General features: G+C 41.8%; 51 protein-coding genes and 1 pseudogene (2 of these 52 running past the window's edge). 34 read left to right on the top strand and 18 right to left on the bottom strand.

What is annotated here, in order from left to right; genetic code table 11:
• The 11 genes from ACFQ3S_RS17230 to porV form a co-directional block, all read left to right on the top strand.
• Positions 1-815, top strand: the 3' portion of a protein-coding gene (locus ACFQ3S_RS17230) for an O-antigen ligase family protein (RefSeq protein WP_377166752.1). The gene continues 1,102 nt to the left of window position 1, outside the view; 815 of the gene's 1,917 nt are visible here — the last part of the coding sequence; its start codon lies off the left edge, out of view; its stop codon occupies positions 813-815.
• 9 nt (positions 816-824) lie between these two features.
• On the top strand, positions 825-2,354 hold the full coding sequence (locus tag ACFQ3S_RS17225) for a transglutaminase domain-containing protein (protein ID WP_377166750.1): 1,530 nt from the start codon (positions 825-827) through the stop codon (positions 2,352-2,354).
• A 49-nt stretch (positions 2,355-2,403) separates the two neighbouring features.
• Complete coding sequence (locus ACFQ3S_RS17220; protein ID WP_377166748.1) at positions 2,404-3,267, top strand: hypothetical protein; 864 nt, start codon at positions 2,404-2,406, stop codon at positions 3,265-3,267.
• Positions 3,268-3,283: 16 nt separating this feature from the next.
• Positions 3,284-4,726: a tetratricopeptide repeat protein gene (locus ACFQ3S_RS17215; protein WP_377166746.1), complete on the top strand. Its 1,443-nt coding sequence runs from the start codon at positions 3,284-3,286 to the stop codon at positions 4,724-4,726.
• 11 nt (positions 4,727-4,737) lie between these two features.
• Positions 4,738-5,799, top strand: a complete 1,062-nt coding sequence (locus tag ACFQ3S_RS17210) for a hypothetical protein (protein ID WP_377166744.1) — start codon at positions 4,738-4,740, stop codon at positions 5,797-5,799.
• A gap of 20 nt (positions 5,800-5,819) precedes the next feature.
• Positions 5,820-6,359 (top strand): hypothetical protein, encoded by a 540-nt coding sequence (locus ACFQ3S_RS17205; protein ID WP_377166742.1) that lies wholly within the window; start codon positions 5,820-5,822, stop codon positions 6,357-6,359.
• 61 nt (positions 6,360-6,420) lie between these two features.
• Positions 6,421-6,690 (top strand): hypothetical protein, encoded by a 270-nt coding sequence (locus ACFQ3S_RS17200; RefSeq protein WP_377166740.1) that lies wholly within the window; start codon positions 6,421-6,423, stop codon positions 6,688-6,690.
• A 164-nt stretch (positions 6,691-6,854) separates the two neighbouring features.
• A complete protein-coding gene (locus ACFQ3S_RS17195) occupies positions 6,855-7,382 on the top strand; it encodes a hypothetical protein (RefSeq protein ID WP_377166738.1) in 528 nt (175 codons plus the stop codon).
• A gap of 340 nt (positions 7,383-7,722) precedes the next feature.
• Positions 7,723-8,847 (top strand): hypothetical protein, encoded by a 1,125-nt coding sequence (locus ACFQ3S_RS17190; protein ID WP_377166736.1) that lies wholly within the window; start codon positions 7,723-7,725, stop codon positions 8,845-8,847.
• Positions 8,848-8,870: 23 nt separating this feature from the next.
• Positions 8,871-9,341, top strand: a complete 471-nt coding sequence (locus ACFQ3S_RS17185; RefSeq protein ID WP_377166734.1) for a hypothetical protein — start codon at positions 8,871-8,873, stop codon at positions 9,339-9,341.
• A gap of 290 nt (positions 9,342-9,631) precedes the next feature.
• Complete coding sequence (gene porV, locus ACFQ3S_RS17180) at positions 9,632-10,780, top strand: type IX secretion system outer membrane channel protein PorV (RefSeq protein WP_377166732.1); 1,149 nt, start codon at positions 9,632-9,634, stop codon at positions 10,778-10,780.
• A 95-nt stretch (positions 10,781-10,875) separates the two neighbouring features.
• On the opposite strand, the pseudogene ACFQ3S_RS17175 reads toward porV, so the two are convergent.
• Positions 10,876-11,052, bottom strand: a pseudogene (locus ACFQ3S_RS17175) (site-specific integrase); the annotation flags it as partial.
• A gap of 254 nt (positions 11,053-11,306) precedes the next feature.
• Here ACFQ3S_RS17175 and ACFQ3S_RS17170 point away from each other — a divergent pair.
• Positions 11,307-11,654 (top strand): hypothetical protein, encoded by a 348-nt coding sequence (locus ACFQ3S_RS17170; protein WP_377166730.1) that lies wholly within the window; start codon positions 11,307-11,309, stop codon positions 11,652-11,654.
• Positions 11,655-11,656: 2 nt separating this feature from the next.
• Here ACFQ3S_RS17170 and ACFQ3S_RS17165 read toward each other — a convergent pair whose 3' ends face one another.
• Positions 11,657-12,280 (bottom strand): hypothetical protein, encoded by a 624-nt coding sequence (locus ACFQ3S_RS17165; RefSeq protein ID WP_377166728.1) that lies wholly within the window; start codon positions 12,278-12,280, stop codon positions 11,657-11,659.
• Between the two features lie 353 nt (positions 12,281-12,633).
• Here ACFQ3S_RS17165 and ACFQ3S_RS17160 point away from each other — a divergent pair, with 353 nt between their 5' ends.
• Positions 12,634-13,413, top strand: coding sequence for a hypothetical protein (locus ACFQ3S_RS17160; protein WP_377166726.1), 780 nt, complete (start codon positions 12,634-12,636; stop codon positions 13,411-13,413).
• 204 nt (positions 13,414-13,617) lie between these two features.
• Here ACFQ3S_RS17160 and ACFQ3S_RS17155 read toward each other — a convergent pair whose 3' ends face one another.
• Entirely contained in the window at positions 13,618-13,866 is a 249-nt protein-coding gene (locus ACFQ3S_RS17155) for a hypothetical protein (RefSeq protein WP_377166724.1), read from the bottom strand.
• Positions 13,867-13,920: 54 nt separating this feature from the next.
• Positions 13,921-15,198, bottom strand: a complete 1,278-nt coding sequence (locus ACFQ3S_RS17150; RefSeq protein WP_377166722.1) for a phage integrase SAM-like domain-containing protein — start codon at positions 15,196-15,198, stop codon at positions 13,921-13,923.
• Between the two features lie 387 nt (positions 15,199-15,585).
• Between ACFQ3S_RS17150 and ACFQ3S_RS17145 the strand changes: the two genes are divergently transcribed.
• From ACFQ3S_RS17145 to ACFQ3S_RS17135, 3 genes are all read left to right on the top strand, one after another.
• On the top strand, positions 15,586-15,966 hold the full coding sequence (locus tag ACFQ3S_RS17145; RefSeq protein ID WP_377166720.1) for an START-like domain-containing protein: 381 nt from the start codon (positions 15,586-15,588) through the stop codon (positions 15,964-15,966).
• Positions 15,967-16,098: 132 nt separating this feature from the next.
• Positions 16,099-17,532, top strand: coding sequence for an LptF/LptG family permease (locus ACFQ3S_RS17140; protein WP_377166718.1), 1,434 nt, complete (start codon positions 16,099-16,101; stop codon positions 17,530-17,532).
• 104 nt (positions 17,533-17,636) lie between these two features.
• Complete coding sequence (locus ACFQ3S_RS17135; RefSeq protein ID WP_377166716.1) at positions 17,637-18,842, top strand: bifunctional 3,4-dihydroxy-2-butanone-4-phosphate synthase/GTP cyclohydrolase II; 1,206 nt, start codon at positions 17,637-17,639, stop codon at positions 18,840-18,842.
• A gap of 176 nt (positions 18,843-19,018) precedes the next feature.
• Here the strand turns inward: ACFQ3S_RS17135 and ACFQ3S_RS17130 are convergent, their stop codons facing one another.
• Positions 19,019-23,461 (bottom strand): translocation/assembly module TamB domain-containing protein, encoded by a 4,443-nt coding sequence (locus ACFQ3S_RS17130; RefSeq protein ID WP_449288937.1) that lies wholly within the window; start codon positions 23,459-23,461, stop codon positions 19,019-19,021.
• Positions 23,462-23,508: 47 nt separating this feature from the next.
• Here ACFQ3S_RS17130 and tsaD point away from each other — a divergent pair, with 47 nt between their 5' ends.
• From tsaD to ACFQ3S_RS17100, 6 genes are all read left to right on the top strand, one after another.
• Positions 23,509-24,510, top strand: a complete 1,002-nt coding sequence (gene tsaD / locus ACFQ3S_RS17125; protein WP_377166712.1) for a tRNA (adenosine(37)-N6)-threonylcarbamoyltransferase complex transferase subunit TsaD — start codon at positions 23,509-23,511, stop codon at positions 24,508-24,510.
• A gap of 12 nt (positions 24,511-24,522) precedes the next feature.
• Positions 24,523-24,693 (top strand): hypothetical protein, encoded by a 171-nt coding sequence (locus ACFQ3S_RS17120; protein ID WP_377166710.1) that lies wholly within the window; start codon positions 24,523-24,525, stop codon positions 24,691-24,693.
• A 25-nt stretch (positions 24,694-24,718) separates the two neighbouring features.
• Positions 24,719-25,300 (top strand): hypothetical protein, encoded by a 582-nt coding sequence (locus tag ACFQ3S_RS17115; RefSeq protein WP_377166708.1) that lies wholly within the window; start codon positions 24,719-24,721, stop codon positions 25,298-25,300.
• A gap of 37 nt (positions 25,301-25,337) precedes the next feature.
• A complete protein-coding gene (locus tag ACFQ3S_RS17110; RefSeq protein ID WP_377166706.1) occupies positions 25,338-26,270 on the top strand; it encodes an alpha/beta hydrolase in 933 nt (310 codons plus the stop codon).
• Between the two features lie 106 nt (positions 26,271-26,376).
• Entirely contained in the window at positions 26,377-26,958 is a 582-nt protein-coding gene (locus ACFQ3S_RS17105; RefSeq protein WP_377166704.1) for a Crp/Fnr family transcriptional regulator, read from the top strand.
• A gap of 70 nt (positions 26,959-27,028) precedes the next feature.
• Positions 27,029-27,919 (top strand): SDR family oxidoreductase, encoded by an 891-nt coding sequence (locus tag ACFQ3S_RS17100; protein ID WP_377166702.1) that lies wholly within the window; start codon positions 27,029-27,031, stop codon positions 27,917-27,919.
• 75 nt (positions 27,920-27,994) lie between these two features.
• Here the strand turns inward: ACFQ3S_RS17100 and ACFQ3S_RS17095 are convergent, their stop codons facing one another.
• The 3 genes from ACFQ3S_RS17095 to recA all read right to left on the bottom strand — a co-directional run bounded on the left by ACFQ3S_RS17095 (position 27,995) and on the right by recA (position 31,173).
• Positions 27,995-29,026 carry an aldo/keto reductase gene (locus ACFQ3S_RS17095; RefSeq protein WP_377166700.1) on the bottom strand — a complete coding sequence of 344 codons (1,032 nt, stop codon included), beginning with the start codon at positions 29,024-29,026 and terminating at the stop codon, positions 27,995-27,997.
• 102 nt (positions 29,027-29,128) lie between these two features.
• A complete protein-coding gene (locus tag ACFQ3S_RS17090) occupies positions 29,129-29,971 on the bottom strand; it encodes an oxidoreductase (RefSeq protein ID WP_377166698.1) in 843 nt (280 codons plus the stop codon).
• A gap of 182 nt (positions 29,972-30,153) precedes the next feature.
• Positions 30,154-31,173 carry a recombinase RecA gene (gene recA, locus ACFQ3S_RS17085; RefSeq protein WP_377166696.1) on the bottom strand — a complete coding sequence of 340 codons (1,020 nt, stop codon included), beginning with the start codon at positions 31,171-31,173 and terminating at the stop codon, positions 30,154-30,156.
• A gap of 182 nt (positions 31,174-31,355) precedes the next feature.
• Between recA and ACFQ3S_RS17080 the strand changes: the two genes are divergently transcribed.
• Positions 31,356-32,165, top strand: coding sequence for a methyltransferase, TIGR04325 family (locus ACFQ3S_RS17080; RefSeq protein WP_377166694.1), 810 nt, complete (start codon positions 31,356-31,358; stop codon positions 32,163-32,165).
• 8 nt (positions 32,166-32,173) lie between these two features.
• Here the strand turns inward: ACFQ3S_RS17080 and ACFQ3S_RS17075 are convergent, their stop codons facing one another.
• Positions 32,174-32,644 (bottom strand): OsmC family protein, encoded by a 471-nt coding sequence (locus ACFQ3S_RS17075; protein ID WP_377166692.1) that lies wholly within the window; start codon positions 32,642-32,644, stop codon positions 32,174-32,176.
• Positions 32,645-32,812: 168 nt separating this feature from the next.
• Positions 32,813-34,549 carry a phospho-sugar mutase gene (locus ACFQ3S_RS17070; protein ID WP_377166690.1) on the bottom strand — a complete coding sequence of 579 codons (1,737 nt, stop codon included), beginning with the start codon at positions 34,547-34,549 and terminating at the stop codon, positions 32,813-32,815.
• A 219-nt stretch (positions 34,550-34,768) separates the two neighbouring features.
• On the opposite strand from ACFQ3S_RS17070, the gene ACFQ3S_RS17065 reads away from it, so the two are divergent.
• Positions 34,769-35,224 (top strand): hypothetical protein, encoded by a 456-nt coding sequence (locus ACFQ3S_RS17065; protein ID WP_377166688.1) that lies wholly within the window; start codon positions 34,769-34,771, stop codon positions 35,222-35,224.
• A gap of 292 nt (positions 35,225-35,516) precedes the next feature.
• On the opposite strand, the gene ACFQ3S_RS17060 is transcribed toward ACFQ3S_RS17065, so the two are convergent.
• The 3 genes from ACFQ3S_RS17060 to ACFQ3S_RS17050 form a co-directional block, all read right to left on the bottom strand.
• Positions 35,517-37,214, bottom strand: a complete 1,698-nt coding sequence (locus ACFQ3S_RS17060; protein WP_377166686.1) for a hypothetical protein — start codon at positions 37,212-37,214, stop codon at positions 35,517-35,519.
• Between the two features lie 14 nt (positions 37,215-37,228).
• Complete coding sequence (locus ACFQ3S_RS17055) at positions 37,229-38,002, bottom strand: ABC transporter ATP-binding protein (protein WP_377166684.1); 774 nt, start codon at positions 38,000-38,002, stop codon at positions 37,229-37,231.
• A 291-nt stretch (positions 38,003-38,293) separates the two neighbouring features.
• Positions 38,294-39,163, bottom strand: a complete 870-nt coding sequence (locus ACFQ3S_RS17050; protein WP_377166682.1) for a hypothetical protein — start codon at positions 39,161-39,163, stop codon at positions 38,294-38,296.
• Positions 39,164-39,445: 282 nt separating this feature from the next.
• Here ACFQ3S_RS17050 and ACFQ3S_RS17045 point away from each other — a divergent pair, with 282 nt between their 5' ends.
• Positions 39,446-40,114 carry a hypothetical protein gene (locus ACFQ3S_RS17045; protein WP_377166680.1) on the top strand — a complete coding sequence of 223 codons (669 nt, stop codon included), beginning with the start codon at positions 39,446-39,448 and terminating at the stop codon, positions 40,112-40,114.
• Here the strand turns inward: ACFQ3S_RS17045 and cysS are convergent, their stop codons facing one another.
• The 5 genes from cysS to mutL form a co-directional block, all read right to left on the bottom strand.
• Positions 40,115-41,575, bottom strand: a complete 1,461-nt coding sequence (cysS, locus tag ACFQ3S_RS17040) for a cysteine--tRNA ligase (protein ID WP_377166678.1) — start codon at positions 41,573-41,575, stop codon at positions 40,115-40,117.
• Between the two features lie 89 nt (positions 41,576-41,664).
• Positions 41,665-42,786, bottom strand: coding sequence for an endonuclease/exonuclease/phosphatase family protein (locus tag ACFQ3S_RS17035; protein WP_377166676.1), 1,122 nt, complete (start codon positions 42,784-42,786; stop codon positions 41,665-41,667).
• The gene (locus tag ACFQ3S_RS17030; RefSeq protein WP_377166674.1) at positions 42,776-43,642 is read right to left on the bottom strand and encodes a rhomboid family intramembrane serine protease; all 867 of its coding nucleotides are present in this window, start codon (positions 43,640-43,642) and stop codon (positions 42,776-42,778) included. The genes ACFQ3S_RS17035 and ACFQ3S_RS17030 overlap by 11 nt, the downstream gene beginning before the upstream one ends.
• Before the next feature lie 37 nt (positions 43,643-43,679).
• Positions 43,680-44,381 carry a rhomboid family intramembrane serine protease gene (locus tag ACFQ3S_RS17025; protein WP_377166672.1) on the bottom strand — a complete coding sequence of 234 codons (702 nt, stop codon included), beginning with the start codon at positions 44,379-44,381 and terminating at the stop codon, positions 43,680-43,682.
• A 53-nt stretch (positions 44,382-44,434) separates the two neighbouring features.
• Positions 44,435-46,291 carry a DNA mismatch repair endonuclease MutL gene (gene mutL / locus ACFQ3S_RS17020; RefSeq protein WP_377166670.1) on the bottom strand — a complete coding sequence of 619 codons (1,857 nt, stop codon included), beginning with the start codon at positions 46,289-46,291 and terminating at the stop codon, positions 44,435-44,437.
• Positions 46,292-46,468: 177 nt separating this feature from the next.
• Between mutL and ACFQ3S_RS17015 the strand changes: the two genes are divergently transcribed.
• The 9 genes from ACFQ3S_RS17015 to sov form a co-directional block, all read left to right on the top strand.
• Positions 46,469-48,103 (top strand): amidohydrolase, encoded by a 1,635-nt coding sequence (locus ACFQ3S_RS17015; protein ID WP_377166668.1) that lies wholly within the window; start codon positions 46,469-46,471, stop codon positions 48,101-48,103.
• The gene (locus ACFQ3S_RS17010; RefSeq protein WP_377166666.1) at positions 48,090-49,907 is read left to right on the top strand and encodes a serine hydrolase domain-containing protein; all 1,818 of its coding nucleotides are present in this window, start codon (positions 48,090-48,092) and stop codon (positions 49,905-49,907) included. The genes ACFQ3S_RS17015 and ACFQ3S_RS17010 overlap by 14 nt, the downstream gene beginning before the upstream one ends.
• A 618-nt stretch (positions 49,908-50,525) precedes the next feature.
• Positions 50,526-51,332 carry a DUF6597 domain-containing transcriptional factor gene (locus ACFQ3S_RS17005; RefSeq protein ID WP_377166664.1) on the top strand — a complete coding sequence of 269 codons (807 nt, stop codon included), beginning with the start codon at positions 50,526-50,528 and terminating at the stop codon, positions 51,330-51,332.
• 72 nt (positions 51,333-51,404) lie between these two features.
• Entirely contained in the window at positions 51,405-51,782 is a 378-nt protein-coding gene (locus ACFQ3S_RS17000; RefSeq protein WP_377166662.1) for a VOC family protein, read from the top strand.
• 283 nt (positions 51,783-52,065) lie between these two features.
• The gene (bshA, locus tag ACFQ3S_RS16995) at positions 52,066-53,202 is read left to right on the top strand and encodes an N-acetyl-alpha-D-glucosaminyl L-malate synthase BshA (protein WP_377166660.1); all 1,137 of its coding nucleotides are present in this window, start codon (positions 52,066-52,068) and stop codon (positions 53,200-53,202) included.
• A 75-nt stretch (positions 53,203-53,277) separates the two neighbouring features.
• Positions 53,278-53,760: a hypothetical protein gene (locus tag ACFQ3S_RS16990; RefSeq protein WP_377166658.1), complete on the top strand. Its 483-nt coding sequence runs from the start codon at positions 53,278-53,280 to the stop codon at positions 53,758-53,760.
• A gap of 400 nt (positions 53,761-54,160) precedes the next feature.
• Positions 54,161-56,458, top strand: a complete 2,298-nt coding sequence (locus tag ACFQ3S_RS16985; protein ID WP_377166656.1) for an NADP-dependent malic enzyme — start codon at positions 54,161-54,163, stop codon at positions 56,456-56,458.
• A gap of 161 nt (positions 56,459-56,619) precedes the next feature.
• The gene (gene ruvA / locus ACFQ3S_RS16980) at positions 56,620-57,204 is read left to right on the top strand and encodes a Holliday junction branch migration protein RuvA (protein WP_377166654.1); all 585 of its coding nucleotides are present in this window, start codon (positions 56,620-56,622) and stop codon (positions 57,202-57,204) included.
• Positions 57,205-57,230: 26 nt separating this feature from the next.
• On the top strand, positions 57,231-57,671 hold the 5' portion of the coding sequence (gene sov / locus ACFQ3S_RS16975) for a T9SS outer membrane translocon Sov/SprA (RefSeq protein ID WP_377166652.1). 6,600 nt of this gene lie beyond the right edge of the window; the window shows 441 of its 7,041 coding nt (coding positions 1-441); it begins with the start codon at positions 57,231-57,233; the stop codon falls past the right edge of the window.

Here is a 57,671-nt window from a genome sequence, read left to right as displayed (position 1 = left end):
CGACTGATAAAGTAGTTAAGCAAAGGCTTGCTACTGGAATAAGTTCAAGCCAGTTAGCTTATGCGGGTATTGCCGCTTTCATCCTGATGGGGGTTACCAATTTTGCGATCCAGGCGATTCCGGTATATATAATTTTCCTTTTTTACGCTGGCATGCTTGCTGCAAATGCGCAGGTGCTTACGGCCGATACCGTTGCACTTGGTAAGACTGTAACTAAAAATAGTGTCATGCCTGTATTTACCGGAATGATAATACTGCTGGCAGGGTTAATTATCTTATACCATCAAATACCTGTAGCACAGGCTCAATTAAAGAATAAATATGCATCTGAGCTTTCGAAAGCAGGTAAATTTAAACAGGCTGAAACTATACTAGTTGGATTAAAAACAAAGCTGTATAATTCGGAAGCCTACTGGAGAATACTGGCGAACGCGCAAGTAAAACAAAAAAAATACCAGGCGGCTCTTATCTCTTATAAAAATGCACAGCGGCTTACCTCAAATCCCGACACCTATCATGAATCTGCCCGTTGTTACAAAGCATTAGGCATGTTGAAAGATGCTGAAAAATCTTATTTGATAGCGAAAAATATGGAACCAACCCGTTTCCTGCACCGCTACGCCCTCATGGAGCTTTATACGACGACAGGTCAGCGAGATGCCTCCCTTCATATGGCAGATGAAATCTTGGGCTTGAAAGCAAAAGTGCCTTCGGAACAGGTTTATTTCTATAAGGCGGAGGCCAGAAAGTTGATCGGTCTCAGGACGGCGGAAAAGCATATAGAATTGCCATTCATGAATAAATACCAGCGATAACCTCTCCGTATGAAAAAAACCTTACTTATCTATTTACTTCTTTGCCCTGTAATACTCTTGGCACAATCCGTTAAAAAATATCCTGCGGAAGTAGAAAGAGTGCTAAATAAAGCAGGGAAAAACAGGACAGAGTTAGAAAAAGCACTTAAACACTACGGCACTTTAGGCGACCCGTTAAAACTCCAAGCTGTTAAATTTTTGATTGCTAATATGGACATCCATTATTCATCAAGTTATTATTGGGCTGACAGCGCAGGTAAGCGTGTTAATTATAATGAACTTGATTACAAGACATTCAATAGTGCTTTGGCTGCGTTTGACTCCGTTAAAAAGATAACCCCAGGCATCCATCCGCAAGCCTATAGATATGCTGATGTTGACTCTGTCAAAGCTTCATTTTTAATTGAAAACATTGAACGAGCTTTCGCTGTGCGTAATTACCCTGCGGCAAAAAATCTTTCATTCAAGGATTTTTGTGAATATGTACTACCATACAGGGTAAGTGTCGAACCCTTACAAAATTGGCGAAGTGTCTACTCCAAAAGATTTGCCTGGTTACAAGACAGCACACGTAAGAAGGATACAGAAACCGCTCTTTATTATTTGGCCAAAGATTTAAAATTATGGTTTACCAATACCTGGGGAGTCGAACAGAAAACGGAGCCCCTTCCACGGCTTGGCGCTATCCAACTGCTTAACCGGCAAAAAGGTAGTTGTGACGATATTTCTGTCTTGGAAGTATTCACTTTGCGATCACAAGGGTATCCCGCAGCGGTAAATGTTGTGCCGTATTGGGCGACATCAACAGGTACACATTTTTTCAACAATACTTTCAACAAACAAATGGTTCCGATACCTTTTGATGCTTCTTCCGCCGAAGTTAAAATCAATAAGTTCCCGAGGGAACCATCTAAAATTATTCGTGAAACATATTCAAGACAGCCCGGCACGTTAGCTTCGTTTAAATCAAATAATGAGATACCTAGCGGCTTTATGCGTAGTGTAAATTACATTGATGTTACCAGCCTGCATTTCGAAACTCAGGACGTGATTTGTAAAATTGAAACTCCGCCGGTTAATCAAAGCGTTGCTTATGCCTATGTATTTAATGGTGGTACTTGGCGCCCTACTTGGTGGGGATCTGTAAAAGATGGAAAGGTTATATTTAAAGATATGTGTAAGGGCGCTGTGTTTTTACCGGCTTATTATATAGGGGGCAAGCATCAACCAGCCGGTTATCCGGTAGCTGCGGGAATCAATGGCCAGCTAACCTTACAGCCTGATACACTTCAAAAGCGCACAATCACCATTATGTGGCAGGAACAATACTTGGTATTCAGACCTGGTAAAAAATACAAGTTGTTCTATTGGGATAATCAATGGAAAATGGTTGGAGAAAACACCGCTGGTGAAAAAACTACTGAAATGGACTTTGAAGGTGTCCCTTTGAATGCACTTTTACTATTACGTCCTGAATATTCTGAGGGCAAAGAGCGGCCATTTACCATTGATAAGGACGGAAAGCGGCAATGGTGGTAATTTCAAGTCATCTATAATTAATCTTTACACAATCAATCCTTAAACACTTATGAGAAAACAAATTTTTACTTTCTTTTTGATCGTTGGATTTTCACCTCTTTGCCTATTTGCACAACAAAGCAGCACAAAGCAGGAAGAATTAGACGCATTTTTTTTAAGCAAAGTCAAAGAAAGTGCGCAAGCGGAAGCTTGGGCAATGGCCGGTGTGTCCATGGCATCAAACAAAGAGAACACAACCCCTGGGCTCAAAAAGAAACTCTACGATATTTTTTATGAGCAACGCCTGCAAACGGCAGAAGCGATGCTTAAATTTAAGTTAGGACCTCAACTTCAAGGCAGGCTTGATAGCATTATGATGCGCACAGATTCCCTCAGCCGTATTCTTTTGCAACAAACCGCTCCATTAAAAGGCAATTCACAGTTTGCTGCCGCTTCAAGAATGAGGAAAGAACTTAAACTAAGCCAGGTTCAGATAGACGCGTTGACTGCTGCTGCCGGTAAAATGAAGCAAGCAGAAGCAAGTTTCAAAACCACTACAGTAGGTGTTAAGTTTAGTCCAAAAGCTTATGAAGCCGAACACATGCCTAAAATACTCACAGAAGCACAATACGTGAAATTCCTACTGGTAAAAAACAATGACTTGGCATTAAAATATGCGGTATCAGATTGGAAGGAATTAAAGCAACGCGGATTAGCAAGTGGTTTAGATAGCGCCACAAGTGTAAAAGATATGATGGTGCATAACTCCAATCGCCAATTAATAAAAGACCGATTTGCAAATGACCCTGTGCAATATAGTATCGCCATTGCTGCCTTAAAGAATATGCCTGAACCAATGGAAAGGCTCAAAGCGGCAAAAAGATTAAAAAATCCGACTGGTGAAAATGTAATGAAAAACTCATTCACCTGGTAATTCAAAACTATGTAGAATGAGAGTTTCTATTTATATAATCGTGTTTTTGAGCATGTCAGGCAGCCTGGCAGCACAGAACAAAATTTTTAGGCCGGTATCAGGAATGATTGAGGCAGAAACAAGGTTAAATCCCAAGAGCCCGGCTTATGATCCTAAAAAATCAGTAGATCTGTACATCGCAGAAGCCCAGGCCGGTAATAAAAGAGCCATGAATATCTTGGGTGTACTGTATAGCTTGGGCAACGGTACGCCGATTAATGGCAAAGAGGCTGTTAAATGGTTTAGCCAAGCCGCTAAAAACGGATATAGCCGTTCCTGGTTTAATCTTGGGTTGATATATAAACAAGGCCTTGTAGTAGACCAGGATTTTGAGAAAGCCTGCAAATACTTTGAACAAGGTAGTTTAAAAAATCAACCTTCGGCGTATTATGGCTTAGGCTTTATGCACTATAAAGGTTTGGGCTGTGCCCAAAGCTACCCTATTGCCGTAAGCTTATTTAAGCGCGGGGCATCATTAGGCAGTATGGGCGCTATGTATATGCTTGGTTTATGCTATCGCAATGGATATGGCTTGCCTGCTAATTTGGATAGTGCACGTTACTGGCTAAGTAAGGCAGCTAAAGGCGGATATGATAGGGCTAACGACGAATTGCAGGTTTTAACGCCGGAAAATCTAAGCCCTAAAACAGCGATTAGGAGCGAAATGAACGCTATAAAGAAAGGGGTTGCTATGCAAGCATCTTCCCAGGTTTCAGGCGTTAATTACCTGCCCAGATCAAAAGATTTGACAGGCAAATTTACAGGAACGGTGTTCACTTACGACTGGAGCGGCCAGCATATAGTTAGCCAGGAAAAATTGGTTTGGGAGATAACCGGCCGCGACAGTTTATACCGGGTGAAGTGGAAGGAAAATGAAAAAACAATGCTTACCTTCTCCCTTTATCAGCAAGATACGGTCTTAAATCTTGAAGACAATACCGGCCTTATAGAGCGTACCGACCATTACAGCCCTATAAAACCTGTTGGCTTCGAATTACGCCGGGGCAGTTTAACACTCCAGAAAAAGGGTGATTCCATTTTACTGGCTGGACCGTTGCAGTTTTGGTCTGTTCAGCGTAACGAACCCGAGAAGCCTGTATTCGTATCGTTAGTTAGACCATCAGAAGAAAAAGCTGCTGATAAAGCAGTGGTTGTAAACACCAACATTAGTCGGTTTAAAGCATGGCCTAACCCTTTTGCCACCAGTTTTGAAGTCTCCTTTGAAGCAAAGCGTTCAGGGGTAGCCGATATGTTGCTTGTAGATAGGATGGGTAATATTGTTTACCGGGACCGCAGCATAAGGGTACTTGCAGGTATCAATAATGTAAGGGTAAATACCGCTCCTGCAATGTTAGGGACGTATATACTCTCCATCACAAGCAATGGAGAGCATTTAAGCACAACCATGATTAAACAATAATTTTTGGAGCAATGAAAAAACTAATACTGATTATAATTTTGCTTACCGGGATATATCCTTATCTTAACCAAAACGGATTACATGTTAGTGCTTTTTATAAAGCTAATGCGCAGCAAGTAGGTGAAGAACTACCCGGAGAAGCCTGTACGCAGGGCAACTCATCTCGTACTATGGTTTTAGAGGGCTTTGGAATACGAACCTGGGAAGTTTGCCGTTGGACTGAGGATTGCGAGACAGGCGACGAGGTAGAAGATAGCCGTGATTGTCATCAAGAAATTGAAAATATTGAAACAGAGCCCGGCGATGATCCGCCACCAGAAGATCCTCCTTACGATCCACCAACTGGCGGAGGTGGCGGCGGTGGTGGTGGAGGTGGCGGCCCGACACCCAATCCGGATTGCCCTCCTTCGGCACAAGCGGCGGGTACGGCAGCAACAAATGTTATTAATAAAACAGATGTCCAAAACCGTATAGCTGAATTAAGTCCTATCACAAGTAATGAAAAGGGGTTCCCTATCCAAAATAATGGCGGCACGTATACTGCCTCCCCAATTACACAAATGACTGGTAGCGGTGGTACATTTTCTGTATTCGGAAATTCGGTCGCAGATGTGCATACACATGAAAATAATAATGCTCCCTCGGCACAAGATATATTTAGGCTTGGAAGTATAAACAATCAACTACCAACGTTTAAGACTTCTTATACAAGGGGATTAGATGGCTCAATGTATGCGATAACCGTTACAGACGCCACAAAACTACATAATTGGGTAGCAGCACACCCTGGTTCAGTAAATTCTTCTGATCATAACTTCTCGGCCACTTCATCTTTAGGGGCAGATTTCTTTAACGTCCAACAACATATGATGAGCAACGGTTCTACACCGTTTCAAGCATTTGAAAGGTCAACCGCATATATTTTGAATAACGCAGGTATAACGCTCCTTAAAGCTCCAGCTGGTTCTAATACATTTACAAAAATAGGCTATGTGACAGTAAAGGACCCGTATGGAAATGATCAACTTAACATGGATGGTACTCCTGTTTTACGGATTTCAGATTGTCCATGATAAAACATTAAATAACTTATATGAAAACATATCATCTAATAATCCTCGTGATACTCTTTGCATCTTGTAAAACATCACGAAAAGCACAGGTCATTGTACCTCATATTGATTACAGCAAAAAAGTAATCAGAACAGTAGACCCTAATCAACCGATTCCCAATTATCAATCACTTTCAACATTTAATGGTGACACAGCCAAATATTTGAAAGTGAATTTTATTGATAGGCAGGAAGCCTATATAAATAAGAAGTTAGATGTTTTATTAAAAGACATGGAAGTTCCTATTACTAAATTTGTGGCGGTATTAGATCAATCTACTTTTAAGACGAGCACACTTGTGTATTTAAATATTGACAACTATAGAGAACAGACAAAAAAAATAGAAACTAAAAATGAACCATCGGTGATAATTATAAATTGGAAAAAGCCAATAGCCGCAGATTCAACGATAGCTATAATGCGTAGTACACAAGGTCTTTGGAACGCTGCGGCAAAACAATATTTCGGCAATCAAACAATTGGCTCAATTGAAAAAATTATTGTAAAACCAATCCAGTGAGATAGGAAGGGTTCAAGCTTGTTTGCGATTTAAATAATTCATTAATGAAATAATTAAAGATTTGGAAATACCTATTTCAAATTATCTTAGTCCGAGTCCTGCCGTATTAGACATTAATCCTGGAACTTACTTTTTTTTCGATAAATATTTAATCAGGATAAATAAAGTAAATGCCGGGGTAAAGATGGTTACACTTTACATCACTTGGAAGGTTCCCTTACAAAATGGAACAACGACTGAAGTTTTAAGAGTAAGCCCCAGATGGGCTAAAAAGGCAATTGACTACTACGGACAACAAATCGTAGGTGATGTAAAAATTATAAATCGATAATGCTGTTACCCGTGTCTGATTAAGATTTTAAATCCCTTAGTTTCATAATTTGAGATTGATTCATGACTTAAAACGAGCAGATAGCTTTCAATTAAGCATCTGCTCGTTTCATGATTTACATACTTTAAAAAACACAGCTATTTTACTGAATAAGTTATATAACCGTGAAATATAAACTCATCCTGCTATTTGCACTCTTCATATCCTGTAAAACAATTAAAAAAGACGGGCCAATTGATGTAATTGTCAAAACCGTACCCCGCATTAAGCCTGTTCCGAAAGGACCTGTGCCTGCATACAAGCCGCTGTCAACTTACAACGGCGATACATTAAACTATGTAAAGCAAAACTTTATAGACCGAAGGGCGGCTTATATTGATAAACCGCTGAGCATACTCCTGAAAGACCTTGAGTTAACGGTCAAAGATTTTTCCTCCGGAAGTGCTGGTGTTAATCCTAATGAAGATATAGTACTCTCTCTGGAGTTTTATAGTTACCTTCAAAAGAAGTCCAAAATTGCGGCTAAAACAACCCCATCAACGATCATCATCAATTGGAAAACGCCATTGCCTGTTACAGAAACAATCCCCTTTATTAAAAAAGGAAAATGGTCTGATGAAGCGCAGGCTTATTTTGGCAAGCAGTTAGTGGCGGATATAGATATGGAAGACTATGGGTTTGATAAAAAATAGTTATTGAATCAGGATAATATATAGGAGAAAAAGGAAGCGTTAAAAATCCCATTCAACGGGCAGATAGCTTTCTAAAAAAGCCTCTGCAAAAATCCATGCTAATAATTAAGATAATATAACCGTGAAATATATACCTTTCCTGATATTTGCACTCTTCATGTCCTGCAAGACAGTTAAAACTGACGGGCCAATTAATGTGGTTGTTAAAACGGCACCTCCGTACAGGGCCTGTGCCTATTTATAGGCCGCTGTGGTCCTCCAACGGCAATACATTAAACTATGTAGAACAAAACTTTATAGACTGAAGCACAACCATGATTAAACAATGATTTTTGGAGCAATGAAAAAACTAATACTGATTATAATTTTGCTTACCGGGATATATCCTTATCTTAACCAAGACGGATTACATGTTAGTGCTTTTTATAAAGCTAATGCGCAGGAAGTAGGTGAAGAACTACCCGGAGAAGCCTGTGTGCAGGGCAACTCATCTCGTACTATGGTTTTAGAGGGCTTTGGAATACAAACCTGGGAAGTTTGCCGTTGGACTGAAGATTGCGAGACAGGCGACGAGGTAGAAGATAGCCGTGATTGTCATCAAGAAATTGTAAATATTGAAACAGAGCCCGGCGATGATCCGCCACCAGAAGATCCTCCTTACGATCCACCAACTGGTGGAGGTGGTGGCGGCGGTGGCGGCGGTGGCAATCCGCCCACCCCTTTAAGAACCGACCCTTGTAGCCAAGCCGCCAAAAATGCTGCCGCAGCAGCCAAAGCCATGGTTGATAGCCCTCACCCTTCTGTGAGCGGGGGCTTAAACGATCTAAAGAATTACGCAGGTAACACGGCCAACCCCGAATATGGCATGGGCTTTTATAAAAATACCACAACCGGCGAAGTAACAGGAAGTACGCCAACCAGCTCAACGGGTTCAACCACTTCGCAAACGAGTATAAATTTAACTCCCCCGCCTGGTACCGTAGCCGTAGGAATTGGGCATGACCATAGTGGTGGATGGGCACAATCGGCAGGTGATATTTATGCCTTACAAACGGCTCATACGGCTTACCCAACAGCAAACAGCAGTTTTGTGGTTGGTCCCAATGGGCAGCAGTATGCCATGGTGGTTGTTAATGCTTCAGCATTGGATGCTTTTACTGCTCAATATCCGAAAGCTAATAATGTGGATGGTGTTGGGAATTTTTTACCTGGAAGTACCTTAGCAACTGATTATAATGCGGTATATTCAAGCATTACATTATCTTACCAAAACAGCAATAGCAATTTATCGCCGGAAGAAATCAGAATTGAAGCACATAATGCGGCAATGGCATATATTTTAGAAAGTCGAAATACAGGTTTAGCATTATATGAAAAAATTGGTGATGATTACAAAGTTATAAAAGCAAATAAAGAAACTGGTTCGGATGGTACGGTAACTTTTGAAAGGCGACCATGTTTTTAAATGTTAATTAATTCTATTAAACAATGAAATATCAAATCACTATAATAATTATTTTATTTATAACATGTTCTTGTTCTATTCAGCGCCGAACACATGTTAAAGGTTACATGTCTTTAACTAAGTTTAGAGGTGATACATCCGCTTATATTAAAACTAATTTTATTGATCATAAAGAGCGATATTTAGGTAAGCCATTGCAGGTTTTTCTTAATGACTGGGATTTACCAATAAAATCATATTTGATTGGCCCTGGAGCCAATCTTGCAATTGACTACATCAGTATATCTGCGAACACTAATAACGAGATAAATCAAATGTTGGGGGACGATAAGAAGTATAAAATGGTTACTGCAATTTGGAAAACATCCTTAAAAGATGTAGAACTTAATAAAGTTATAAAACAAAGTCAACTGGCTTGGACAGATGAAGCTAAGGCATACTTTGGTAAGCAAATAATTACTGACTTAAAGCTTGATGATTACCTTAGAAAATAAGTTTAATGAGACAAATTGCTCTTGTATGGTTTATTTTATTTTCGTGTATGGCTCGGTGAAAGCTCAAGGCACACCAAAGGCTATATTCCCCTTGGCAAAGTTTCCTTATCAGGGGGAAATTTTGATGCTAATCAAATACAGATTTAGGCTCATAACATAACTACCCATGTGTTTAATTGTAATCACATGGGTGGTTGCGATGTTAAAAAAAAGAAGCAGTTAAGCAGATTTATAACGTAGCATTTTAAGATCAAACTTAAAACAGGTTTTAGAAATTATTATACAAATAAGTGAGAATTAAATTTACCCTGCTTTTTATTACCACCCTATTTTACACCCTATCGCAAGGTCAGACAACAAGTGGTACCTATACAAATGGCAGCAATTCGAATGCTATTCCAACTGCGGTATCATTCCTGAATATTTCACCTGATGCACAATCGGGAGGCATGGGGGATGCTGGAGTTGCAACCATGCCTAATGTTAATGCTAACTACTGGAATCCATCAAAACTGGTTTTTATAGACAATGGCAGCGAACTGTCATTGTCTTACAGTCCGTGGTTACGTCGTATCACACCAGATGCCAACCTCGCTTACTTGAGCTTTGCGCATCGGCTTGATGAGCGAAATGCCATTGGCGCTTCTTTCCGGTATTTAAATTTAGGCAGGGCTGATCTTTTTGATGGTAACGAAAACGAAACTGGTTATTTTCGGCCTTATGAACTATCACTAGACATTGCATTAGCAAGAAAATTCGGTGAAAATTTTTCCATAGGTCTATCTCTTAGATACATCCATTCTTCCCTCACGAGCGGGTTGTTAACTCAAGGGCAGCAAGCAAGACCCGGAAATTCTTTAGCGACTGATGTTTCTCTTTATTTCCGGAGTCAAACGCTACAATTTGGCAAAGATGCCGTCTTTGCTTTAGGTTTGAACATATCGAATATAGGATCAAAACTAAGCTACACTGACTTAGGACAAAAATACTTCCTCCCAACAAATTTAAAAATTGGTGTATCCAATATATGGTTTTTAGACGAGTACAGCCAATTGATGGTAGGTTTAGATTTGAATAAACTGCTGGTGCCAACACCTCCTGTTCGTGATCAAAATGGTTCTGTTATTGAAGGAGAAGATGATAACAAGTCAGTCCCTGCCGGTATCTTTGGTTCTTTTGGCGATGCACCTGGAGGGTTGAAGGAAGAATTTCAGGAGATCAGCTTTTCACCGGCTTTTGAATATTGGTATGACAAAAAATTTGCTGTAAGGGTTGGTTACCTTTACGAAAATCCGAAGAAGGGCAATCGGCAATACATGACTTTAGGAACAGGGTTCAAGTATAAACAACTCACTATAGATTTTTCATATCTCTTAGCCAGTCAGGAAAGCAGTCCGTTAGCTAATACTCTGCGGCTTTCGCTTGGCTATCATTTTTAGAATAGCGATAGTAATTGACCCTAACAGTTGCTCAAATAAAATAAAGCAAAGAGGCTAATCATATCTTGTTTACGATTTAGCCCCTTTGCTTTCAACTAACCGATCACAGCATCTAATGCCTCGTCCGCTTTTTTGTGTGAAAAGTTTAATTGGTAAATCATCGTCGTTAGGATGGACTCGTGCCTATACATTTTTTGCAAAACTATAGGGTGTATTTCCTTTTCTTCGGCGCGTTGGGCAAAGGTATGCCGGGTTTGATGCCGCGACGCATTCTTTGTGCTGCCAAAAACTTCATAATCTTTTTCATTTCTTTATTTATTCCTGAAACGGCGTGGAGATTTGCCGTTAAGATAGTTTTGCACTTGATACTTCTATGTCAGTAAAAAAAAGAGCTTTTGTGAAGAATTAGAGGAACCTAAACTTTTAGTATTTGTTGGTTAATTCAAAAATAGTTATATTTTTGCTCGTCATTTTCCTGTTGACAACAAAAATTTTATAAGTTATGGGTAGTGTTAAATCAAAAAGAATGTCAAGAACCAGAGGGAGAAAAGCGACTTCCTTAAGTCCGAAACATTCTGCCTTAGCATCATACTTAGCCGAACGAAATGCCCAAGGCATTATTTACAAGGTAAGAACTCATGCGCATCAATCGAAAGGAATGAGCATGTCTAAAGAACCTTTGTTAAAAACAAGGCTTTCCCACACAATTTATCTTATAAATCGCTTTATGGATGAAAACTTCGCTAAGCAGCCTACCTCGGATCAACCTGAAGCGCTTAATCTGTTTATCGATTTTAAGAGTATGACGAAAGATCAGCGTTCAGAGCAATTTGAAGCAATTCAAAAGAGGTTTATTTCTTTAGGTCATAGATAAATCTAGCCGAACTTTAGCATAAGGTATTTAGACATTATCTTGTAATTTTTTGACCGTTTGTTTAATTTAAAATAACCGCCCCAAGCAAAGCCATGATCAGCCCAAATTTTCTGACCTTCAGAGGTAGATAGTAGCATCAGTAAATCGGGGTACAAAGAAAATAAATCTTTACTGTAAACCTGAGCAAGCCCTTTCAAGAGTTTTTTGTATTTAGCAAGCGCTGTTTTTCCCATTGTAAATCCAACTTTTGCCCAAGTGATGTGTCCATTATAGCCAGGATAGTCTTTGCCTCCCTGTGCAAATAAGTGGATTTCTTCAAACCCTTTATCCATAGCTTCCTCAACCTGGTTTTCAGCCATTTTTAAACCTAAGTCTTGTCCTGTCTTGAAAGCATTAACGACATCGTTTACGATGATTTTCTCTTTATAGTTAATAGTGACTGCAAGTTCGATTAAGTCAGTAGTTATTTCAATTACGATGTAGCTTGGGCTATAAAGTGGAACAAATCTTTTTGCTTTCTTAAAATCAAAATGGGAATGCGCCCCATACACCCCTGTAAGCCGTAGTATAGAATTAAAATCATATCCAGTAATTTTTCTGCAATTCGCAGGGGTCAATGTCTCCATTCAGGCTAAAAAGGTTGAACCCGCAATATATTAAAAACAGCCATATTAGCCGTAAAATCATTTGAAAATCAGGACACATTTAAGTTTATTTCTTGGTATTTAGAAAATGAAAGATTGGCGAAATATGATTACCCGGCTCTGACAAGCGAGCAATTTATCTTATGCCATTACATTTGAAATTTCTAGAAATAATTGTTATAATTGCTTGTGCTTGTTGGCAAGCCTGCTCGTTCGTGCAAAGATTTCATCGGCCAATTAATCCATTAATGCAAACCTGCCAGGTTATTATCTGACCAAGATTACGAACGTTATACTTTCAAGATAATAACATTGGCAACATAAGGTATGTATTTATGAAACCGATTGACTATTTTAAACTTCAGTCAAAAAATCTCCACCGAGATTACAAAACCCAAACTTCCGTTTTTGATGCTACAATTAATGAGCATCTCTATGAGTACAATCCAACGTTTTTCGATTTTGACAGCCTTGTCTTGGATTACGACATTAATAAAGAGAATTTTACGTTAATGAAAGCACAGCATGTCATTGCACAGTTAGTCGGCTTTTCAAAGTGGACGGAAATGTTGGATGCTTCGCCCATCGAACTAGAGCTGGCAAAACTCCTATTTGATAATATGCACAAAATTAGTGCGGAGGAATGGCACTATTATATCAGAGATCTCGAAATCACTAATAATGAAATTTATGACGCAGAATGGAGATTGGGAATATTCAAACAGGTTTTTGCTGAGGCAGAAGACCATCAAACAATCTATGCGGATTATCGCCTAAGCGCGACTATTGAACTTGATTTAGAAAGCGAAGAAGTTTCCGAAGCGGCTGATACAACTACTGGAAAAATTGCATCACTACCATTATCAGGTCAAGATAGATTGGAATTTGTTGAAGTAGCCAATATCGTTTTTAAAAGAATATTTGAGCGGATTGAGCCTGAAAATCCTGAAATCGTTAGAAAGCTCTGGAACCCGGAATTCTATATAGATAATGATCTTTTGAGTGAGGACATGTTGCCGATTGACCGTGACTATGCCTTATCCTTGATTGATGCATTTCTTGTTGGCCATGTTATCCAACTTGCAGCAGAGGCAGATAGATTTGACGGGAATTAAACTGTGTAATCACTTGATATATAGCAGCTTGATAATATCCCAAGACAACGTAAAGGGCTGTCTTGGGATATAAATTTATTGCGAATCTTTGAATCGGATTTAGGCGATTCTCATTTACCTGTATTCGAATTTCATTCAATTCCATACAAATCGGTATAACAACGTTGCAAGCAATAACCATTTGCTAAGCAAAATTATTAGCGATTATTCTTGTTTTAGAACTTCCTCAATAAGTTGAAAATCTTCATCTCGTTCATCTGCTGTTTCATAAGAAACAACCCAGGAACCTTCTACGCCACTTTCCCAATCTTCTTTTGACGGCATGAATGGCGTAAAGCCTATCATAATATCATCAAATTCATCTAATTTGGTTATCTCTCTATATGCTTTCAGGTTGATTAGTTCATCATCAAGTTTTATAAAACCTAAACCTGCTTTTGTGAATTTTGCCATATCTAATTTTTGTTTATCAGAGTTAGCTGTTCTAAATCTTGCAGCATAAAGAATTTAAAAATCAATCACCGCTTCTAATGCTTCATCGGCCTTCTTGTTTGAGAAATTCGATTGATAGCCCATAGTTGTCAGCATACTTTCATGGCGATAAAGCTTTTGTAATACCTTCGGATGTATTTCTTTTTCCTCAGCAAGTTGTGCAAACGCATGACGAGCTTTGTGCGGTGATGCATTTTTTTTAATTGCAAGCAATTCCATGATAATACCCATATGCTCACCGAGCATTTTCGTTACAAAACCAATCCGCTTACGCACTTCAAAACGGTCTTCGAGATTTTCTACTTCATTAAGGTATGGAAATACAAGATCATGGACATGGTCGTTATTTCTATATTCTTCAAGAATGGCTGCAATTACCGCAGGGGTTGGTAAAGACCCCGGCTCGCCATTCTTTGACATCACATAGTAGAAACGCCCGTTTTGAAAATCAGACCATTTTAATAATAGCGCATCCGTGATACGCATCCCGGCAAAATAAAAACAGGTCAGCCATATATTGCGGCTATGGTGCAAATGCGTTTGGTGCTTATCAAATTTATATTCCTTTAACTGGTTAATTTCATCGGCTACTAGCCCAATTTTTTCCGTCTTGCCGAACTTGATAACAATCTTTTCTTTGCCGCCAAACGGATAGGTATCATTACCAATCAGCCCGGCGGTTTTAGCGCGGTTATACATGGTGCGTATTACCAGCAAATGGTTTGTAACCGTGCGATCACTTAACGGCTTATGCTCTTTATGGTTCCGGTTGCGACCCATCCGCAAGAACAATGTGAAGCGGCGCAGGTGTTCAACGGTAATATCAGCAAATGTTACTTGCTCCCCGGCAAACTCGTAAAACCGTTTCAGGCGGCTTTTATCGGTATTGTAAACATCGTAATTCCCTAATCCTTTTTGTTCCGAAAGATATTTGTCGGCAACGTCTTTGAATAAAGGCAACTTTGGGGCTGGTGGCATAGGCACATCCAGCACTGGCTTAGGCTTAATAGCATTAATAATGTCTTCTGCTGAATACGTTCTTTGGTCGGTTTCAAATTCAAGAATTTTTCCGTTGATTTCAGAAAGTCGTTTTGACAGAAAGTTTGTCAATCGCGTGGCATGTGGATGCGCCTTCTTAACTTGCTGTTTTGCTGCATCCCATAATTCACGGGAAGCAAGGGCATTGCCCTCAAACAGATAAGCAGGAATGCCTTTCTGAGAGACTTTAATACCGATAGGGAATTGGCCGAGTTTGTCTTTACGGCTCCAAGTAACAATTTTTGCGGTTGCCATGTGGAAACATTTTTTTGGTGAAAAAATTTATTTGTTTCCACGCCCCGTTCAAAGGTCGCGTTTTGTTAACGGATTTGTTAACGGTTCGGCTGGCTCAACCTGCGATGTGATGGTGTCTTGTGGTCTTTACAACTTTAAGTACATCCAATTTAGCCCATATCAGATCATATTGTGTCAAACTCGTAGGGTTATGAATCCTACGCTCTAACCATCTGAGCTACCCCGCCGGGTGGTATGATCGCGCTTAATCATCAGATTGTAACGCTATGCTTATTGCCTTTGTAAGCTTCCTTAAAAAGGTTTGCAAATATAGGATAATTTACCTTTCTTTAGAAAAAATGTTAACATTTGCAGTATAGCCTGCAAAATCTTCTGTAAACCTGGTATATGTCCGAAAAGAAAAAGTTTAACCTGGAGTATGAGATCAAGTCTTCTCCCCGTATTTTGTATAATTTTTTAAGTGAGTCTAACGGGCTTACGCAATGGTTTGCTGACAAGGTGACATTCAGAGACGAGATTTACACCTTTACCTGGGACGATGAAGAGCAAAAGGCCAGGTTACTGGGTATGAAAGAGAATAAATTCGTACGCTTTCGCTGGTTAGACGATGAGCCTCAGTGTTACTTTGAAATGGAAATTGTACAGGATGAACTAACTAATGATGTAGCTCTGAGCGTTACTGATTTTGCTACGGAAGAAACCATTGCCGAGCGTAAGCTCATTTGGAACAACCAGGTAGATTACCTCGTTGGCGTATTAGGCGCATAATTTTCCGTATAAGATTTCATTGCCGTTACCCGCCACCTATACTAAAAAAGGAGGGTGATACGTTTATAGTTAACGTTTCCAAAATATTGCTGCCTGCGGCTACCAACGGGTACAAATGCTTAACTTTGCCCAGTGAAAAAGATCCACCTTTTAATTCTTAAATCCTTCATCAGGCCCTTTATAGTTACCTTTTTCATTGTAATGTTTGTGTTGTTGATGCTGTTTTTATTTAGATACATCGACGATTTGATAGGCAAGGGCTTTCAGTGGTATATTATTCTGGAATTGATGTTGTATGCCTCCATGACCAATGTGGCTATGGCGCTACCGCTTTCGGTACTGCTCTCATCTATCATGACCTATGGCAGCTTAGGTGAAAACTATGAGCTGGTGGCCATTAAATCGGCCGGTATCTCATTGGGGAGGGCCATGTATCCTATGATTATTGTTGTTGCCATGCTCAGCGTAGGGGCATTCGTGTTTTCCGATTATATGTTGCCCATTGCCAATTTTAAGTATTATTCTCTTTTATACGATGTTAGGCAGCAAAAAACATCGTTTTTAATATCCGAAGGTATTTTTAATAACAGTTTTCCGGGCTACTCTATCCGTGTGCAAAAGAAGGATCCCGATGGGCAAACCCTTCACGGCGTAATGATCTATGAAAAGAAAGAAGGATCGAGCGATATGATCGTACTGTTTGCTAAGCAGGCGGTAATGTACCGCACGCCCGACGATCTGTTTTTAGTACTCAAACTTAAAGATGGTGTGCGTTACGTAGAAGAGCCGGGTAAATCAAATTTTAACCAGCGGCAGCAGTTTAGGCGTGAACGCTTTGCCTCCAGTGAACAAAAGTTTGATATGGGGGGCTTTAAAATGAAACGCACCAATGAAAACGAGTGGCGTTCTACCATACAAATGATGAACCTGAAACAACTGACTAAGTTTCAGGATTCAACCATTAAGGCGGTTAACTCTGCTGCTAACGTTAATTATAAAATGATAGAACCATACCTTAAATACTACACTCTTCCGCCTAAAATGCGGGCAAATTCAAATGTGAGATTAGTTGCAGCCACTAAAGCTATTACTGGCGCTAATTTAGACAGGGCGTTACCCGGCGCTATGAGCGAGGCTAACTCTATTAAAGAATCGTTACGTACCCTGGCCGAAAGGTACAAAGACGAGTCGAAAAACATCAGGCGGTATTCTATCGAATACCAAAAGAAATTTACCCTGTCGGCAGCTTGTTTAACCCTGTTCCTGATCGGGGCACCATTGGGTGCAATTATTCGTAAAGGCGGGTTAGGGCTGCCTGTGGTAGTATCGGTTATATTTTTCCTCATTTACTACATTATAGGTACCATTGGCGAAAAATCGGCCAAAGAGGGAAGCATTTCTCCCGCGGCTGGTATGTGGATAGCTATTATCATACTAACACCTGTAGGCCTCTTTTTATCGTACAAGGCTGCTAACGATTCAGTGCTGTTTGACATAGAATCTTACAAGCGATTCTTTAAAAAACTCTTCAAAATCAATAAACAGGGAAAACCCTTGCAATCTTGATTTTACAAATTACAGACTTGTTTGCCTGCACTATAACTTAACTTTGCTTATTATAAGTAGTTAGTGGCCGAACAATCCATTTTACTTCTGATGCTCTTACAAAAATGTTAAATACCATACCCGAAGCTGTTGAAGCTATAAAAGCCGGTAAAATTATCATTGTAGTTGATGATGAGGACCGGGAAAATGAAGGTGATTTTTTAGTTGCGGCACGCTATGCAACGCCCGAAGCCATTAACTTTATGGCCAGGTTTGGCCGTGGCTTAATTTGTGCTCCCATAACCCGCCAGCGTGCACGTGAGCTGGAACTTGAGCCTATGGTGAGCAATAACACCGCTACACTGGAAACCAGCTTTACCGTTTCAATTGATTTGCTGGGTCATGGGTGTACCACAGGCATCTCCGCATCCGACCGTTCACGTACTACGCTTGCCTTAATAGATGCGGCCACTAAGCCTGCTGATTTAGGCAGGCCTGGGCATGTGTTTCCGTTAATAGCTAAAGATGGTGGTGTACTGCGCCGTTCGGGCCATACCGAGGCGGGTATAGATCTGCCGGTGATGGCCGGTTTGGAACCAGCGGGTGTAATATGCGAAATTATGAAGGAGGATGGTGAAATGGCCCGCCTTCCCGAACTGTTGGTAATGGCTAAAGACTTTGATATGAAAATCATATCAATTAAAGACCTGATAGCTTATCGCTTAAATAGCGAAACGCTCATAACACGTGAGGTGGCCGTTAAAATGCCTACTCAATGGGGCGATTTTGATATGATAGCCTACACACAGAAAAATACCGGCGATCACCATTTGGCATTAATTAAAGGTACCTGGGAACCCGACGAACCGGTTTTAGTGCGGGTACATAGTTCGTGCGTTACCGGGGATATATTTGGTTCGTGCAGGTGCGATTGCGGTCCGCAGTTACATAAGGCAATGGAACAGGTAAGCGAAGAAGGCAAAGGCGTAATTATTTACATGAACCAGGAAGGCCGCGGTATTGGGCTGATTAATAAATTGAAAGCATACCAGTTGCAGGAGAGCGGACTTGATACTGTGGAAGCCAACATTCAACTGGGTTTTAAAATGGATTTACGCGACTACGGCATTGGTGCCCAAATCATCCGCGATTTGGGGATCACTAAAATGCGTTTAATGAGCAATAATCCTAAAAAGCGTTCGGGCCTTACGGGTTACGGTTTAGAGGTAACAGAAACCGTACCTATTGAAATTGTTCCTAACCCACATAACGAGGTTTATTTACGAACTAAGCGCGATAAGATGGATCACACCATTTTAAAAAATCATTAATTAGTTAGCAAAGCCGCCAAATTACTCAACCCCGTTATGCCGACGAATATCGGCATATTACAGATAGGAAACCTTTATTTAAGGTAGTGGATTACTTAGCAAGTGAGATGCCTATATTCATTAGCATAACGGGGCGTTTTTAGATTTCATTTTATACAAGTGCTTACTCTTCCTCATCAGGGGTCGTCAATAGTAGCGGGAGATGCCGTAGTACCCGGTTGGGTGGCGTTGTTAGTTGCTCTGCCCCTTCTAAACAGGTTTCTGAAAAATTCTCCAAACGTATCAAAATCCCGTTGGTAAATTAAGCCCAGTCCATTTACGTATTGCGGCCTTTGCAAATCGCTAAAGGTGGTAAGCGTGGTGCTGTTTAAGGTACGATACGAAAAACGCCCCCTTAGCTGGCCATCTTTACGTATTAAATATTCCGCGCTGAAATCGGTAGTCAGGTTCCTGGAATTAAACAGGTTTGAGGAATTATTACTAAACAGATCATTGGCTCCATTTGCACTATACAAGCTGCCATTAAGTAATACCCTATCTTTAAAAAGCCTTAATGAAGCACTGGCATCACTTTGCGAGCGTATATTGAGATCGAGGCTTTTAAAACTGGTTGACTGGGCAATGTAGCTGTTAAGCTTATTAAAGAAAAACTCGCTGGCTGCCGCGCTGGCGGTACCCAATACTTGCTGGTTAATATTTGAACCGGTTCCTGGTGCAAATTGTCGCCTCACTATCAAACTTAATGCTTGCTGGTTACGGTTGTTAACATCACTTAAATAGGTATTTAACTCGTCTTTAATGGATGGGTTTAGCGGAAAAGTAAAGTCGAACTCAATAACCGGCTGCAAAAGTGTACGGGTTAATACTAATTGTGCCTGAACCAGTTCTTGCCTTGGTTGCGCCGCCTGAAAGCCAGCTGCCGTGTAAAGATCGGATATATTAGCCCTCAACTCGTAAGTTGCTTTTAAATTGATCTCGGCGTTTGAAGGATTGCCCGTCCAGCGCAGGGTGCCACCCTGGTTAACCTGGAAATTTTTACTGATAAAGTTTTTGGCTGTGAATTCAAACTTACCCGATGTGATCAAAAAGTCGCCCCGCATATCAAAATCGCCTAAGCTATTTATATTCAGCTTTAAGCCGTTGGCCGTACCCCGCCCTTCTAACAAGCCTAAATCAGTAGTAATTTTCACCAGCGTTTTTTCATCGGCCGATAGGTCGAAGTTTAATGTAACTCCTTTAAAAGAATTAGCGGTGGTGAAAACTTTGGTAGAGTCCTTATGGCTCACAAATCTAATAAATTCATATTCACCTGCTGTGGCCGATGTATTTAAAGGGATATTAAATACCGTACCGTCTTCTGTTTTGGCTTTAATATCAATGTTCATGTTATCAACAGGGCCTGTAAAACTAAAACGGCCGGTACCGTAAGCGGTTCCATAGTACAGGCGGTTATCCCTAAAAGTGGTATTAAGCGCCATCAGGTTATTGGCCTGCACATTAATATCCAGCAATGGCGTAGCAAAATCCGACAGGTCAACACTACCGTTAGCTATGGCTTTACCTCCACGTGGGTCGGTAATAACCATATCATCTATCTTAATTATACTATTGGCTACCGTAACTTTATCATTAATGGTATAGGGTACTTTTAAATAATCTACCGTTATACCGGTGTTGGCCAATGTAATACTGCCATTTAACTGCGGGTTAGATGGGGCACCGGTCAACTTCATATCGGCTGATACTGTTCCTTTTACATTTGATACCAGCGTTTTAATAAACGGGGCAAATATCACAGCCTCGGTTTGGTCCATCTTAATATCAAAATCAAGTTTATCACCGGTTTCTTTGTTTAAATAATAGGCACCAGCAATATTAAGGGTTTCGAGGCCCCGGTTTAAAATATTCAGTTTTACATTGGCGCGTTTGCGCTCCCCGTCAAGGTCCGATACTATTTTTACGTTGCCTACCAGTGTTTGGTTCATCATTAGCGAATCTATCCTCAAATCGGCATCTATACCGGGTGCCTTCATTACCGAAGTAACATTAACATCTCCATTTATATATCCGTGTAAAGTTATACCGGCCGATTTGGTAAGCTGGTTAATGGTTGCCACACTAAACTTTTCAAATTCCACTTTAAGCTTATCTTCAGTACTGGCCGATATAAAACCATTGATCCGTACCTGCTGATTGCCGTTTGTAAGCTCAAATCCCTCTACCTTTGTTTTGCCATTAAGCAACCTGATGCGTACCTGATCGGTTAACCGCCAGGGTTCGCGTTCCAAAACCACATCAGACGGGAGCAGCGAAAGCTTGGCGGTGGTATCGCGCCCAAATTCTACCAACCCGTATAAATCTAACTGGTTGGTGGCGTTTTTGTCTGATAGTTTGACGTTGAAGTTCAGGCTGTCGTTTCGTAAAAAGTTGGTAATATTAATATCCTTAATGTACAAACTGTCGGTAATATCAACCCGGCTTAATGATAAGTTGAGCGTTAACAAACTATCGGCTGTGCTTTCATCCACAATAAAGTCATGAAAAACCATTTTGCCATACTTTACGGTTTTCATTAAGCCGCTCAGTGTAGCTGTTTTATCGGCCGAGTTAAACCTGCCCACAAAGGTTCCGCCTTCTGGTATTTTCAGTTCGGGCGCAAAAATAAGCAGCACCGGATCTAAGTTTTTAAGTTTAAGCCTGAACTCGAAGTTTTGTGGCCCGGGTTTGTATATGGTGGTTTTTAAGGAAGGTACATATTTTTTAGCGATAGTTTTATAATACGATGGTAATGTGGCCAGGTCATAACTTCCCTTAATGCTACCATCGGCCAAATCTGATTGTAAGCTGATTAACCGCTGATTGCCCAGGCCCGATGCGGTTAACTCTAAGGAGTCAATTACAAAATTATCTTTAGGCGTACTTATGCGGGTTGGGCTAAGGTTTACGTAACCTTGCAGGTTGTTTAAATTATTGCCCGAAAAACTGGTGTTGATGCTCGTAGTAATGGTAATGGTATCTTTAACGAATTTAAGTTTATTTAACCGTGCTTCGGTAACAGAACCTATGAGTTGGTATTGGGGCCTGGCAGGGTTAAGGTTAACCCTTGTATTTAATTTGACTTTCAGGTTGCGGTCGGCTATATTAATTTTGGCATTGGCTATCCAGTTCTTAAAGTTGCCATCCACGTTAATATTTTGGTAACTATAGCCTTTAAAGTCAATAAAATTAACCTTGGCGTTAAGCGTGGTCGAAAGGTTTTTAAGCTCACCGCCGCTGCCATTTACTTTTGCGGTAAGCGTAGTGCGGCCCAGCGTATGGTTATCTAACAACTCGGCCAGGTTAAAATTAGTGGCTGTAATGGTACCCTTATAAGCGGGTACTCCTTTACTATTAAACCGCAGGTTCAAATCAGGATCGAGCCTGCCCAGCAGGGTTTTAAAAGTACCTTTGGTAGTAAAATTGTTTTGGGTGCCGGTTAGTTTGCCGCTAAAGTTTACATTGCCAAACTTAGCCAGCATGGCAGGCAATTGCTGGTTGGGCTTGCCGGTAAATCGGCTGTATAAATTATCAAGGTCCTTTTTGTTGGTAGCTAACTGATCGAACTCTAAATTGAGCTGCGTTTTTTCTATATCGGGCAGCCCTTTGAGGCTAAAGTTACCTTTAAGGTAAGTAGCCTGCCCGGTTGATACGGTAAGATCGCGGGCCTTAATGTTATTCACTAACCCGCTGGCACGGCCGTTAATATTAAATTCAAAACTGGCCTTATTTAACGAGTTGGTAAAGTAAGTAATATCTGTTGATGACAGGTGCGACTCTTTGAGGTCGGCATCCATCAATACCTTATTTTCAAAGTTGCTAAAATCAGCAAACGACTTAAACCGCATTCTGAAAAAATCTTTCAAACGCGAATTTGGAGTAACCAGCAGCAAATTTTGCAGGTAAATCTGGTTGGTATCTACCTTGGCATTTACTTTTAAATTTTTAACTGTAAAGCCACTTTTTTCGTGCAAGGTAAGCCGTTGTATGTTGCCTTTAAATAAATGGTTCTTCAAATCAATACCGGTTACCACCGTGCTAAAACTGCTTATATCCAAATCATCAAAGTTTACTTGTTTGGGTGTAGCTGCTTTAATTAAATAGTTTTTATAACGAAAATGAAGGTTGTTTATACCTATGCGCTCAAAATTAAGTGTCCAGGGTTTGCTTGTTTTTTTGCTGGTATCGGGCGTGCCGTTAAAATAATCAATAATGAACTTTAAGTTGGTGGTGCTATCTTTGAGTTTTTTAAGATACACGGAGCTATTATCTAACTCAACGTTCCTAAACGCTATGGTGCGGTCTTTTATACTGTTTAATACCGAAAAGCCGGTTAGCCGTACCGTAAGTTTTGGTGTACGGAGCAGGGTGTCTTTTTGCTGATCTAAAACATACAGGTCTTCGATCACAACCGATGAGAAAGGCTTAATATAAATACCTTTAATATCCACCTTGGTGTGCAATTCATCAGACAGGTATTTGGTTGCTTTGCGCGCGGCCCAAGTTTGAACCGGCTTATACTGAAAAAGTATTAACACTATACTGACAATGAGCAGCACAATGAGTACAATAACAAGCGCTATTTTGAGTATTTTTTTAATAATTTTGCTGCTTTAAAACCCCATAGTAAGTGCCTGTTATTTTAGGAATTGAATCTTCGTGCGATGAAACCTCTGCAGCAGTATATGCGGATGGTGTAATGTTAAGTAACATTATAGCCAACCAAACCATACACGAAGCTTACGGGGGCGTTGTGCCCGAGCTCGCTTCACGAGTTCATCAACAAAATATCATTCCTGCTGTACAACAGGCAATAGTTAACGCAAAAGTAAGCAAAAATGATATTGATGCAGTAGCTTTTACGCGCGGACCAGGCCTTTTAGGTTCTCTTTTAGTAGGGGTATCGTTCGCCAAGGCATTTGCCTTGGCCCAAAACCTGCCCCTAATAGAAGTTAATCACATGCAGGCCCATATACTTGCCCATTTTATAGATAACCCAAAACCGGCGTTTCCGTTTTTATGTTTAACAGTTTCTGGCGGCCATACGCAAATTGTGCTGGTAAAAGATTATTTTGAGATGGAAGTAATAGGCCAAACACAAGATGATGCCGCCGGCGAAGCGCTGGATAAAACCAGTAAGATCCTGGGTTTGCCTTATCCCGGCGGACCGCTCATCGATAAACATGCCCGCTTGGGTAACCCCGATGCTTATCCCTTCCCCGAACCGCAAATACCAGGTTATAACTTTAGCTTTAGTGGTTTAAAAACAGCTATTTTGTACTTTATACAAAACAACCAGGCTAAAAACCCCGATTTTGTGAAAGAGAACCTTGCCGATATTTGTGCTTCGGTAGAAAAACGGGTGGTTACCATATTACTGAACAAGCTTACCAAAGCCGCTAAGGCTTACGGCATTCGGGATGTTGCTTTGGCGGGAGGCGTATCGGCCAATACGGGTTTACGCCAAGGGCTTTCAGAGCTCGGCATTAAACAAAACTGGAACACCTTTATTCCGAAAATGGAGTACTGCACCGATAATGCGGCCATGATTGCCGTAGCCGGTTACTATAAATTTTTACAAGGCAATTTTACCGATCAGCATGTGGTGCCGTTAGCGCGCATGCCGTTTTAAATACTATTTATTATGAGCATTCCATCTCTTATTTTTTGGCTGATATTTGTTTTACCACTGATAGCCTTGCTGGTATGGGTTATGCGGCAGGATAAGCGCAAAGGCGTAACAGGCCTTATTCTTTTAATAGTGACTGTGATCTTTGGCATTGTGTATATGTACGTGCGTACAGGTGGTAAGTAACTTTTTTTTAGATTATATTTACTTTATGAACAAAGTTAAATCGTATTTGCTTGTCGCACTATTAAGCATGGCCATTAACGCGCTATCACAGGTTGCAGAAAAGCCGGTTTTTAAACAATTAACTTTTGCTACTTACGAAAGCTTTTTTGTGGGTAAGGTTGAAAAAGCTGAAATAATAGACTTACTGGAGATAGATGCTTTTGGAAAAGTTCATTACAGATCAAAGTATTATAATGGTGTTGCCGATACAGTTTATCACCTTAACAACAAAACCATTAAAAAGCTTAACAAAATTTTCAATGGAAAAACGCGACTAAAAAGCTATCTTCTAAAAACGAAATTGGAAGAAGGGTCGCATTATGGGGGGGATTTTGATTACTTGAGTTACGTTGATAGCTCGAATCAAAGCGATGAAATCATTGTTGTAAATCCTTTTATGACAAAAGAGTTTAATGATGCGTTGGATGGTTTAGGGGTTCCACCTCATAAGACCAATAAAAAGGTTAGTAAAATTCAGGATAAAATATTGTCAGCCAGGATACTTCGATGTCAAAAATCCACCAATTATTTGCCCAAAATAGAGCTTCCTCCTGATCAAATGAACTGACTTCGTAACTTTTAAAATATAGATTATTTATAACATAATGACTAAGTATATCTTTATTCTAATATTGATACAGGCATTCTTCGCTCAAGCCCAGCGTACCGAAGGCCTAACCCATAAGCCCGATACTTCTTTTACCAACTACAGTGCATACCTTAATGCCAAAAAAAAGTTCCCTAACATTGTACTGGTTAAAGACAGCCTGCCGCCATCGGTAAAGGCCGATAAAGGGATTGCCTACACAAGCATTGATGGCAAAATGCTGTTACTGGATATATTTTCTCCGAAAAAAGCCAAAGCCAAACGCCAGCCTGCTATCATCATTATTCATGGTGGCGGATGGCGCTCAGGCAACCGTACGCAGCATTACCCGCTGGCTCAACGTATGGCCCAACTGGGCTATGTATGCTTCACCCCATCTTACCGTTTATCTACCGAAGCCTTATACCCCGCAGCAGTAAAGGATTTGAAAGCGGCCATCAACTGGGTTAAAACCAACGCCTCCAAATACAAGGTAGATACCGGTAAAATAGTGATCCTCGGCTTTTCGGCAGGAGGGCAGTTAGCCACATTAATAGGAAACACCCAACCAGGTATCAAAGCCATAATTGACATAGACGGTACGCTGGCCTTTATCCATCCCCAATCTGGCGAGGGGGATGATAGCAAGTCTGTTTCGGCAGCTACCAACTGGTTTGGCTATAACAAAACTGAGCGGCCCGATCTGTGGAAAAAAGCGGGCGCGCTAAGCCATGCCGGTGCTCATACGCCGCCAACGCTATTTATTAATAGTGCGGTAGACCGGATGCATGCCGGTCGTGATGATTATATGGAAATCCTCTCCCAAAATAAAATATACACCGAGGTACACGCCTTCCCTTATTCGCCGCACACCTTTTGCCTGTTTGAACCATGGTTTACGCCAACGGTGAATTACATATCCGGCTTTTTAAATAGGTTGTATAAGAAATAAACTGCGCCTTGATAAAACACTTTAAAATGGCATAGTTTGGAATAAGCCTTTAATTTGCAAAACTTTAACAGTGCCCATTCATTAAAATCTTTGTTATATTTGAGTAATGCACATCCAATTTGAATCTTACCTGCGCACCAATACCAATCTCCCGCCGGAAGCTATCAGCCAAATTATTTCCTTTGCGTTGCTGCGCAGCTTACGCCGTAACGAATACCTTTTTAGCACGGGTGAAATTTGCCGGCATAAGGTTTTTGTGGTATCGGGTATGTTGCGCACGTTTAATACATCTGCCGATGGTGGCGAGCATATCCTGCAATTTTCGGCAGAAAATAGTTGGACGTTGGATCCTGAAAGCTATGACCGGCAAATACCGTCCCTCGTGAGCATTGCAGCGGTTGAACCCACCACTATTTTGTACTGGCAAAAGGCCGATTTTAACGTATTGCTAACAGAGATACCACAGTTTAAAAGCTTTGCCGATCAAATTATATCCCGTAACATTTATTACAGCCGCCAGCGGATCTTAAAAGCGTTGAGTAACACGGCCGAAGAAAAATATGAGGATTTTGTAAAGGAATTTCCGGGCTACCTATTGCGCTTACCACTGCGTATGATTGCCGCCTATTTGGGCATTTCGCTTAAAACGTTAACCCGCGTTCGTCACGCTCAGCTTCAGCGCTATTGAAACTATGGTCAAATGACGTAGTTTAGTACATGGTTAATGCACAATTTTGCAGAAACAAAATTGCTTAATTATGCGTGTATTTGTAACAGGGGCCTCTGGATTTGTAGGCTCCGAAATAGTAAAAGAACTTTTAGCGGCAAGCCATCAAGTGCTGGGTTTAGTTCGCTCATATAAAGCTGCCGAACAGCTTAAAGCAATGGGTGCCGAGGTGTACCTGGGCGATGTAAACGATGTGAAGTTTATTAAGCAGGCCGCCACAAATTGTGATGCCATTATACATACTGCCTTTAATCATGATTTTTCGCAGTACCAAGCCAGTTGTGAGGCCGATCGCTTGGTTATTCAGGCGTTTGGTGAAGCGCTTGTCGGTTCAAACAAGCCGCTGGTTATTACTTCAGGGGTAGGGCTGTTAAGTTATGGACGTTTGGTAACCGAGGCCGATGTACTGCCAGCCGGTTCAAATGTAATACCCCGTGCGGCTTCGGAAGAGGCCGCAACGGCTGTAGCCGCTAAGGGAGTTAATGTTTATACCGTGCGCCTGCCGCCAAGTGTGCATGGCCAGGGCGACCACGGATTTGTGCCTATGGTAATTGACCTGGCCCGTAGTAAAGGCCAATCGGCCTATGTGGGCGAAGGTAATAACCATTGGCCTGCGGTACACCGCTTTGATGCAGCCATATTGTACAGATTGGTTTTGGAGAAACAACCCGAACTTAAAGTATTTCATGCGGTGGCCGAAGAAGGTATCCCGTTCCGGGAAATTGCCGAAACTATAGGACGGGGGCTACACCTGCCGGTAACCAGTAAAACCAGCGACGAAGCTACCGGTCATTTTGGCTGGTTTGCGCATTTTGCTTCCATTAATTGCCCGGCCTCCAGTCAAAAAACACGTGATGCTTTGGGATGGCAACCGCGTGCTGCCGGGCTAATTGCTGATATGAATACCGCCGGTTACTTTTAGGGTAATAACTATGTTATTAAAGCAGAAGCCTCCGATCTTTTAACCGGAGGCTTCTGCTGTTAAACACGTTGTTCATTAATAAAATTTGGGCAACGGAATTAACTTTGTGTTTTGCCGTTGGTGCCAGTATGGATAAATAGGATCTACCTCGCTGGCAGCATCCAGCTTTTTTATTTGCTCAGTGGTCAAATTCCAGCCTATAGCACCCAGGTTTTGCTTGAGCTGCTCCTCATCGCGTGCGCCAATAATAATGTTAGCCACGGTGGGGCGTTGCAATAACCAGTTTAAAGAGATTTGAGCTATGGATTTACCGGTTTCTTCGGCCACTTCGTCCAGAGCATCTACAATGGTGTAAAGGCGTTCGAAATTGGTTGCCGGTCCGTGAGAGCCACCCTGGCTCATGCGGTTGTTTTCGGGTAGCGGTTGCCCACGCCGAAATTTACCGCTTAACCTGCCCGATGATAGCGGACTCCATACTATCGTGCTCACTTTCTGGTCGATGCCTAATGGCATCAGTTCCCATTCAAACTCCCGGTCGAGCAGTGAATAATATGCCTGATGAGCTACATAACGTGACCAGCCGTACCTTTCAGATACCGATAACGATTTCATTAAATGCCACCCCGAAAAATTAGAGCAAGCTATATAACGAATTTTACCGGAGGTAACCAGGTCGTTTAATGCTTTTAAGGTTTCTTCAACCGGTGTATTGCCATCAAAGCCGTGCAAGTGGTAAACATCAATATGGTCGGTATTTAAGCGGCGTAAACTGGCCTCGCACTGCTCAATTAAATGAAAGCGGGATGAACCAAAATCGTTGGGGCCGTCACCCATCGGGAAAGTTGCTTTGGTAGAAATGAGCACCTGGTTGCGGATACCTTCTAATGCCTTACCCAAAATTTCTTCGGATGTTCCTTGTGAGTAAATGTTGGCCGTATCGAAAAAGTTAACGCCCGCATCCATACAAAGGTTAATGAGGTGTTTAGCTTCATCTACCTGGGTGTTACCCCAGGCTTTAAAAAATTTGTTGGTGCCGCCAAACGTGGCCGTACCAAAACTTAGCACCGGTACTTGTAAACCCGATGCTCCTAATTGTCTGTATTCCATAATAAGCCCCTCCTAAGTCCTCCCCGGGAGGGAGGACTTTGAATGTTTTGTTAATAGTAATTATTTATTGCACTCTCCCTCCCGGGGAGGGTTGGGGAGGGGCTACTGCTCCTCTTTAGGGAAATCGGCTCCTACGGTAACTTCCGCCCAGGTATCAAAGTCCTTTTTCAATAATTCAATTTTGTTGCGGGCACCTTTTAGTGCAGCTTCGCCAAGCAGTAAGCGTAGTGGTGGGTTTTCAGATTCTACGGCTTTGATCATGGCTTTGGCTGCGCGTGCCGGGTCGCCTGGCTGGTTGCCACTGTAGCCGCGAATGTTATTCTTGTTGGCTTCGGCGGTTTCCTTGTAATCGTCGATCGCTATTTTACTGTTATTAGCCGAGCGGCCGGCCCAATCTGTACGGAAACCACTTGGGGCAATTACCGTTACTTTAATGCCCAGTGGCGCCAGTTCTTTTGATAAGGATTCGGAATAGCCATCGACCGCGAATTTTGTTGCATTATAAAAACCTACAGCCGGAAAACCCACCAAGCCTCCTATAGAGGCAATGTTTAAAATATGGCCGCTGCGTTGTTTTCTCAAAATAGGCAGCACCGCTTTGGTTACGTTAGCTAAACCAAAAAAATTGATCTCGAACATACGGCGTACCTCGTCTTCTTCACTTTCTTCAATGGCACCGAAGTAGCCAATACCGGCATTGTTCACCAGCACATCTATTTGTCCGAATTTTTCGGTGATTTGGGCTACCGCCGCGCTAATGTGTGCAGGATTGGTTACGTCCAGTTTAACAGGGATGGCCGTTTCTGGAAATGCATCTGTTATATCTTTTACATCATCGGTATTGCGTGCGGCTACTGCGGCCCGGTAACCCGAGGCTAATACTTCTTTGGCTAATTCTCTACCGAAGCCGGTAGAACAGCCGGTTATAAACCATACTTTGCTCATGAGTGTTCTGTTTCTAATGTTTGTTTTTTCAAATTAACAAACCAGCCTGTATTTGTTTGTCAGTGTTGTATCAGGAAGCCCATCTTGTATAATTTTTTACAAAGGCCGGTCAATCAAAATAAATTAATCAACAAAAAAGCCGCTTTACCTTAGTAAGCGGCCCGCAAAATATCTGTAAAACTTTATTCAGCTTCTATAGCCAGGCTGTCGCCTGTTACAACTTCTTTAATCTTGTTTTCTAATTCTTCCATCAGTTCAGGGTTATCCTGAATTAATTGCTTAACCGAGTCGCGCCCCTGGCCTAAACGGCTGTCACCGTAGCTAAACCAAGAACCCGCTTTTTTAATGATGTTATGCTCCACACCTAAGTCGATGATCTCGCCGGCTTTAGAAATACCTTCGCCAAACATGATATCAAACTCGGCCAAGCGGAACGGAGGTGCTACCTTGTTTTTAACAATCTTCACCTTCACACGGTTACCCGATACTTCATCGCTATCTTTAATTTGCGATATACGGCGTACATCCAAGCGTACCGAAGCGTAAAATTTAAGGGCGTTACCACCGGTAGTAGTTTCGGGGTTACCAAACATTACACCGATCTTATCGCGCAGCTGATTAATAAAGATACAGCAGCAACCGGTTTTACTGATAGTACCGGTAAGCTTACGCAATGCCTGCGACATTAAACGGGCATGTAAACCCATTTTCGAGTCGCCCATTTCGCCTTCAATCTCGGCTTTAGGTACTAAGGCCGCTACCGAGTCAATCACCAATATATCTATAGCTCCCGAACGGATCAGGTTATCGGCAATTTCTAAAGCCTGTTCACCATTGTCGGGTTGGGAGATCAACAGGTTCTCTACATCAACACCTAATTTTTGAGCATAAAAACGGTCGAAGGCATGCTCGGCATCAATAAAGGCAGCAATACCACCGCGTTTTTGGCTTTCGGCAATGGCGTGGATAGCCAAGGTGGTTTTACCAGACGACTCGGGACCGTAAATTTCAATAACACGGCCTTTAGGTAAACCGCCTACACCCAAAGCCAGGTCGAGCGTAAGTGAGCCGGTAGGGATAACTTCTATGGGCTCTATAGTGGTATCACCCAATTTCATGATCGTTCCCTTGCCATACGATTTTTCCAGCTTATCCAGTGTAAGCTGTAATGCTTTTAATTTATCTGCGCTTGCGTTACTCATCTTGTTTTATTTCGTATAACAAATATACTGATTATTATTTAAATACTAAAAAAATTAGTAAAATATTATTTTTTGTAGTTTGCCAATTTATAACCGGCAGGTTGTTACCATGGTAAAACTTAAACTTATATGAATTTGTTAGTTTAAATATACAAGTTAAAATTTGAATAACTCTTATTAGTATGCCATTTAAAAAAGGAGAATTTATACCGGCTATTGTAAAGCGTGTGGTACGTTATAGTTTTAAATATGGCTGGCATGGCCGCTACAGTAACTGGCATAATGCATTAGCCCAAACAACCGGTTATAATGCCAATGCCGTGTTGCAACGTGTTAAAGAAGCCGCTTTAAAGGTAACCAGCGGACAGGCCCGTTATGAGCGCGACGGCATAGCGCAAAATGAGGTAGAACTTTTTTATCCGTTACTGGCCACCTTACTTTGGGTGGCATCGCAAAATAACAACCGGTTGAGTTTAATAGATTACGGCGGATCGCTGGGTACTTCGTACCGGCAAAATTTTCCGTTTTTAAAACATCTTGAAAGTTTAGAATGGCACTTGATTGAGCAAAAGATGTTTGTTGACGAAGGCCGCGAAAGTTTCGAAAACGAAAACCTGAAATTCTATTACTCGCTCGACGATGTGTTGCCCCTGGCCGAGCCGCAGTTATTATTGTTTTCCAGCTCGCTGCAATACCTGGAAAAACCTTATACCTTGCTGGAAAAAGTAAAGCAAACACGCATACCTTACCTCATGATAGACCGTACGGCATTTATTAACGAGCCAGATGACCGCCTCACCATACAAACCGTTCCTCCGGCATTTTACGATGCATCGTACCCCTGCTGGTTTTTTAGCGAACAAAAAATGAATAATTTTTTGGCCGATACCTTTGAACTCGTTTACAGCTTTAACTCGGGACAAAAAGTGGCTTTAGGCCTGGAAGAGCTGGATTATACCGGCAAATTATGGCGCCGTAAGCAGTATTCTTAAACTTTTGATCAAATCAGTACACCAGTGGCTTCATGGTAAACCGGGAATTTTACTGAATTTGCTATAAAACAATATTGGTTGGCTTTTTGATGCAGCGCATTTAACTGCGCAAGCATAGCGTTATTGGTAACCACTACCTGTGGCTTTAAAGTTGCCCTGGTAAAATAGCCGCTGCCATTACTTTCTTCTATCATTGTGGCGCTGGCCTGGTCGGTATAAGATACAACTATTACACCAGCTTGGGCACAAAAGTGCAGGAACCAAAGCATGTGGCAGCTGGAGATGGAAGCCAGCAGTAATTCTTCGGGATTATGCTTGTTATTGTCTCCTGAAAAGGCCGGATCGGATGAACCCTGGATAAGCGCTTTGCTGGCAATACTGATTTCGTACGACCGGTCATAAGCGCGATAATTTGATGTTCCTTCACCTTTATTGCCGGTCCAGGTAAGGGTTGAAACGTAGATGTGTTGTTTGCTCATGGCGTTAATCAGTTGGCTTTAATTTTAAATCAATGATAAGCATAACCTTCTAAATTCGTTTTTAACTCTCCTTTTTTATTGCGTAACAGGCTCATTCTTATAACAGTTTAACCAAAAAATCCCGGGTTACAAGCCCGGGATTTCAATATGAAAATAAATAACAGAACGTTAAACGCCCAGGTCTTTAATAATAGCATCAATCTTAGCTTCCAGTTGCGCATCAACCTTATGGTAATCTTCTTTACTGGCCAGCTTGGTATTAACGCTGCAATAAAATTTAATTTTAGGCTCGGTACCCGATGGACGTGCCGATACGATGCTACCGTCTTCGGTAATAAATTGCAGCACGTCTGATTTTGGCAGCTCAATGGGTTGTGTGGTACCGGCAACCATGTCGGTTTCTATACGCAAGCCGTAATCTTTCAATGCAATAACTTTCGATCCGCCTAATGTAGCCGGCGGGTTGGTGCGGAACTTTTCTATCATGGCCACAATTTCCTGGGCACCGCTTTGTCCTTTTTTGGTGATGGAGATTAGTTTTTCTTTGTAAAAACCGTACTCCAGGTAAGTGTTTACCAGCGCCTCGAACAGGCTGCTGCCTTTATCCTTGTAAAATGCGGTCATTTCGGCAATAAACGCAGCCGAAACCACGGCATCTTTATCGCGCACCAGCTCACCAATTAAATAGCCATAGCTTTCTTCACCACCGCCAATAAAGGTTTGCTTGCCCTCTAACTGGGTCATAATTTCGCCAATGTATTTAAAGCCGGTTAGCGTGTTGTAAAACTTCACATTTTTGGCTTTGGCAATTTCTTCTATCAGGTTAGAAGTAACAATAGTTTTAACAATGTACTCGTTACCGGTTAGCTTGCCTTTTTCCTGCCAGGCCGATAGTAAATAATTGATCAGTAAACTGCCGGTTTGGTTGCCGTTCAACAGTATAAATTCGTTTTCGGTGTTTTTAACGGCAATGCCCACACGGTCGGCATCGGGGTCGGTAGCCATTACCAGGTCGGCATCAACTTCCTGTGCTTTTTTAAGGGCGAGGGTAAGGGCTTCTTTTTCTTCTGGGTTTGGATATATTACTGTCGGGAAGTTTCCATCGGGCGTACTTTGCTCTTTAACCAGGATAACGTTCTCAAAACCAAATTGCTTTAATGCTTTAGGCACCAGCGTAATACCCGTACCGTGTATAGGCGAGTACACGATTTTGAGATCTTTTTGACGTTTGATAGCCTCGGGTGAAACCGATAGTTCGGTAATCTTATCTAAATAGATCTGGTCTATTTCTTCGCCTATCAGTTCTATGTTTTCGGCAATGCGCGTAAATTTTACCTCATCTATGCTGGTAATGGCCGCTACTTCGCTCAATACGGCCTTGTCTTCAGGAGATACGAACTGACCACCATCGGCACCATAGGCCTTGTAGCCATTATATTCTTTAGGATTGTGCGATGCGGTTAACATAACCCCGCTTTTGCAGCCTAAATAACGGATAGCAAAAGATAGTTCGGGCGTAGGGCGCAACGCTTGAAAAAAGTAAACATGGATACCGTTGGCCGAAAATACATCGGCGGTAATACCGGCTAACACGTCGGAATTGTTGCGGCTATCGTGTGCAATGGCAACTTTTATTTTTTCGTTAGGGTAAGTTTTGTTCAGGTAATTAGCCAGGCCCTGTGTGGCCGAGCCAATGGTGTACTTGTTAACCCGGTTTGAGCCAGGGCCCATTAAACCGCGTAAACCGCCGGTACCAAATTCCAGGTCGCGGTAAAACGAATCGGTAAGGTCGGCATAAGCTTTATCATCCAGTAATTTTTGAATGGCTTGTTTAACATCGGCATCATAGTTTCCCTCAAGCCAGGCATTTGCCTTTTGAAGTATGGTTGCATCTAATTCCTGCATAAGTAATTGTCTTTTTATTGGATAGATAGTATGGTGTATAAACTCAAATATGGTAATAAAATTGATGTTTTAAATACTTAAAATATATAATGTAACTAATTGTGTAATGTTACAATTAACAGGTTAAATTGTGTGCTGTAGCGGGTTAAACTTTTGTTAGGATTAAAACAGGAATGAACCTTTTATTTTAAAGTGTGTTGCATAAATAAATGCCCGATTATGAAAATAAACTACAGTGTAAAGCTTATCCTATTATGTACGGGCTTGTTTTTGTTTACATCGGTAAATAGTTTTGCCCAAAAGGTAGCTAATTACTCTTTTGGAAAGTACGGTACTCCCGATTATGAGCATTTTTCTTTTTGGATAAAGGCGGGTAAACGGGCCGAGGTTACTTACAGCTATGGAAAAGATAATAAAGCTATGGCGGCTACCTATTTAAGTACAGGCTTACATCAAGGGAAAAAGTGTTTTAAAGTAGAATTGCCCGGCAATTATATTCTTTACATACTACCTGCAGGCAGTAAGCTACAAGTTGCAGCTCTTACCAAAAATTATCACAAGGTGTTTAACTGGGCGCATGAAGGTGCTGTAAATGGTATAGGTACTTTTTGTAATGTGTGCGCTAAGGATGAAAATGAAGCGATGGTGGTTATTAAAGCGTATTTCATGAAGTAACCTCCATGAATTGGTTTTAATAATAACCGGCATATTAAATTGTAAATAATACTATCGGTAATATTTACAATTTAATTTTCTATTCCAATAAAAACTTTTTTAAAGTTCAAAATCATCCGGTCAATAAACTTGTGTTACAGGTTGTACTTTATATATGCAACAGTTTGGGTTTATTATATAGCTTTTGTAATAAAAATGAATTTTTATAAGGTTTTATGAAGAAATTGTGTGAATGTATGAAGCTTAAATTGGTGGTGGCTTTTTACCTTTCACATCTAAAACCTACTTATAATTAAAACTCTTCCAACTCAATGTTTTGCCAGGTTTGGCGTTTATAATAGTATAGCATAATGCAATATACCGCTATAGCCACAGGTACTAAAGCCCAAACTACGGTTTCCCATTTTGCTAAAAGATAATGCCCGAAGCCCACAGCCGCTATAAAGCCGGTAATAAGCAGCGAGGTAATAATGCGCCCACCCGATTGCTTAATAAGCACTGGTTTTGAAAACGGCAATCCCTTCACCATATATAACGCCATCAGCAATCCATAAATCAAACCAACAAAAAAGGCAAGTACCAGGTCGTTAATTACTTGAGGCCCCCAAATTACTATGCTAATAGCTCCTAATACCAGGCAATAAGGTAGGTAATACAGGGTTACTACTGCCTTATACATCCCCGACAAAATTTTCCCTGGGCGGGTAATAGGTAGTGCATAATATACCCAGGCTGGTTTATACTTTTCTGTAAACGAAATATGCTGTAGTATGGAGGAAATAATTAATATACCTAAGTAGGTCAAAAAAATATATCCTGAGCCTGTTTTTAATTTGTATAGGCGTTCATCTAAATTACCTTTTCCGTTTAGCGTAAAGTACAGAAAATAAATAGGCACATAAGCGAACGACGGATATACCTTGATCTTAAATTCGCGGATACGGGCAGCCAATTTCCAGGTAATGCGGAAACCAGCATTTTCTACCGGGTCGGCAGCTACCAAATTGGCCAGGCGGCCGGCAAGATCAAATTTTGGTTTTTTAACCGTGCCCGCCGGTAGCGGCAAAGCCGAATTTCCATCTGATGTAGCAGCTATAGCCAGTTGCTTGTTAAATCCTGGTGCCAATACCCTGGCTACCAGCCATAAGCCAGCCAATGGTACTGTTACACCAATAATTGCTACAATACTGGTAAGCAGCGTAGCCCTGGCAGGGTGTATGAGTACTTCGTTTATGGCAGCTATCCATACGGGGGGTAAAAAGTACGAAGATGTATAATGCAAAATATTAAATTGTGCCAGCACCGAAAGGTTAATTAACCGGGGCAAAAGGTAATACGCACCAAATATTACAACAGAAAAAGCAATTTGTATATAGCTGATAATATCTTTAAACTTTTGTGGTGATACCGTTTTCATGATGAGCAGGTACACCACGTTAACCAGTAAAATGCTTAAAAAAGTGGCTTGGATGATCTGTATTATAAACAAAGGTACGGCCAGCAAACCATCGGTAAAACCAATTATGATGATACCTGCCAGGCCTTGCAAAAATGCCAGCCGGAACACATATATACTAATATGTAGGATACGTGATAAAGCCAGTGTGCGATCATTAACCGGGCGTGGAAGTAAAATATACTGATCGCGTACGTCAAGCAAAACGGTGGTGAAATCGGTAATGAGCGTTAACGACATCAGTACCATAAACATGCTGAAATATACGGTTTGTGCAACCAACGGCATTTTAAACAAGAATAGTACAGCTCCTATAAAAATACCCATAAGTACGGTTACTAATGATACCGCCCATGAACTGGATGCCTTGCCGTTAGCAGGAGCTTTGCGGCGCCCGGCAAACATAGTGCTGGGCCTGCGGCCGTCCATGAGCAACTTAACTTTAAGAATTTGATAAAGTTGTTTGGTATCAACACCTGTTTTTTGTAGCACAGGCATAAAAAAACTAACTAAGCGGAGTAATAATTTATCCATCGGTACCGGGCTTATTAGTCGAAAGCATTGATAATAGCATCGGTTTCACTGTCCGATTCGTTACGGCCGGTAAGTTTAGCAAACACACGTTCCAGGGTATCGGCATGGTTTTGCTTCAGCGATTCAAAAGTCCCGTCGGCAATAATTTCACCTTTGTTAATCAGTAAAATACGGTCGCTTACCTTCTCTACCACATCCATCATGTGCGAGCAGTAAAATATGGTTTTACCCTCTTGCGATAAGCGAATAATGAGCTCTTTGATCATGATTACCGCGTTGGCATCCAGGCCCGAAAGGGGTTCATCCAGTATAATGATCTGCGGATTGTGAATAATGCCTGATATTAACAGCACTTTTTGCTTCATTCCTTTCGAAAAGGTATCCATACGGTCGTCTTTATTGGTACCCAGGCCAAAAGCGGTGAGGAGCTTAGCTGCACGGGTGTGCAACTGCACCTCGTGCATATCATAAAGTTTTCCAATAAAATCGAGGTACTCCATGGGGGTAAGCACATCGTATAGTTCGGCATTTTCGGGAACGTAACCAATACGTTTCTTAATTTCCTGCGGATCGTGCTGCATGCTGATTCCGTCTACCAGTACTTCCCCTTCAAAATCGGGGATAAGGCCCGTCAAAATTTTAACAGTGGTAGATTTTCCGGCACCATTAGGGCCTATATAACCTATTACCTGCCCCGGGTAAATATCCAATGATAAATTTTTCAGGACCAGTTTTGCACCGTAAGATTTAGACAGATTTTGGATCTGTATTAAAGGGGCTACACTCATAACGTCATCATCATTTTGGTGAAATATACAAAGTATATATTCATGATTTTAATATTAGAGGCGGTAAATATGTAAATGTTACAAATTAACGGGTAACGATAATAAAAGGTTATGGGTGAAAAAAATTTATTGCCGATAATACATACTGCTTATTCAATTACGTACCCATGTATAACGTCAAATTTATTCTGCTACTGTTTGGCAAAATATTATAATAGGTGAATTTATGAGCTTGGTTAAATATAAAAGCCCGCTAAATGAGCTATTTACGTTGATGTTTTTTCACCAAATTTATTCATTTTCAATAGCCGAAAATATCTCAAGCATCACGTTCCAACGGTGCTTGGCATCAATTTCCCAAATGCGTACATAGTTGTAGCTGCTTACAATGTTGCCTTTTTGTATGCGGGCCCTGCCATAGCTGTAAGCCAGATCGTTACTGCTGGCGCGACCGGCACTAAGTGTTTCGCCCGAAATAACTATAGCCTGGTTAGCTACAAATTTGATGGCTGTGTCGTTACCAGCCATAGGTTCAAATCCTGGAAAATATAAACGGCCCTGCGGTACGAAAAACTCCTTGTATGCACCCACCGTCGATACTTTCAAACCCTGGTTAAACTGACGGTCGTTATCTAAAATGATTTTTTTTGGGTTAAAGGGATCTTTACTGGCAGTAACCTTATTCACCGAATCGGGTTCCTTAAAATCTGTGATCTGCACATTGTCATTCGGCGGATGCTGTATGCCCAGATTTATCAGTAATTTAAGTTTATTGGAAGCGGCATCTAAACGCCACAGCGACACATAATCACCATAAACTTTGTCTTCTTCGGTTTTACCGTTCTGGTAGGTATATGGACCGGCAGTAAAGGCCAAATCCCCATTGGCAGATATTCTCGCAATATTGGGTGTCCAGGTCATGGTGCCTGGTTGCTTATCAATGCGTCCGTAAAATTCGGTTATTTTAACAGCATCGGGCTTAAATACAATTCCCTCCGCATCGGTTACCGCCAAAAATGCTTCTTTCATTCCCTTACGGGCAGATAGTTTTACAAATTCATCTTCGGCCTTTATTACAGTTTGTACAGTAGCGCTTTTTTGTGCAACGGCTGTTACAGCATAACAGCTGATAGCAGCTATAGCTAATATAGCTTTATTCATATTCATATTTAGATTGAAGGAGCGCAAAATAAAAATACTTTCTAAAAAGTAGTATGCTTAAAATGCATTGTGCTTGTAAAGTTTAACTCAAAATAATGAAAATTATTATAACATATAATATGGTAATTGTATGCTGTTGATATACAGTTAATTTATTTCTTGGTCAATTTGGTAATAATCTGGAATTATTTTTAGATATAACCGGATATTAGCTTGCCAATTGTTATTTTGCATATAAATATTATACTATTACATATCTAAAAAATCTACAAACCTCATAACATGACTAAGCAAATAGTTGTTTTCGCCTTTCTATTAATAGTGCTATTTAGTTATAAGGTATCAGCACAAACGTCACAAGAAAATTATTTTGATAATCAAGGTAGGCCTTTTACAAAGAAGACTTCGGAAATAGAGGGGGATCCATATTTATTTGACAAGTGGCTACCTGGTAAAGTGCAAGCGGCAAATGATAAAACATACGATGGTTTTAAACTCAAATATGATATTGCGGATGACCTTTTAGTATTTGCATATGATTCTGCTGACGAACCATTAAAGTTTGTAGATGATATAAAGACTTTCACTATAATTTTACCAGAACCAATTGTTTTTACTAATGGCTTTCCATCTATAGATAAGCAAACTTCACAATCCTATTATCAACTGATATCAAATGGAAAAACTAAACTGTTGAAGAGACGTACTAAAGTAGTATTGGAATCAAAAGGTTATAATACTGTAGTCAAAAAGTATCAGGAGTATAACAATTACTACATTTTTAAGGACAATAAAATAGCAAAGTTGGAAAACCCCAAAAAAACACTTTATGCTCTTGCAGGTGCTAAGAAAACTGATATAGATAACTATTTAAAAAGCAACTCTATCAATTTCAAAAGGGACGAAGATTTAGCCAGGCTGTTCGATTACTATAACACCCTGGCCCAGTAATTATACCTTGTTCCAGGTAGTGCCTTCTTTACTGTCCTTTAGCTGAAACCCTATCTTTTGCAAGCCATCACGAATCTTGTCTGATGTGGCATAATCGCGGTTTATTTTGGCTTCGTTACGCAGGTTTACTACAAAATCTAATACTTGTGGGAGTTCATCGCTGCTGGACTGCTCATTTTTTAAGCCCAGTATATTGGTTACAAAGGTGTTAATTACTGCTTTAAGTAATTCCAGGTTAGCTTCATCGATCTTTAGTTTGTTATCGTGTACCGAATTAATAATTCGCGATGCTTCAAATAGTTCTGCTATAAGTATAGGGCTATTAAAGTCATCATTTAAAGCTTCATAGCAACGGGTAAGCAGTGGTTGTATTTCTACTTCTGTTTCTACCGATGGCTTTAAACTATCTATTAATGTACAAGCATTCATCAGGCGCTTAAACCCTTTTTCTGATGCTTCCATAGCATCGTTACTAAAATCGAGCGTACTGCGGTAATGAGCTTGCAGCATAAAAAAGCGTACGGTCATGGGGCTGTACCCTTTATTCAGGATCAGGTTATCGCCGCTGAAAAGCTCGTGCGGTAAAAAGCTGTTACCTAAAGATTTCGACATTTTTTGCCCGTTAACCGTAAGCATATTGGTATGTACCCAATACTTAGCCGGACTTTTGCCATAGCAAGCTACATTTTGAGCTACTTCATTGGTATGATGGGTAGGTATCAAATCCAATCCACCGCCATGTATATCAAATTGTTCACCTAAGTACTTATGGCTCATGGCCGAGCACTCCAGGTGCCAGCCCGGAAAACCCATGCTCCAGGGAGAAGGCCATTTCATTAAGTGCTCCGGCTTGGCTTTAATCCACAAGGCGAAATCAAGTTTGCCGCGTTTTTCATCCTGGCCGCCAAGTGTACGGGTATTGGTCAGCAGGTCTTCCAGGTGGCGACCGCTTAAAATGCCATAGTCTTGTGTGTTGTTGTATTTTTCTACGTCAAAGTACACCGAACCATTCACTTCATAGGCGTAGCCTCTTTCGAGCATGATCTTTACCAGCTCTATCTGCTCAATAATGTGGCCGGTAGCAGTAGGTTCAATGCTGGGGGGCAATACGTTAAAAGTGCGCATTACATCGTGGAAACCGGTGCTGTACTTTTGTACAATTTCCATAGGTTCCAGCTTGGCCAATTTTGCTTTTTTAGAGATTTTGTCTTCACCTTCGTCGGCATCACCTTCCAGGTGACCGGCATCGGTAATATTACGCACATAACGTACCTTGTAACCCAGGTGGGTAAGGTAACGGAAAATAAGATCAAAGGATATATAAGTACGCGCGTTGCCTAAATGGGCATCGCTGTAAACAGTTGGGCCGCAAACATACATGCCTACATAAGGGGCATCAAACGGTATAAATTCTTCTTTGGTACGGGTTAAGGTATTGTAAACAAATACATTTTGTTTCATGAGGGCAAACTTACAATTTTTAATTCAGGCCGATGATTTTTTGCAGCAATGTATAGCAAACACAGTTTAAAAATTGTAGCTGAACCGGGCTATTGGAGCTGTAATTTACTACATACAGGGTAATGATCGGAAAGTTTTTTTTGCACAATATGGTAGTTGGTTACATTAATTACAGGGCTAACCATAATATAATCTATCTGATAATTAGGGAAGCTACCGTTATATGTACGTGCAAAACCCGATCCTTTTTCGCGAAAGGCATTTTTTAAGCCTTTTGCCATTTGGTTTACCGCATAGGATGACGGTGTGTCATTAAAATCACCTGCTATGATGTAGGGATAGGGGCAATGTTTAGCGTGATTCTTTATTTTAAATACCTGTTCGCTACGTTTCATAAATGCACGTTTTAATTTGCCGCCTATACGTTTGGATGAAGTAATATCAGCATCTCCTTTTTGAGAAAACTTGGCCAGGTAATCATAATCATCGGGCTCAAAACGGATAGATTGCAGGTGAATGCTGTAAAAACGGAATGTTTGCGCGTTCTTTTTAACATCTACATAAATACACTGGTTGCCGCTTCCTTGTTCGGAAAGTAAGATACTGCCCTTGTTGATGATAGGGTATTTGGAAAATATGGCAATTCCCATAGCTTCACCCTTTTTATCGAAATTAAAGGGTTCAAAATAACAGGCATCAGATCCCATGATCTGCTTCATAGAATCTTTAAGTGCGTACTGCCCCCGGTTTTTGGTGTAAAATTCTTGTATGCCTATAATATCCGGGCGTTGATCGTTAATAAGTTCCAGCATCTGGTGACGGGTTGTTGAGTCGTTTTTTTCTCCATAGCGCTTAAAAGAGTGGGCATTGTAGGTCATTAACACTAACGAACTGTTAGGTTCAACGGCATCTGTTACCGATTCAGAGAAACGAAATCCAAAATTATCTCTTAATACACCCCAGCCAACCAAAATGCATAGCAGTGGTACCAGTATACATTTGCTGCGGCGCAAAAGCCAATAAACGGTAACAATTAGGTTTGCCAGTAATAAAAGCGGGTAAGCTAATCCGAAAAATGCAATGGGCCAAAACTTCTGCGGATCGGTTATGGGGGCCAGGTAGCTGATGAGCAAAGACAGGCCAAGCAAAACGCTTATCCCTAATAAGAACTTGTCGAGAAAGTTGAGTTGTTTCTTTTTTTTAACTTTCATTTTTACTTGCCCGAAACAATACTTCTTTCTCGTGCTTATTCAGGCTCTCGTAACCGCTTTGCGATATTTTATCCAGGATATGGTCAATTTCGTCTTGCCGGGGTGTAGAAGGACTTTGCTGCTGATAGGTTTTGTTTTGAGCGGCTACCTTTACTTTAGGGCGCTGGTTAAATACGTTATCAACCGCGCGGCTCCAATCTTGTCCGCGTTTAAGTTGCTTAATGTATAAAAACCCTAACAGCGCACCACCCAGGTGGGCAATTTCGCCACCGGCATTAGGGCCGGTAATACTTAAAAAATCAATCACTACATAAAATACCGCTATCCACTTTAACTTAACCGGACCCAAAAACATAAGGTATATGGTATAGTTGGGCAACAGGGTAGCAGTTGCAACAACAATAGCCATAACGCTGGCCGAGGCACCCACAACCGTTGCAAAAGGCAGCACACCTGCAAAAAACGGGAATATATTAAAGCTTAAAATGTAAAACGTGGCCCCGGCCAGCCCGCCTATAATGTACAAGCTCACCAAACGCTTATTGCCTAAATATTCTTCAAATATTTGGCCCATCCAAAACAGCCAAAGCATATTAAACAGGATGTGAAAAATATCGGCATGCATAAACATGTAGGTAACGGGCGTCCAAAAACGGGTTAGCAATGTTGGTAAATGAGCAGGGAGGGCAAGGTATTCGTGCGCAAATGAGTCGAGCATGGTATTGCCCATCAGGCGCAAAATAATTGCCGGTACGTTAATTAATAAAAATACAAGTACATTAATACCAATAAGCAGGTTAATGCGGCTGCCCGATTGCAGAAACTTGTAACGTATATCTTGCCAGAGGGATTTCATAAAAATGGAAAACTGTTATAACATAAACTTACATAAGTTAATAAAAATTGTTTGACTTTTTGTAGCCCCATATTTTTATTAATATAAAACCAAATAAGGCACCGCCTAAATGTGCAAAATGCGCCACCGAATCGCCCTGTGTGGGCATTACGCCGCTAAACAATTCGTACAATACATAAACTGGTACAAAATACTTAACTTTTACAGGAATAGGTATGGGAAATAAAATAAATTCCAAATCGGGGTACAATAAAAAGATGGCCATCAGTACTCCGAATACCGCACCCGATGCACCCAGGATAGGCTCGGTTAAAATAGATCTGACTACCTGAAACTGTTGCTGGTTTTGAGGGTCAAATGTATCGGCATTGATATAAAATAAGCCTGTTGCCTGGTGCAGTTCTATAGCCTGTACTACAAAGTGAAGAGCCAATGCGCCTATACCGGTAAAAAAATAATAATTGAAAAAACGCTTAGAACCAAATGTTTGCTCAATAATAGGGCCCATAAATAACAAACCCAGCATATTTGAAAAAATATGGCCTATGTTGGCGTGCATAAACATATAGGTAATTATTTGCCATGGTTTAAAAAATGGCGAGGCTGGATAAAAGGCCGACAGCCATTTTACCAAATTGATACCGCTGCTTTGAAGTGCAAAAGTGGCAATAAAAAATATCACGTTAATGATCAGTAGATTTTTAACTACCGGTGTAAGGTTACTGAAAGGGCTTTGCATTAATATCTGTATTCTATATTCTTAATTCTATACTCTTGACTCTATTATCAGTTCTATTTCTCAAACCGATCAGCCAGTTCGGTCATGGTAAAGGTACTGATAACCGGCTTACCGTTGAGCGCAATGTTGGGCAGCTGGCAGGCGAAGAGCTGGTCTATCAGTAAATTCATTTCTTCTAACGTTAGCTTGGTGCCTGCTTTAGTAGCGGCATTGCGGGCTAAGGTACGGGCTAAAGTATCTCGCTTGTCTAACTTTAGGATAGCCATATTGTTTTTAAACCCTTCCAGCAAATGCTCCAGTAACTGGTGTTCGCTGGCGGGGTTCACATCGGCCGGTATGCCATCTACAACAACGGTATTTTTCCCAAATTCGCGTATGTCGAAACCCAGCGCTTTAATATCGGGCAGTAACTCTTTCAATAAGGTAAAATCGCTGCTGTTCAGGGTAACCGTTTGCGGGAATAAACTTTGCTGACTGGTACCCGAATGGTTTTGCAGCTGTAGCAGATACCGTTCGTACAAAATACGCTCGTGTGCCGCCTGCTGACTAATGAGCATAAAGCCCGATTTAATTTGCGACAATATATACCTATTCTGGATCTGGAACAATTGCCGCTCACTTGATTTACTTATCGTTTGGTTGTTGATCTCAAAGCTGTCATCGGGTATGATCTCTTGCTGTTGACGTGTATCTGTTTTACTGATCTCGTACAGCGTTTCCCAGTTTTGGGTCATGCCACCTTTGTATGGGTTATGGCTGTTTTGATAGCTGCTTTCGCGCGGGGCAGGTTTTTCTACCGGGTCGAACGGGTTGAAGTTAGGGTTAAAACTAATACTCGGCGGGGTGATTTCTTCGAGCGGCTTGGCGGTAATCAAATGCTCAATGCTGTTTTCCTGGTCAAAATCGAGCGATGGGGTAATATTATAGCGTCCTAACGAACGCTTTACCGCCGAACGGATAATGGCATAAATAGCTTTCTCGTCCTGGTACTTAATCTCCGTTTTAGTTGGATGTACGTTAATGTCGATCTTACTCGGATCAATATCAATATAAAGCACATAAAAGGGGTAAGTATCTTCGGGCAATAGTTCTTCAAAAGCTATCATTACCGCGTGGTTGAGGTAATTATCCCTGATGAAACGGTTATTTACAAAAAAGAACTGTTCGCCACGGGTACGGCGGGCAAACTCGGGTTTGCCCACAAAGCCGCGCAGGTTAATAATAGTGGTATCTTCTTCAACCGGTACCAGGCGCTGGTTGTAATTATTACCGAATAAATGCACAATGCGCTGCTTTAACTGTGAGGATGGCAGGTGGTAAACCTCCTGCCCATCATGGTGCATGGTAAAAAATATTTGGGGATGCGCCAGCGCCACGCGCTGAAACTCATCTATAATATGCCGTAACTCTACCGGGTTACTTTTTAAAAAGTTACGTCGGGCGGGCGTATTGTAAAACAGATTTTTAACCGAAATGGATGTACCCGCGCTGGTGGCGCAAGCTTCCTGGCTAATCACTTCCGAACCTTCGATACATATATAAGTACCCAACTCGTCTTCGTAACGGCGGGTTTTCATTTCTACCTGTGCAATAGCGGCAATAGAAGCCATAGCCTCGCCGCGGAAACCCATGGTACGGATAGCAAAAAGATCTTCGGCCTTGCGAATTTTGGAGGTAGCATGGCGTTCAAAGCACATACGGGCATCGGTGCCGCTCATACCGCAGCCGTTATCAATTACCTGTATCAGCGCCTTGCCCGAGTCTTTCAGCAGTAACTGTATCTTATCCGCACCCGAGTCAATCGCGTTCTCCACCAGTTCTTTTACCGCCGAAGCCGGGCGCTGCACCACTTCACCTGCGGCAATCTGGTTAGCTACGGCATCCGGTAAAAGCTGTATTATATCCGACATTAAAAAATTCCCTTCAATTTCAGCGGCTAAATTAAATATTTGACGGCATAACTTTACCTTTGGAATGTTGTTAATAAAAGCAGCCCCTCCCAAACCCTCCCCGGGAGGGAGGGCTTTTAGGAGTTACATTAACTCCCTCCCCCTTTCGGGGAGGGCCGGGGAGGGGTTCTATTCTCTATGAAAAAAATATGGCCTGCTTTTGTGCTGCTGCTTTTTGCCGCCTGTAAACAAAAGGAATACAACGCCGATATGCTGGTTAAAAACGCACTGGTGTACACGGTTGACAGTAATTTTAGCACCGCCGAAGCCTTTGTGGTTAATGCCGGGAGAATTGTGGCCGTTGGCAATGCCGATAGCCTGGAAAAGATTTATTTAGCCCGCGAAGTGGTAGATGCCGATGGTAAAGCGATATACCCTGGCTTTATTGACGCGCATACGCATTTTTACCGCTATGGTTTAAGTTTGCAGGAAGTGCATTTGGAAGGTACTAAAAGCTGGGGGCAGATCGTAGACTCGGTGCAAACTTATGCCTCCCGAAACCAGGAAGGCTGGATTATAGGTCGCGGCTGGGACCAGAATGACTGGGCTATCAAGCAGTTTCCAACCAAAGGTAAGCTCGACTCACTATTCCCGGTTAGGCCGGTAATATTAACCCGTGTGGATGGTCATGCCGCTATTGTTAACCAGGCTGCCTTAAATATTGCCGGAGTAAAGGCAGGGCAAAAGCTGGAAGGTGGTGAGGTGCAAACCGTAAACAACCAGCTAACGGGTATATTGGTTGATAACGCGGTAGATTTAATAACCCGTAAAATACCCGAACCATCGGAACAGCAAATACAGGCTGGTTTATTGGACGCGCAAAAAAACTGCTTTGCCGTGGGCTTAACCACGGTAGATGATTGCGGGCTGGATTACCCCATGGTAAATACCCTGGCCGAATTGCAACACAAAAAAGCATTGAAGATGCGCATGTACGTCATGTTGTCGGATAATGAAGAGAATATCAGTTACCTGTTTAAACGCGGGGTATATAAAACGCCGGGCCTTAATGTGCGCTCATTTAAAGTTTATGCCGATGGTGCCTTAGGCTCGCGCGGTGCCTGCTTGTTGCACGATTATAACGACCAAAAAGGCTGGAAAGGGTTTTTATTGAGCAGCCAGAAACATTTTGAAGATGTGGCCCAGCGCATAGCCGCCAAAGGTTTTCAAATGTGTACCCATGCTATAGGCGATTCGGCCAACCGCGCCATCCTTAAAATTTATGCTAATGCTTTAAAGGGTAAAAATGACCGCCGCTGGCGCATTGAGCATGCCCAGGTAATTAACCCGGCCGATCTGAAATATTTTGGCGAGAACAACATCATCCCTTCTGTACAACCTACGCATGCCACATCGGATATGTACTGGGCCGGCGACCGCCTGGGTGCGCGGCGTTTAAAAACGGCCTATGCTTATCAACAATTGTTGAAACAGAACGGCTGGCTGCCTTTGGGTACCGATTTCCCGGTAGAGGATATTAACCCGCTGTACACTTTTTACTCGGCTACCGAGCGTAAGGATATGAAAGGCTTCCCGGCAGCGGGTTTCCAAAAAGAAAATGCGCTAAACCGCACAGAAGCCTTACGTGGTATGACCATTTGGGCCGCCCGTTCAAATTTTGAAGAAAAAGAAAAAGGCAGTATTGAGGCAGGTAAGTATGCCGATTTTGTAATACTGGATAAAGATATCATGAAGGCTAAAGGTGCCGACCTTCCCCTCATTAAAGTAATAAAGACCTTTGTAAACGGCGAAAAAGTATATGAGAAGAAGTAAGTGTAGCTGGTTAATAGCCGTAATATCGGGCTTTATACTATTAAATACCGCCTGTGCTCAAAACCCGCCGCTTGCCCTTACCGGTAGTAACTATGTAACCGAGGAGACCTTGAGCGGGCAATCGACCGTGTTGCTGAATAACGAGCAAAGCATCATACCCCTGCAAAACCTGGATAAAAGTACTGTAGCCAGTGTGCGTTTCACGCATACCGATGCGCCCGTTTTCGACAGCCTGTTGAACAAGTACACTAAAATAAAAAGTTTCAATGGGTTGGCCTATAAAACTATGGGCGCTTTAACAGATGACCTGAAATTGTATAACACGGTAGTTTTGCAGCTCACCGATATTGACCTGGAAAATACCCAATTGCTCAGCTTTATCACCATGAACGATAAGTTGAAAAAACTGGTGATCGCTTATTGGGGTAGCGGTATTCCGCTTAATAAATTAGATTTAGTGAGTACACCAGTAATATGGTGCGCGCGCATTTCTCCTATTGCATCGGGATATATAGCGCAAGCCATTTTTGGGGGAGTTGCCATCACACATAAACTGGATAAGAGCGCATCGGCTAAATACTCGGCAGGTTCGGGATTTTTGACCGCCAAAACCCGCTTGCAATACACCGTACCCGAATCCGTTGGCATTAAAACCGAAAACATGGTACAGCCTATTGACAATATCGCCCGCGAAGCCATCAGCGATCAGGCCACACCAGGTTTTGCCGTATTGATAGCTAAAGATGGCAAGGTGATCTTTAATAAAGCTTACGGCTACCATACTTACGATAAAACGAAGCCCGATAAAATTACCGATATCTTCGACATTGCTTCGGTTACCAAAATATCGGCCACTACCATGGAGGTAATGCAATTGTTTGAACAGGGTAAATTAGGTTTGGATTCTACCGTGGGCAGTTACGTGGCTTTGGCCAAAAACACCAACAAAAACACCGTAAAAGTACGTGAGTTGATGCTGCACCAGGCTGGGCTTATCCCTTATATTCCTTTTTACGAGCGTTTAAAAGCTACCGATCATAGCTCCGATTCATCGGCTATGTACCCTACCAAAGTGGCCGATGGGTATTTTATCCGTAAAGATTATTTCCGTGATGTGATGTGGCCGCAAATGCTTAACACCGGTCTGCGTACCCGCGGGCAATACGTGTACAGTGATTTGAGTATGTATTTTATGAAGGAAATTGTGGAGACGGTTACGGCTATGCCGCTTAACGTGTATGTGCAAAATAACTTCTATAATCCGCTGGGTATGCAAACCGCCGGGTTTTTACCCCGCAACCGCTTCGCTAAAGAGCAAATTGTACCTACGGAAAATGATACCTATTTCAGGCATACGCTGTTAACCGGCTACGTACACGATCAGGGGGCCGCCATGGTGGGTGGCGTATCGGGCCATGCCGGTTTGTTTGCGTCAACTAACGACCTGGCTATATTATACCAAATGGTACTGAACGGCGGCACTTACGGCGGCATACAATATTTTAAACCCGAAACCGTGGCCCAGTTTACGGCCAGGCAATCCAACGTGAGTCGCCGTGGTTTAGGTTTCGACAGATGGGACCCTGTGGTAAGTAAGCATTATCCCTCAAACCTGGCTTCGCCCGAAACATACGGACATACCGGCTATACCGGCACCTGCGTATGGGTTGATCCAAAAAGTAATTTGGTTTATATCTTTTTGTCGAACAGGGTTTATCCAAAAGATTCACAACTGTTAAACAGCCGCCGCATACGTCCGCGTATAATGGATGTGTTTTACGAGGCTTTGGCAAAGGGATTGTAAAAGATGTGCAAACTTGTATTTGTGCGGATGTGCAAATGTTCAAGTAGTTTATTCTTGATAAGAATGATTAAGTATAATTGTATATGAAGCTGGTGTTAGATAATGTGGGTGTTACTTATAAAACACTGTTAGCAGAAATGGCTAAGGCTTTACATTTTCAATGTTACTGAAATTGAATTAACTGAAGAACAAGAGGAAAAGGCCTTGCATACAACTATAGAAGAAGGTGAGAATTCAGGTATAGTTAGCGTTAGCCAGAAAAGCAAGTTTGAAGAGTGGTTATTTAAAAAGTAGTCCTGTTATACGTGCAGTATAATTACCATAACTCATTTATAAAGGATGCAAAAAAGCTTCCGTGTACTATAAGAAATAGCAAAAGTTGTTTTGGAAGTTACAAAGGCTGTTTCCATTACAGATCTTAGTCATGTTTAAAAGCTTTCGGGCTATAAGAATGCTTATCGTATCAGGATCAAAAACTACCGTATAGGAATTATTATGGAAGATGAAGTGTTAATCTTTTCAAGGGTTCGGCACCGCAAAGAAATTTACAGATACTTTCCCCAATAAGATCATTTAAATATTATTCAAAAATACTAAATTGCCTCTAAACCACAGGTAATGAAGTACTACACCATACCGCCTCCGCCAAGTTTAAAGCAATTTGTAAGATGCTTTTGGGTGCTGGAGCACGATCTATCGTATGCCGAAACGGAATACGTTTACCGCTCCATTGCCGATGGCTGTGCCGAACTGGTTTTTCATTACCGTGGCCTCTTTAACGACATAATAGGCGATGAACAAGTGCGGGGCTGGCAATCGGGCCTGCATGCACAATCTACCCGGTACCGGCGTTTTATTACAACTCAAAGCTTCGGCTTGTTTGGCGCTTACATTTACCCATTTGCATTACCTCAATTATTAAACATGCCGGCCTGCGAGTTGAGCAATCATACCCCCGATTTAAACACGTTATTTAAAGCCGCCGGGCGCGAACTGGAGGAGCAGATGATGCTGGCTGTTAATAACCAGGAGCGTGCGCAGATCCTGTCCGCTTTTTTGGAGCAGCGCTTACTAAACAAGCCGGTTAAAGATGAGCATATTATTCAATCGGTAGCATACGTGATCCATAGCCGGCCGCAGTTAACGGTTGCGCAACTGGCTAATAAATTTTGCCTCTCCACCCGGCAGTTCGACCGTAAGTTTAAAGCGAATTCGGGCTTTAGCCCCAAAACTTATTTGCGATTGATGCGATTGCGTTCGGCTTTGGATAACTATGGAACCCACAAATCTTTAGGACAAATAGCGCAAGAGTGTGGGTATTACGACCAGTCGCATTTTATACATGATGTACAGACCTTTACCGGTTATAATCCCAGCCATTATTTCTCGGGCATGGCCGAGGGTACCGAGTATAAGAATTTTTAAAACATGACCGATTTTTACAAGTTGCTATGCATTGAGTAGCCTATATTTGCCTTATAATTAATCATAATCATAATGGAAGAATTAAACATACCTGAAGGTTACCAGCGTATAATGCCCTACCTGATTGTTAACGGTGCAGCTGATTTTTTTGCATTTATGCAAACCGTTTTTGGCGCTACCGAAAAAATGAAGGTTATGCGTGATCATAAGCTGTACATGCATGCCGAACTGCAATTAGGTTTCAGCACCATCATGTTTACCGATGCTACCGAAGAATACCCTGTGCAAAATGCAGGTTTATTTATATACGTAGCCGATTGTGAAGCTACCTATCAAAAATCATTGGCAAACGGTGCTATAAGTATTATGCCTCCTACTAAACAAGATTATGGCCTTGGCGCCGGCATTAAAGATGCATTTGGTAATACCTGGTGGATAACCCAAGCCTAAGAGGAAGTGGGAGAGTCCGTTATTTAGTAAAAAAGAATGGAAAAGTCAGTAAAGATAGAAGTCTTTATCCCTCTCGGCCAACAAATATCCAACCACACCACTCCCAAGGAGGGATTAAAAAAACAGGCAACAGACTTGCTACACAATCTTTACATCCGCTTAACACATTTGCCATAAATTGCTGTTAAACTTGCGGCATGAAATTATTCGGCAACACCTGTACCCTTTGCAGGATAAAATGCTGTTGGGTAAGCTCATTACACTTTAGCATTATGTTGTTTTAATGAAAATTGGTATAGTTTGTTATCCAACCTTTGGCGGTAGCGGCGTTGTGGCCACCGAACTGGGTAAAGCCCTGGCCGACCGTGGTCACCAGGTTCATTTTGTTACCTATAATCAGCCCGTAAGGCTCGATTTTTTTTCTGAAAACCTTTTTTACCACGAGGTAGCCGTAAGCAAGTACCCCTTGTTTGAGTACCCCCCGTATGAGTTGGCACTGGCCAGCCGTTTGGTTGATGTGGTCCGTTTCGAAAAACTGGATATATTGCACGTACACTACGCTATTCCGCATGCTTCGGCGGCATTTATGGCTAAGCAAATTTTGGCTACATACGGGATTCATATCCCGGTAATTACCACCCTGCACGGTACCGATATTACCTTGGTAGGTAATGACCGTACCTACAAGCCGGTAGTTACATTTTCTATCAATAAAAGCGATGGCGTTACCTCCGTATCCGAACATTTGCGTAAGGATACTTACCGATTGTTTGAAATAGAAAAGGATATTAAAGTGATCACCAATTTTATTGATCTCCGTCGTTTTAGCCATAGCCCTAAAGGACATTTTAAAAAGGCTATAGCCCCCGATGGGGAAAAGATCCTGGTACATACCTCCAACTTCAGAAAGGTTAAGCGTACGCCCGATGTGGTACGCATTTTTGCTAAGGTTAATGCCGTGCTGCCCTCTAAATTACTTATGGTAGGCGATGGCGAAGACCGCCCTGAATGTGAGCAGCTGGCCCGCGATTTGGGTGTAAGCCATAGCGTGCGCTTTTTAGGTAAACAGGATGCGGTAGAAGAAATCATGTCGGTTTCCGATCTGTTTTTGATGCCTTCTAAATCGGAAAGCTTTGGTTTGGCGGCGCTGGAGGCTATGGCCTGCCGTGTTCCTGTCATCAGCAGTAATGCCGGTGGTTTGCCCGAACTTAATGAAGAGGGTTATACCGGCTTTTTAAGAGAGGTAGGCGATGTTGACGGTATGGCCGAACGCGCCATTTATATGCTACAGGATGAAGACAGACTAAACCAATTTAAAGAGAATGCCCTTACCCACGCCCGCAAATTTGACCTGGCCAATATTTTGCCCGAGTATGAGAACTTTTATTTAGAGGTTATAGCTAATAGTAAACCGTTTTAAGCCCCACTAACATCTTCTTTTAAAAAACAAGAGGGCATGATTTATGTATTATTAATTCAACATACTCTAAATCATATGAAAAAGATACTCGAAATTATTTTAATGGCCGTTGTAATTGGTTTAACAGCTACCTCATGTTCAACTCAAAATGCCGCTACAGGTGTTAGTAACGTAGGTCGTGGTAAATTTACCGGCACCTGGACCATTAGCAATGTAAGCTACCAGGGTTTAATAGAAAGTGCTGTTTCAAATGTTTTCGACGAAGCCCGTCCGTCGGCTTTTGTGGGCAGTACCTGGAAACTGACCAACAGTGGTAACGGCATGTACACCTTGAGCAGCGGCCCATCGCAAACCATTTTTTGGTCAGTAAATAATAATGGTGCTAACGGACAAATGTTCCAGTTCAAAAAAATATTTGAAGGCGATAAAGCTAAAAACGTACAACAAGGTTACCAGTTACTGATTGAAAGTAACGATGGCAACAGCATGGTGTTAAAAACCCCGGTTGCCATTGGCAGTAGCACAGGTTACGTGGTTTACACTTTCAATAAGCAGTAAAAAATAGTATAAAATGAAATAAAAAAACGCCGATGTTGAATAAACGTCGGCGTTTTTTGTTTAAAAGGCTTTGCTGCAGATAACAGTTACCCAGAGTAGATGTTAGATAACTTAATTATGCACCAACTAATTTATACATTAAGGATAGCAGCGGGATACCGGCCTGTGGCTAAGGCCTATGTAATATGAGCGAACAGCCCGGGCCGTAGGCAACGCCCAAAGTAACTAAACATTAGTGCTTAGTAAACCGTAATTTCTCATCTCCTTACACTTCGTTCCTTTCAACCCGCTTTCCCCATCCCCACACTCCTTCCCCGCACCTAATTAATAATCAGCCTTATTTAACGTCAGTTAAAAAAGGAATTGTAATTTTGCCCACCTGAATACTGAATAGGAGAAGATGAATAATAACTCGAAACGTAAACAAGATGCGCTGAATTACCATTCCAAAGGCCGTCCCGGCAAAATACAGGTAATTCCAACCAAGCCTACCAATTCACAACGCGATTTAACCATGGCCTACTCGCCCGGTGTAGCCGAGCCTTGCCGCGAAATTGCCAATAACGTTGATGATGTTTATAAATACACCGCCAAAGGTAACCTGGTAGCGGTGATTAGTAACGGTACTGCTGTGTTAGGTTTGGGTGATATTGGGCCGGAGGCCAGTAAGCCGGTAATGGAAGGTAAGGGCTTATTGTTTAAGATCTATGCCGATATTGATGTGTTCGATTTAGAACTGAACACCAAAAATGTAGATGAATTTGTAAATATAGTAAAGGCATTGGAGCCAACCTTTGGGGGTATCAACCTCGAAGATATTTCGGCACCTACCTGTTTTGAAATAGAACGCCGTTTAAAAGCCGAGATGAAGATCCCGGTAATGCACGACGACCAGCATGGCACGGCCATTATATCGGGTGCGGCGCTAATGAACGCCTGCGAAATTCAGGGTAAGAAACTGGAAGAGATCAAGCTGGTAGTGAACGGTGCCGGTGCCGCGGCAGTATCTTGTACAAAAATGTACCTGATGCTGGGTGTGAAAAAAGAGAACCTGCTGATGTTCGATATCGGCGGTTTAATTACGCCTGAACGTACCGACCTGGACGAGATCCGTTTGGAATTTGCGAGTCACCGTAAAGATGTAATTACCCTGGCCGATGGCATGAAAGATGCCGATGTGTTCATCGGTCTTTCGGCAGGTAATTTGGTAAACGCCGATATGCTGAAAAGTATGGCGCCAAACCCCATAGTTTTCGCCATGGCCAACCCCGAGCCAGAGGTAACTTACGAGATAGCTAAAGAAGCTCGTGAGGATATTATTATGGCAACCGGCCGTAGCGATTACCCTAACCAGGTGAACAACGTTTTAGGTTTTCCTTACATTTTTCGTGGTGCTTTAGACGTAAGGGCTACCGCTATTAACGAAGAAATGAAGATAGCCGCCGTTTACGCAATTGCCGAAATGGCTAAAAAGCCGGTGCCCGAAGCGGTTAACCTGGCTTACAATACCACTAATTTGCGTTTCGGTAGGGATTACATTATCCCTAAGCCTATGGATCAGCGCTTAATTACCGAGGTGTCATCGGCGGTGGCTAAAGCGGCTATGGAATCGGGCGTGGCACGTACGCAAATTACCGATTGGGAAGTTTATGCCGAAGCCCTGCGTACCCGCATTGGTGCCGAAGACAAACTGATGCGTAACCTGAGCGGCAAGGCTAAGCAAGATCCTAAGCGCGTAGTATTTGCCGAAGCCGATAATTATAAAATATTGCGTGCTGCTCAGATCGTTAAAGACGAAGGCATAGCTATTCCTATTTTGTTAGGCAACACCGAAAAAATCAAGCAAATTATTGCTGATCATAAACTGGAGCTGGATGATGTAAAGATTATTAATACCCTGATACCTTGTGAGCGGCAGGATGATTACGCCCAATATCTGTATGAGAAACGCCAGCGCAGGGGCATTACTTTGTACGAGGCTAAAAAAATAATGCGCGACCGTAACTATTACGGTGCCAGCATGGTGCAGTTTGGCGATGCCGATGCGCTGATATCGGGATTAACCAAAAATTATGTAAGCACGGTTAAGCCCGCACTGCAGATCATCGGTACCGAAACGGGCGTAAGCAGGGTAGCCGGTATGTACATGATGATCACCAAAAAAGGTCCGCTGTTTTTTGCCGATACTACGGTGAATGTGAATCCCACCACGCAAGACCTGGTAGATATTACCGTTTTGGTAGAGCGTTCGGTTAAGCAGTTCAACATTAGCCCAAGAATTGCCATGCTTTCGTTCTCCAATTTTGGATCGAACGAAGGCGAAGTACCCGAGAAAACCCGCGAGGCGGTAAAAGTATTGCATAAGCAATACCCCGATATGGTAATAGACGGCGAAATGCAGGCCAATTTTGCCATGAACCCTAACTTGTTAAAAGATAATTACCCGTTTTCCACATTGAATGGCAAGCCGGCCAATACGCTGATTTTTCCTAACCTCGAATCGGGGAACATCGCTTATAAACTGTTACAGGAGGTAGGTGGTGCCGAAGCGGTAGGCCCGATCTTGTTAGGGATGAAAAAGCCGGTGCATGTATTGCAATTAGGCAGTTCGGTACGCGAAATCGTAAACATGGTTACCATTGCGGTGGTTGATGCACAGCAAAAAGCACAGGCCGAGGGTTTGCTGCTGGATTTATAAGTCGATCAAAAAAATGTGATTCGGGTTTGCCAAAACTGGTAAACTTATATTTTATAAAAGGTAAAACGTATAAACGCTCGTTTTACCTTTTTTTAGTAATTTGGGGTTTAATAATTAACAATTTAAAAAATAAAGCCCTTAGGGGAGGGTTAAGATAGCTTATGTACGCATATATTGATGGCAAACTGGTATTTAAAAGCCCTGCTTATGTGGTAATTGATGCGGGTGGCGTAGGTTATCACATCAACATTTCATTAAATACTTTCTCCAAACTGGGCGATGCCGAGCGTTGTAAATTATATGTATGGCAGCATGTAAAAGAAGACGGCCATACGCTCTACGGCTTTTTCGACGAAGGTGAGAAACGCTTGTTCCTCCATTTGATCTCGGTATCGGGCATTGGGCCAAATACGGGCCGTATGATGCTGTCGTCTATTACTCCTCAAGAAATTCAGGCGGCTATTGTGCAGGGAAACGTTACGCAAATTCAGCGTATTAAAGGGATCGGTCCTAAATCGGCCCAGCGGGTAATACTCGAATTACAGGATAAACTGCGTAAGGACGGGCCAGATACCCTGACCAGCATGCCAGCCAATAACACGGTTAAAGATGAGGCACTTTCGGCATTGGTAATGCTGGGCTTTGCCCGTAATGCAGCCGAAAAAGTGATAGACCAGGAACTTGGGCGAAATAACGATAATTTAACAGTGGAACAACTGATTAAATCTGCCTTAAAAACCTTATAATTATATCGCTAATTTAAAAGGCACGCTTGGCTAAAAATTTTACTTTAAATTTTATTGTATGGTTGTTATTATGCTCTGCTTGCGGTGGGATGGGAGAGGCTTATGCCCAAAAAAATCCTGGCAAGGGTAAGGATTCTCTCCTGATCAGTGTGCCTTACCGAACAGAAAGATCCAAAAACTTTAAGCTGAGAGAAGGTCGTTTTGAGAACGATCCGCCTAATTTGGTGCGCACCATACAGTACGATGCCGCCACTAATCGCTATGTGCTTATTGAAAAGGTGGGCAACCTGCTTTACCGTGCTCCGCGCTATTTAACATTTGTGGAATATTTGCAGCTTACCCAGCAGCAAAACCGGCGCGAATATTTTAAAAAGCTGACCGATGATTACGCCTACAGTTCGCAGCAGCCGGGCTTTATTCCGCAAATTAAAATTCGGAGCCGTACGTTTGAGCAGATATTTGGCAGC

The organism is Mucilaginibacter terrae (assembly GCF_042679325.1).
In the GTDB taxonomy this organism is placed as follows: Bacteria; Bacteroidota; Bacteroidia; order Sphingobacteriales; family Sphingobacteriaceae; genus Mucilaginibacter; species Mucilaginibacter terrae.
This window is presented reverse-complemented; position numbering and strand designations above follow the sequence as displayed.

Coding starts and splice junctions, on each gene's coding strand:
- ACFQ3S_RS17225 (WP_377166750.1), top strand. CDS start 825: ATGAAAAAAACCTTACTTATCTATTTACTTCTTTGCCCTGTAATACTC.
- ACFQ3S_RS17220 (WP_377166748.1), top strand. CDS start 2,404: ATGAGAAAACAAATTTTTACTTTCTTTTTGATCGTTGGATTTTCACCT.
- ACFQ3S_RS17215 (WP_377166746.1), top strand. CDS start 3,284: ATGAGAGTTTCTATTTATATAATCGTGTTTTTGAGCATGTCAGGCAGC.
- ACFQ3S_RS17210 (WP_377166744.1), top strand. CDS start 4,738: ATGAAAAAACTAATACTGATTATAATTTTGCTTACCGGGATATATCCT.
- ACFQ3S_RS17205 (WP_377166742.1), top strand. CDS start 5,820: ATGAAAACATATCATCTAATAATCCTCGTGATACTCTTTGCATCTTGT.
- ACFQ3S_RS17190 (WP_377166736.1), top strand. CDS start 7,723: ATGAAAAAACTAATACTGATTATAATTTTGCTTACCGGGATATATCCT.
- ACFQ3S_RS17185 (WP_377166734.1), top strand. CDS start 8,871: ATGAAATATCAAATCACTATAATAATTATTTTATTTATAACATGTTCT.
- ACFQ3S_RS17170 (WP_377166730.1), top strand. CDS start 11,307: ATGTCAAGAACCAGAGGGAGAAAAGCGACTTCCTTAAGTCCGAAACAT.
- ACFQ3S_RS17165 (WP_377166728.1), bottom strand. CDS start 12,280: ATGGAGACATTGACCCCTGCGAATTGCAGAAAAATTACTGGATATGAT.
- ACFQ3S_RS17160 (WP_377166726.1), top strand. CDS start 12,634: ATGAAACCGATTGACTATTTTAAACTTCAGTCAAAAAATCTCCACCGA.
- ACFQ3S_RS17155 (WP_377166724.1), bottom strand. CDS start 13,866: ATGGCAAAATTCACAAAAGCAGGTTTAGGTTTTATAAAACTTGATGAT.
- ACFQ3S_RS17150 (WP_377166722.1), bottom strand. CDS start 15,198: ATGGCAACCGCAAAAATTGTTACTTGGAGCCGTAAAGACAAACTCGGC.
- ACFQ3S_RS17145 (WP_377166720.1), top strand. CDS start 15,586: ATGTCCGAAAAGAAAAAGTTTAACCTGGAGTATGAGATCAAGTCTTCT.
- ACFQ3S_RS17135 (WP_377166716.1), top strand. CDS start 17,637: ATGTTAAATACCATACCCGAAGCTGTTGAAGCTATAAAAGCCGGTAAA.
- ACFQ3S_RS17120 (WP_377166710.1), top strand. CDS start 24,523: ATGAGCATTCCATCTCTTATTTTTTGGCTGATATTTGTTTTACCACTG.
- ACFQ3S_RS17115 (WP_377166708.1), top strand. CDS start 24,719: ATGAACAAAGTTAAATCGTATTTGCTTGTCGCACTATTAAGCATGGCC.
- ACFQ3S_RS17110 (WP_377166706.1), top strand. CDS start 25,338: ATGACTAAGTATATCTTTATTCTAATATTGATACAGGCATTCTTCGCT.
- ACFQ3S_RS17105 (WP_377166704.1), top strand. CDS start 26,377: ATGCACATCCAATTTGAATCTTACCTGCGCACCAATACCAATCTCCCG.
- ACFQ3S_RS17100 (WP_377166702.1), top strand. CDS start 27,029: ATGCGTGTATTTGTAACAGGGGCCTCTGGATTTGTAGGCTCCGAAATA.
- ACFQ3S_RS17095 (WP_377166700.1), bottom strand. CDS start 29,026: ATGGAATACAGACAATTAGGAGCATCGGGTTTACAAGTACCGGTGCTA.
- ACFQ3S_RS17090 (WP_377166698.1), bottom strand. CDS start 29,971: ATGAGCAAAGTATGGTTTATAACCGGCTGTTCTACCGGCTTCGGTAGA.
- recA (WP_377166696.1), bottom strand. CDS start 31,173: ATGAGTAACGCAAGCGCAGATAAATTAAAAGCATTACAGCTTACACTG.
- ACFQ3S_RS17080 (WP_377166694.1), top strand. CDS start 31,356: ATGCCATTTAAAAAAGGAGAATTTATACCGGCTATTGTAAAGCGTGTG.
- ACFQ3S_RS17075 (WP_377166692.1), bottom strand. CDS start 32,644: ATGAGCAAACAACACATCTACGTTTCAACCCTTACCTGGACCGGCAAT.
- ACFQ3S_RS17070 (WP_377166690.1), bottom strand. CDS start 34,549: ATGCAGGAATTAGATGCAACCATACTTCAAAAGGCAAATGCCTGGCTT.
- ACFQ3S_RS17065 (WP_377166688.1), top strand. CDS start 34,769: ATGAAAATAAACTACAGTGTAAAGCTTATCCTATTATGTACGGGCTTG.
- ACFQ3S_RS17060 (WP_377166686.1), bottom strand. CDS start 37,214: ATGGATAAATTATTACTCCGCTTAGTTAGTTTTTTTATGCCTGTGCTA.
- ACFQ3S_RS17055 (WP_377166684.1), bottom strand. CDS start 38,002: ATGAGTGTAGCCCCTTTAATACAGATCCAAAATCTGTCTAAATCTTAC.
- ACFQ3S_RS17050 (WP_377166682.1), bottom strand. CDS start 39,163: ATGAATAAAGCTATATTAGCTATAGCTGCTATCAGCTGTTATGCTGTA.
- ACFQ3S_RS17045 (WP_377166680.1), top strand. CDS start 39,446: ATGACTAAGCAAATAGTTGTTTTCGCCTTTCTATTAATAGTGCTATTT.
- cysS (WP_377166678.1), bottom strand. CDS start 41,575: ATGAAACAAAATGTATTTGTTTACAATACCTTAACCCGTACCAAAGAA.
- ACFQ3S_RS17035 (WP_377166676.1), bottom strand. CDS start 42,786: ATGAAAGTTAAAAAAAAGAAACAACTCAACTTTCTCGACAAGTTCTTA.
- ACFQ3S_RS17030 (WP_377166674.1), bottom strand. CDS start 43,642: ATGAAATCCCTCTGGCAAGATATACGTTACAAGTTTCTGCAATCGGGC.
- ACFQ3S_RS17025 (WP_377166672.1), bottom strand. CDS start 44,381: ATGCAAAGCCCTTTCAGTAACCTTACACCGGTAGTTAAAAATCTACTG.
- mutL (WP_377166670.1), bottom strand. CDS start 46,291: ATGTCGGATATAATACAGCTTTTACCGGATGCCGTAGCTAACCAGATT.
- ACFQ3S_RS17015 (WP_377166668.1), top strand. CDS start 46,469: ATGAAAAAAATATGGCCTGCTTTTGTGCTGCTGCTTTTTGCCGCCTGT.
- ACFQ3S_RS17010 (WP_377166666.1), top strand. CDS start 48,090: ATGAGAAGAAGTAAGTGTAGCTGGTTAATAGCCGTAATATCGGGCTTT.
- ACFQ3S_RS17005 (WP_377166664.1), top strand. CDS start 50,526: ATGAAGTACTACACCATACCGCCTCCGCCAAGTTTAAAGCAATTTGTA.
- ACFQ3S_RS17000 (WP_377166662.1), top strand. CDS start 51,405: ATGGAAGAATTAAACATACCTGAAGGTTACCAGCGTATAATGCCCTAC.
- bshA (WP_377166660.1), top strand. CDS start 52,066: ATGAAAATTGGTATAGTTTGTTATCCAACCTTTGGCGGTAGCGGCGTT.
- ACFQ3S_RS16990 (WP_377166658.1), top strand. CDS start 53,278: ATGAAAAAGATACTCGAAATTATTTTAATGGCCGTTGTAATTGGTTTA.
- ACFQ3S_RS16985 (WP_377166656.1), top strand. CDS start 54,161: ATGAATAATAACTCGAAACGTAAACAAGATGCGCTGAATTACCATTCC.
- ruvA (WP_377166654.1), top strand. CDS start 56,620: ATGTACGCATATATTGATGGCAAACTGGTATTTAAAAGCCCTGCTTAT.